Annotated in this window: 51 protein-coding genes (2 of these 51 running past the window's edge); 14 read left to right on the top strand and 37 right to left on the bottom strand. The window is 74.7% G+C overall.

All coding sequences use genetic code 11. The features are described from left to right. The 8 genes from ACF053_RS03115 to ACF053_RS03080 all read right to left on the bottom strand — a co-directional run. Positions 1–162: the 5' portion of a Rossmann-like domain-containing protein gene (locus ACF053_RS03115; RefSeq protein WP_391952193.1), read on the bottom strand. The gene continues 660 nt to the left of window position 1, outside the view; only the first 162 of its 822 coding nucleotides appear in the window; the start codon lies at positions 160–162; its stop codon lies beyond the left edge, outside the window. 138 nt (positions 163–300) lie between these two features. Next, entirely contained in the window at positions 301–1,092 is a 792-nt protein-coding gene (locus ACF053_RS03110) for a phytanoyl-CoA dioxygenase family protein (protein ID WP_391952192.1), read from the bottom strand. A gap of 65 nt (positions 1,093–1,157) precedes the next feature. Beyond that, on the bottom strand, positions 1,158–2,192 hold the full coding sequence (locus ACF053_RS03105) for a pyridoxal-phosphate dependent enzyme (RefSeq protein ID WP_391952191.1): 1,035 nt from the start codon (positions 2,190–2,192) through the stop codon (positions 1,158–1,160). 16 nt (positions 2,193–2,208) lie between these two features. Continuing rightward, a complete protein-coding gene (locus ACF053_RS03100) occupies positions 2,209–2,976 on the bottom strand; it encodes a methyltransferase (RefSeq protein ID WP_391952190.1) in 768 nt (255 codons plus the stop codon). A gap of 42 nt (positions 2,977–3,018) precedes the next feature. Continuing rightward, positions 3,019–4,797: an ABC transporter ATP-binding protein gene (locus tag ACF053_RS03095; protein ID WP_391952189.1), complete on the bottom strand. Its 1,779-nt coding sequence runs from the start codon at positions 4,795–4,797 to the stop codon at positions 3,019–3,021. Then, positions 4,794–5,636 carry an ABC transporter permease gene (locus ACF053_RS03090; RefSeq protein ID WP_391952188.1) on the bottom strand — a complete coding sequence of 281 codons (843 nt, stop codon included), beginning with the start codon at positions 5,634–5,636 and terminating at the stop codon, positions 4,794–4,796. The genes ACF053_RS03095 and ACF053_RS03090 overlap by 4 nt, the downstream gene beginning before the upstream one ends. Next, on the bottom strand, positions 5,633–6,580 hold the full coding sequence (locus ACF053_RS03085; RefSeq protein ID WP_391952187.1) for an ABC transporter permease: 948 nt from the start codon (positions 6,578–6,580) through the stop codon (positions 5,633–5,635). The genes ACF053_RS03090 and ACF053_RS03085 overlap by 4 nt, the downstream gene beginning before the upstream one ends. A gap of 2 nt (positions 6,581–6,582) precedes the next feature. Further along, positions 6,583–8,145, bottom strand: a complete 1,563-nt coding sequence (locus tag ACF053_RS03080; RefSeq protein WP_391952186.1) for an ABC transporter substrate-binding protein — start codon at positions 8,143–8,145, stop codon at positions 6,583–6,585. A gap of 259 nt (positions 8,146–8,404) precedes the next feature. On the opposite strand from ACF053_RS03080, the gene ACF053_RS03075 reads away from it, so the two are divergent. Further along, positions 8,405–8,875 (top strand): hypothetical protein, encoded by a 471-nt coding sequence (locus ACF053_RS03075; protein ID WP_391952185.1) that lies wholly within the window; start codon positions 8,405–8,407, stop codon positions 8,873–8,875. Here the strand turns inward: ACF053_RS03075 and ACF053_RS03070 are convergent, their stop codons facing one another. The 3 genes from ACF053_RS03070 to ACF053_RS03060 form a co-directional block, all read right to left on the bottom strand. Continuing rightward, positions 8,876–9,478, bottom strand: coding sequence for a TetR/AcrR family transcriptional regulator (locus ACF053_RS03070; RefSeq protein ID WP_391952184.1), 603 nt, complete (start codon positions 9,476–9,478; stop codon positions 8,876–8,878). 8 nt (positions 9,479–9,486) lie between these two features. Further along, a complete protein-coding gene (locus tag ACF053_RS03065; RefSeq protein ID WP_391952183.1) occupies positions 9,487–10,023 on the bottom strand; it encodes a hypothetical protein in 537 nt (178 codons plus the stop codon). 62 nt (positions 10,024–10,085) lie between these two features. Further along, positions 10,086–11,288 (bottom strand): globin domain-containing protein, encoded by a 1,203-nt coding sequence (locus tag ACF053_RS03060; RefSeq protein WP_391952182.1) that lies wholly within the window; start codon positions 11,286–11,288, stop codon positions 10,086–10,088. Between the two features lie 362 nt (positions 11,289–11,650). Here ACF053_RS03060 and ACF053_RS03055 point away from each other — a divergent pair, with 362 nt between their 5' ends. Then, complete coding sequence (locus ACF053_RS03055; protein WP_391952181.1) at positions 11,651–12,016, top strand: VOC family protein; 366 nt, start codon at positions 11,651–11,653, stop codon at positions 12,014–12,016. A gap of 349 nt (positions 12,017–12,365) precedes the next feature. Here ACF053_RS03055 and ACF053_RS03050 read toward each other — a convergent pair whose 3' ends face one another. The 8 genes from ACF053_RS03050 to ACF053_RS03015 all read right to left on the bottom strand — a co-directional run bounded on the left by ACF053_RS03050 (position 12,366) and on the right by ACF053_RS03015 (position 22,911). After that, a complete protein-coding gene (locus tag ACF053_RS03050; RefSeq protein WP_391952180.1) occupies positions 12,366–13,973 on the bottom strand; it encodes an MFS transporter in 1,608 nt (535 codons plus the stop codon). 143 nt (positions 13,974–14,116) lie between these two features. Further along, positions 14,117–16,456, bottom strand: a complete 2,340-nt coding sequence (locus ACF053_RS03045) for an FAD-dependent oxidoreductase (protein WP_391952179.1) — start codon at positions 16,454–16,456, stop codon at positions 14,117–14,119. A gap of 57 nt (positions 16,457–16,513) precedes the next feature. Beyond that, positions 16,514–17,332 (bottom strand): SAM-dependent methyltransferase, encoded by an 819-nt coding sequence (locus tag ACF053_RS03040; protein WP_391952178.1) that lies wholly within the window; start codon positions 17,330–17,332, stop codon positions 16,514–16,516. Positions 17,333–17,425: 93 nt separating this feature from the next. Then, positions 17,426–17,833 (bottom strand): lipocalin-like domain-containing protein, encoded by a 408-nt coding sequence (locus tag ACF053_RS03035; protein WP_391952177.1) that lies wholly within the window; start codon positions 17,831–17,833, stop codon positions 17,426–17,428. Then, positions 17,830–18,891: an aldo/keto reductase gene (locus tag ACF053_RS03030; protein WP_391952629.1), complete on the bottom strand. Its 1,062-nt coding sequence runs from the start codon at positions 18,889–18,891 to the stop codon at positions 17,830–17,832. Before ACF053_RS03030 ends, ACF053_RS03035 begins: the two co-directional genes overlap by 4 nt. After that, positions 18,891–19,673, bottom strand: a complete 783-nt coding sequence (locus ACF053_RS03025) for a thioesterase II family protein (protein ID WP_391952176.1) — start codon at positions 19,671–19,673, stop codon at positions 18,891–18,893. The genes ACF053_RS03030 and ACF053_RS03025 overlap by 1 nt, the downstream gene beginning before the upstream one ends. 38 nt (positions 19,674–19,711) lie before the next feature. Next, complete coding sequence (locus tag ACF053_RS03020; protein WP_391952175.1) at positions 19,712–22,513, bottom strand: type I polyketide synthase; 2,802 nt, start codon at positions 22,511–22,513, stop codon at positions 19,712–19,714. Continuing rightward, the gene (locus ACF053_RS03015) at positions 22,507–22,911 is read right to left on the bottom strand and encodes a phosphopantetheine-binding protein (RefSeq protein ID WP_391952174.1); all 405 of its coding nucleotides are present in this window, start codon (positions 22,909–22,911) and stop codon (positions 22,507–22,509) included. Before ACF053_RS03015 ends, ACF053_RS03020 begins: the two co-directional genes overlap by 7 nt. 119 nt (positions 22,912–23,030) lie before the next feature. On the opposite strand from ACF053_RS03015, the gene ACF053_RS03010 reads away from it, so the two are divergent. After that, positions 23,031–23,918, top strand: coding sequence for a LysR family transcriptional regulator (locus ACF053_RS03010; RefSeq protein WP_391952173.1), 888 nt, complete (start codon positions 23,031–23,033; stop codon positions 23,916–23,918). Positions 23,919–23,951: 33 nt separating this feature from the next. Here ACF053_RS03010 and ACF053_RS03005 read toward each other — a convergent pair whose 3' ends face one another. The 4 genes from ACF053_RS03005 to ACF053_RS02990 all read right to left on the bottom strand — a co-directional run bounded on the left by ACF053_RS03005 (position 23,952) and on the right by ACF053_RS02990 (position 28,617). Next, the gene (locus ACF053_RS03005) at positions 23,952–25,340 is read right to left on the bottom strand and encodes an aldehyde dehydrogenase family protein (RefSeq protein ID WP_391952172.1); all 1,389 of its coding nucleotides are present in this window, start codon (positions 25,338–25,340) and stop codon (positions 23,952–23,954) included. After that, positions 25,340–26,446 (bottom strand): phenazine antibiotic biosynthesis protein, encoded by a 1,107-nt coding sequence (locus tag ACF053_RS03000; RefSeq protein ID WP_391952171.1) that lies wholly within the window; start codon positions 26,444–26,446, stop codon positions 25,340–25,342. Before ACF053_RS03000 ends, ACF053_RS03005 begins: the two co-directional genes overlap by 1 nt. Before the next feature lie 332 nt (positions 26,447–26,778). Then, entirely contained in the window at positions 26,779–27,210 is a 432-nt protein-coding gene (locus ACF053_RS02995; protein ID WP_391952170.1) for a hypothetical protein, read from the bottom strand. A 12-nt stretch (positions 27,211–27,222) separates the two neighbouring features. Then, a complete protein-coding gene (locus tag ACF053_RS02990; protein WP_391952169.1) occupies positions 27,223–28,617 on the bottom strand; it encodes an FAD-binding oxidoreductase in 1,395 nt (464 codons plus the stop codon). 86 nt (positions 28,618–28,703) lie between these two features. Between ACF053_RS02990 and ACF053_RS02985 the strand changes: the two genes are divergently transcribed. Next, on the top strand, positions 28,704–29,879 hold the full coding sequence (locus tag ACF053_RS02985) for a helix-turn-helix transcriptional regulator (RefSeq protein ID WP_391952168.1): 1,176 nt from the start codon (positions 28,704–28,706) through the stop codon (positions 29,877–29,879). Here ACF053_RS02985 and ACF053_RS02980 read toward each other — a convergent pair. From ACF053_RS02980 to ACF053_RS02930, 11 genes are all read right to left on the bottom strand, one after another. Next, complete coding sequence (locus tag ACF053_RS02980) at positions 29,861–32,485, bottom strand: helix-turn-helix transcriptional regulator (RefSeq protein WP_391952628.1); 2,625 nt, start codon at positions 32,483–32,485, stop codon at positions 29,861–29,863. The two genes, ACF053_RS02985 and ACF053_RS02980, sit on opposite strands and share 19 nt — an antisense overlap. 5 nt (positions 32,486–32,490) lie before the next feature. Continuing rightward, a complete protein-coding gene (locus ACF053_RS02975) occupies positions 32,491–33,870 on the bottom strand; it encodes an FAD-binding oxidoreductase (RefSeq protein WP_391952167.1) in 1,380 nt (459 codons plus the stop codon). Beyond that, on the bottom strand, positions 33,867–34,157 hold the full coding sequence (locus ACF053_RS02970) for a phosphopantetheine-binding protein (RefSeq protein WP_391952166.1): 291 nt from the start codon (positions 34,155–34,157) through the stop codon (positions 33,867–33,869). The genes ACF053_RS02975 and ACF053_RS02970 overlap by 4 nt, the downstream gene beginning before the upstream one ends. Beyond that, the gene (locus ACF053_RS02965) at positions 34,157–35,233 is read right to left on the bottom strand and encodes a ketoacyl-ACP synthase III family protein (protein ID WP_391952165.1); all 1,077 of its coding nucleotides are present in this window, start codon (positions 35,231–35,233) and stop codon (positions 34,157–34,159) included. The genes ACF053_RS02970 and ACF053_RS02965 overlap by 1 nt, the downstream gene beginning before the upstream one ends. Before the next feature lie 97 nt (positions 35,234–35,330). Next, on the bottom strand, positions 35,331–36,938 hold the full coding sequence (locus ACF053_RS02960; RefSeq protein WP_391952164.1) for an amino acid adenylation domain-containing protein: 1,608 nt from the start codon (positions 36,936–36,938) through the stop codon (positions 35,331–35,333). Positions 36,939–37,000: 62 nt separating this feature from the next. After that, on the bottom strand, positions 37,001–37,648 hold the full coding sequence (gene phzG / locus ACF053_RS02955) for a phenazine biosynthesis FMN-dependent oxidase PhzG (RefSeq protein WP_391952163.1): 648 nt from the start codon (positions 37,646–37,648) through the stop codon (positions 37,001–37,003). 58 nt (positions 37,649–37,706) lie between these two features. Then, positions 37,707–38,543: a PhzF family phenazine biosynthesis protein gene (locus ACF053_RS02950; RefSeq protein ID WP_391952162.1), complete on the bottom strand. Its 837-nt coding sequence runs from the start codon at positions 38,541–38,543 to the stop codon at positions 37,707–37,709. A gap of 26 nt (positions 38,544–38,569) precedes the next feature. Then, positions 38,570–40,441 (bottom strand): chorismate-binding protein, encoded by a 1,872-nt coding sequence (locus tag ACF053_RS02945; protein ID WP_391952161.1) that lies wholly within the window; start codon positions 40,439–40,441, stop codon positions 38,570–38,572. Then, positions 40,438–41,061: an isochorismatase family protein gene (locus ACF053_RS02940; RefSeq protein ID WP_391952160.1), complete on the bottom strand. Its 624-nt coding sequence runs from the start codon at positions 41,059–41,061 to the stop codon at positions 40,438–40,440. Before ACF053_RS02940 ends, ACF053_RS02945 begins: the two co-directional genes overlap by 4 nt. Before the next feature lie 19 nt (positions 41,062–41,080). Continuing rightward, the gene (locus ACF053_RS02935) at positions 41,081–42,256 is read right to left on the bottom strand and encodes a 3-deoxy-7-phosphoheptulonate synthase (RefSeq protein ID WP_391952159.1); all 1,176 of its coding nucleotides are present in this window, start codon (positions 42,254–42,256) and stop codon (positions 41,081–41,083) included. A 34-nt stretch (positions 42,257–42,290) separates the two neighbouring features. Next, a complete protein-coding gene (locus ACF053_RS02930; RefSeq protein WP_391952158.1) occupies positions 42,291–42,779 on the bottom strand; it encodes a PhzA/PhzB family protein in 489 nt (162 codons plus the stop codon). Positions 42,780–43,195: 416 nt separating this feature from the next. Here ACF053_RS02930 and ACF053_RS02925 point away from each other — a divergent pair, with 416 nt between their 5' ends. From ACF053_RS02925 to ACF053_RS02890, 8 genes are all read left to right on the top strand, one after another. Next, positions 43,196–43,669 (top strand): helix-turn-helix domain-containing protein, encoded by a 474-nt coding sequence (locus tag ACF053_RS02925; RefSeq protein WP_391952157.1) that lies wholly within the window; start codon positions 43,196–43,198, stop codon positions 43,667–43,669. Then, positions 43,666–44,178: an ImmA/IrrE family metallo-endopeptidase gene (locus tag ACF053_RS02920; RefSeq protein ID WP_391952156.1), complete on the top strand. Its 513-nt coding sequence runs from the start codon at positions 43,666–43,668 to the stop codon at positions 44,176–44,178. Before ACF053_RS02925 ends, ACF053_RS02920 begins: the two co-directional genes overlap by 4 nt. Beyond that, complete coding sequence (locus ACF053_RS02915; protein WP_391952155.1) at positions 44,175–45,422, top strand: MAB_1171c family putative transporter; 1,248 nt, start codon at positions 44,175–44,177, stop codon at positions 45,420–45,422. Before ACF053_RS02920 ends, ACF053_RS02915 begins: the two co-directional genes overlap by 4 nt. Positions 45,423–45,914: 492 nt before the next feature. Next, positions 45,915–46,343, top strand: coding sequence for an aspartate 1-decarboxylase (panD, locus tag ACF053_RS02910; protein WP_391952154.1), 429 nt, complete (start codon positions 45,915–45,917; stop codon positions 46,341–46,343). 811 nt (positions 46,344–47,154) lie between these two features. Further along, positions 47,155–48,459: a transglycosylase family protein gene (locus tag ACF053_RS02905; protein ID WP_391952153.1), complete on the top strand. Its 1,305-nt coding sequence runs from the start codon at positions 47,155–47,157 to the stop codon at positions 48,457–48,459. 199 nt (positions 48,460–48,658) lie between these two features. Beyond that, positions 48,659–49,540, top strand: coding sequence for a (2Fe-2S)-binding protein (locus tag ACF053_RS02900; RefSeq protein WP_391952152.1), 882 nt, complete (start codon positions 48,659–48,661; stop codon positions 49,538–49,540). A gap of 51 nt (positions 49,541–49,591) precedes the next feature. Continuing rightward, a complete protein-coding gene (locus tag ACF053_RS02895; RefSeq protein ID WP_391952151.1) occupies positions 49,592–51,058 on the top strand; it encodes an SDR family NAD(P)-dependent oxidoreductase in 1,467 nt (488 codons plus the stop codon). Between the two features lie 282 nt (positions 51,059–51,340). Beyond that, positions 51,341–51,517: a hypothetical protein gene (locus tag ACF053_RS02890; protein ID WP_198549282.1), complete on the top strand. Its 177-nt coding sequence runs from the start codon at positions 51,341–51,343 to the stop codon at positions 51,515–51,517. A 327-nt stretch (positions 51,518–51,844) separates the two neighbouring features. Here ACF053_RS02890 and ACF053_RS02885 read toward each other — a convergent pair whose 3' ends face one another. The 3 genes from ACF053_RS02885 to ACF053_RS02875 are packed head-to-tail and all read right to left on the bottom strand — an operon-like array spanning position 51,845 to position 54,842. Continuing rightward, positions 51,845–53,293, bottom strand: coding sequence for a lipase maturation factor family protein (locus ACF053_RS02885; protein ID WP_391952150.1), 1,449 nt, complete (start codon positions 53,291–53,293; stop codon positions 51,845–51,847). Between the two features lie 59 nt (positions 53,294–53,352). Beyond that, positions 53,353–53,904 carry a DUF1990 family protein gene (locus ACF053_RS02880; protein WP_391952149.1) on the bottom strand — a complete coding sequence of 184 codons (552 nt, stop codon included), beginning with the start codon at positions 53,902–53,904 and terminating at the stop codon, positions 53,353–53,355. Beyond that, positions 53,901–54,842, bottom strand: a complete 942-nt coding sequence (locus tag ACF053_RS02875) for a YndJ family protein (RefSeq protein ID WP_391952148.1) — start codon at positions 54,840–54,842, stop codon at positions 53,901–53,903. The genes ACF053_RS02880 and ACF053_RS02875 overlap by 4 nt, the downstream gene beginning before the upstream one ends. Before the next feature lie 146 nt (positions 54,843–54,988). Between ACF053_RS02875 and ACF053_RS02870 the strand changes: the two genes are divergently transcribed. Continuing rightward, positions 54,989–56,299: a DUF6777 domain-containing protein gene (locus ACF053_RS02870; RefSeq protein ID WP_391952147.1), complete on the top strand. Its 1,311-nt coding sequence runs from the start codon at positions 54,989–54,991 to the stop codon at positions 56,297–56,299. Positions 56,300–56,407: 108 nt separating this feature from the next. Continuing rightward, positions 56,408–56,618, top strand: partial view of a SpoIIE family protein phosphatase gene (locus ACF053_RS02865; RefSeq protein ID WP_391952146.1) — the 5' portion only. Its footprint extends 1,934 nt past the window's final position; only the first 211 of its 2,145 coding nucleotides appear in the window; its start codon is at positions 56,408–56,410; its stop codon lies beyond the right edge, outside the window.

Here is a 56,618-nt window from a genome sequence, read left to right as displayed (position 1 = left end):
CAGGTAGTGGTTGCGGTAGGTGACCTGGCTGCCGGCGAGTCGGGTGGTGTGGTGCAGCCAGAAGGCGCTGGTGACGGCCAGCTCGCCGGGGAGCGGCCCGAAGGCGCCCTCCAGGGCGGCCTGCTGGAGCTCCGGTACGGACTGCGGCTGTGTGGGAGACATGGCGGTTCCTTCTCGAGTGTGTGCGGACACGGGTGTGGTGGGGCACCGGTGAGGCGCCCCCGTGGGGTGCGGCACCAGGGGCGCCGCGCGAGGGGTGGTGCGTGGAGGGGGACGGGGGGGACGAGGGGGGGGAGGGGGTCAGGGCAGGTCGGCCAGCCGTTCGGCGCGGTAGGGGAGGTCGGACAGCTCCGGCCGCCCGGCCGGCTGGAAGCACAGCAGGAGCGAGCGCCGGTCCGCGGCCGACCGGTTGGGCCCGGAGCGGTGCACGACGAGACCGGGGAACATCAGCACCGATCCGGCCGGTGCCTCGACGGTCACGGCGCCGCGCACGTCGGTCCGCGCCACGTCGACCAGCAGACCGGTGGGTTCGGACCGGTCCCGCGGCACGGGCCCGGCCAGGTGGCTGCCGGGCACGAGCACGAGCGCGCCGTTGTCGGCCGTGACGTCGTCGAGGAAGACCACCGCGGTGGCGATGTCCCGGGCGGCCGGGCCCGCGCAGCAGTACCAGTACGGATGGTCCTGGTGCCAGGGGAACTCCGACCCGACGCCCGCCCGCTTGAAGTTCAGCTTGGACGTGAACCTGCCCAGCCGGGCGCTGCCCACCATCCGCCGCATGGGCGCGGTGATCCGGTCGTCGGTCCACAGGGCGTCGAGCACCGGGTCCAGATGGGTGACGGGCGACAGGCTGCGCACGACGGGCGGACGGGCCCGCGGCTCCCAGTGGACGGTGGTGCCGTCCACCCTCTCCAGCCGGTGTCCGTCCGGCCACACGGTGACCTCGGTGGTGTCGTCCGGGGCCCTCCCGGTCACCCGGGCGAGCACGGACTCCGCCGCCTGGCCCAGGGCCGTCGTCTCGGCGGCCCCGAGGAGCCGCGGCAGGAGGACGACACCGCGGGTGAGCTGCTCGTCGAGGGACAGGTCGAGGGACATGGGGCACCTTCCGGTCGGTCGCGGTGGGGGGAAGCGGACTGATCCGCTCCGCCTCGCGACGGACGCTAGGCCGTCTCCGCCACCAGGGCGGGCGCGCCACGCAGCAGCGCGCTGTCGGCCGGCGGCCAGTCCATGGCCGACCACGGGTGCCTGAGCTGGTCCTGCGTCGTCACCTCGTGCGGACGCATGGCGCCGAGCCCGCGGGCGTCGGAGTGGTGGGCGTAGGCGCTGTCGACGTAGCGGTGTCCGGTGTCGGCGGCGAGGAAGACGTACGTCCTGTCGGTGTCGCGTTCGCGCTCCCAGAGGGTCGCGAGGTACGCGGCGCCGGCGGACAGGCCGGCGAAGATGCCGCTGGCGCGCAGGAGTTCGACGGCGCCGGACATGGCGTAGTCGAAGTTGACCCAGTGGATGCGGTCGTACAGGTCGTGCCGGACGTTGTGGAACGGGATGGAGCTGCCGATGCCGGCGATGATCATGTCGGGGTCGGAGACGTGCTCCGCGCCGAAGGTGACGCTGCCGAACGGCTGGACGCCGACGAGCGTCACGTCACGGCCCGCCTCGCGCAGATAGGTGGCGATGGCGCCGGTGGACGCGCCGGTGCCGACGCCTCCGACGAGCGACAGGGGGCCCTCGGGGACCTCCTTGCGGATCAGGTCGGCGACGTCGCGGTACCCGAGGTAGTGGATGGAGTCGTGGTACTGGCGCATCCAGTGGTAGTGCGGGTTCTCGCGCAGCAGCTCGCCGATCCGCTCGACGCGGAGGTTCTGGTCCAGGCGCAGGTTCTTGGACGGCCGGACCTGTTCCAGGGTGGCGCCGAGGATCTCCAACTGGACGCGCAGGGTGCGGTCCACCGTGGTGGAGCCGACGACGTGGCAGTTCAGGCCGTACCGGTGGCAGGCCAGGGCGAGCGCGTGGGCGTAGATGCCGCTGGAGCTGTCGACGAGCGTGTCGCCGGGCTTCACCTGCCCGGTCTCCAGCAGGTGGCGCACCGCGCCGAGTGCCGAGTACAGCTTCATCGTCTCGAACCGCAGACAGACCGCTCCCGGCGGGACCGCCACCACGTCCGGCTCCTTGACCGCCTCGGCTATGTGCTCGTGCATGTCCTCGTCCTCCCCGTCAGACGGCGTCGTGCCGGATGAGCTTGAACAGGTACGCCTGGCAGTTGTCGCCCTCCCACGTCTGGCGGTGCAGCACGACGGGGCGGAAGCCGGCGTCGACGGCGTGGGCGACGATCCGCTTCAGCTCGGCGGTGTTGGAGACGATCAGGTGGATCTCGCCGTCCGGCGCGAGCAGGTCGCGGGTCACGATCTGGTCGAAGAAGCGCAGGACGATCTCGGCGCCCACGCAGACGTTGCGCACCACCGTCGGGTCGTCGCTCGTCCGCCTGGAGACCGCCGGCGGGTTGAACGTGACGACGTCCAGCCGGGCGGAGTCCGGGAACTCCTCGAAGAGGTTCGACACCAGCGGCCGGAAGACGGTGTCCGACCGGTCCCCGACGATCCGCGCGTAGTGCCCGGCGGCCGCGGCCACGCTGTCCGGGTGGACGTCGACCGCGTAGACCTCCCGCGCCCCCAGGGTGCCGGCGATCACGGCCTCGACGCCCAGGCCGACGCCCATCGCCGCGTACGAGCGGCCCCTGACGGGGATCGTGCCGTCCAGCAGGCGGTCGTGGACGATGCGGCTGGTGTCGCCCGGCTTGAAGACCCCCGGCGGCAGGGTGAACGTCCAGCCGTTGTAGTCGTACGTCCGCTCGGTGTGGATGTCGGACTGGGCGCTGTTCAGGGCGAGGATCTCGTCTCCGGGCAGCGTGTCGGGGAGCGAGTCCAGCAGGGCGCGGACGTCGGTCCGGGACGCTGCGGTGCCGGCTGCGGGCCGGTCGGTCATGGGTCCTCCGTGGTCGTCGGATGGGAAGGGACGTGCGTGTGCTCAGGCACCGGACGCGGTCGGCGCGGTCAGACCCGTGTCGCTCGGGTCCGTGTCGCTCGGGTCCGTGTCGCTCGGGTCCGTGTCGCTCGGGTCCGTGTCGCTCGGGTCCGTGTGGGTCGGGTCCGTGTGGGTCGGGTCCGTGTGGGCCGGGTCCGTGTCCGTGGGGCCCGTGTCCGGGGGAGCCATGTGGGGCGGGCCCCCGTGGGGCGCAGGGGTGTGGGGCCGACCCTGGTCGGCCGTACCCGTGTCCGCCCGCCCCGTGCCCAGGTCCATGGCGCTGACGAGCCGCCGGGTGAGCGTGGCCCGGGGCGCGCGCAGCACGTCGTCGGGCGGGCCGGTCTCGACGACGTGCCCGTCGTCGACGACGACGACGTGGTGGGCGACCCCGGCGAGGAGCGCGAGGTCGTGGCTGACCCAGAGGAGCGCGGTGCCGTGCTCCTCGCGCAGCCGCGCGAGCTCGGCGAGGACGGCCGCGGTGGCGGCCGGGTCCAGAGCCGTGGTGATCTCGTCGCAGACCAGGACGTCGGGCGTCGCGATGACCGCCCGTGCCAGGGCCGCCCGCTGCAGCTCGCCACCGGACAGGCCGGCGGGCCGCCGTGCGGCACTCGCCCCGTCGAGCCCCAGACGGCTCAGCAGCCGCAGCGCCTCGGCGCGCGCGTCGCCGGGCGCGAGGCCGCGGAGCCGTACGGCGGTACGGGCCACCTGCTCGACGACGGGGCGCCGCTCGTCGAAGGAACCCCGCACCTCCTGCCACACGTACTGCACGCGCCGCTTCTGCTCGCGGGTGCGCCGCCGCAGCACGGGCAGGGCCACACCGTCCAGGAGCACGTGTCCGCGGTGCCGTTCGTGCAGGCCGGCCACACAGCGTGCCAGGGTCGTCTTGCCGCTGCCGGACAGTCCGGCGACCCCCACGCAGGCCCCGGCCGGCAGGCGCAGGTCCACGGAGCGCAGGACCGGATCGCGGCCACGGCCGCGCAGGTGCGCGGAGAGCCCGCGCACCTCCAGGACGGGAGGCCGGTCGGGGGCCGTGGGGACGTGGCGTACGGTCCCCGGCCGGGGCCGGGCGGGCAGGGCCTCCGCGGGGGTCCCCGAGGCCGTCACCCTGCCCCGCTCCAGGACGACCACCCGGTGGGCGAGGGCCCGCACCAGGTCGTGGTCGTGGCTGAGCAGCAGGATGCCGAGCCCCCGGCGGGTGAGCGAGGCCAGTTCGTCCGCCAGCCGCATCCGCGCCACCGTGTCGAGTCCGGTGCTCGGCTCGTCGAGGACCAGGACGCGGGGCCGGCACACCAGCGTCTGGGCGAGCGCCACGCGCTGGCGCTGCCCGCCGGAGAACTGGTGCGGGAAGCGCCGTACGACGTCCCGCCCCGGGGGGAGCTGGGCGGCCTGGAGGGCCTCGGCCACCGCGACCGGCGGCGCGGTCTCCGGGCGGTGCAGCCGCGCCAGTTCGGCGAGGACCGGGCCCGTGCGGCGCGCCGGGTTCAGCGCGCTCCCCGGGTGCTGGGGCATGTACGCGACGACGCGCCCGAGTACCGAGGCCGCCTCCGCGGTCGGCCCCCGCTCGTCCACGACGGTGACCCCGCCGACGCGGACCCGGCCGCTCAGCCGCACGCCCGGCCCCGCCTCGCCCAGGAGCGACAGGGCCGCGGTGGTCTTGCCGCTGCCCGACGGGCCGACGAGCGCGGTGACGCGCCCCTCGTCCAGGTCGAAGTCGGCCGCGTCGAGCAGCACCGAGCCCCCGGCGTGTGCGGTCAACCCGCGGACGGTGACGAGCGCGGTCATCGGACGGCCTCCTGCGTACGGTGCCGGGAACGGGCCAGCAGACGGTCGGCGAACAGATTGAGCCCCACGGTGAACAGGACGAGCATCGCGGCCGGCGCCAGCACGGCCCACGGCTGGAGCAGCAGGCCCTCACGCCCGCGCGCGATGCTCACCGCCCAGTCGGGCGCCGTCGGGTCCAGCCCGAGGCCGAGGAAGTTCGCCGAACCGACCAGGAACACCGCGAGGGTGACCCGCGTGCCGATGTCGGCGGCGACCGGCGCGAGCACCGACCGCGCGACGAGACCGAACTGGACGCGGGCCCAGGACTCGCCCTGCAGCCGCAGGGCCTCGGCGACGGGACCGCTCGCCGCGTCCAGCGCCGCCGCCCGGACCAGCCGGGCCACGGGCGGGACGTTCACGGCGGCGACCGCAAGCGCGATGGCGACCGGGGAACCCCGCCAGCCCACCGCTACCACGCTGATCACCAGGAGCGTGGGCAGCGGGAGCAGCACGTCGAGGGGCCGGATCAGCAACTCGTCCAGCCACCGCCGGCGGGCCGACGCCGCCACCAGTCCGGCCAGCCCGCCCACCAGGTAGGCGAGGGCGACCGCGCCCAGGGCCATGCCGAGCGCGCTGCGCCCCCCGTGCAGCAACAGGGCCAGCACGTCGCGGCCCAGGGCGTCCGTCCCGAGGAGGTGCTCGACGTCACGCGCCGCGTACGGGGCGGCCAGCCCGGGGGCGGGGGCGTCGGCGAACAGCGGCCCCAGCACGGCCACGCCCAGGGGCAGGGCGACGAGGACGGCGCCGACCGACGCCCCGAGGGCGCCCAGGGGGCCGGGCCGCCGCTTCGACGGCTTCACCGCAGGACCTCCGTCCGTGGCACGAGGCGATGGCAGACCAGGTCCGCCGCGAGGCTGAACAGCAGCGCCGCGGCCGCGACCACCAGGGCGAGGCCCTGCACGGTGGGTACGTCCCGCGCCTCGACCGCCCGCACGAGGGCGGTGGCCACGCCGGGCACGGCGAAGACCGCCTCGACGATCAGCACACCGCCGACGAGGTTGTCGCCCACGCGTGCCAGCTCCTGGATGCCGGGGATCGCCGCGTTGGGCAGGAGGTGGCGCAGCAGCAGCGTCCGGCGGGGCACGCCCAGGCGCCGGGCCTGGGCGACGTACCCCGCGCCGAGCACGGAGACCACGCCCGCGCGCACCTGGCGGGAGAGCAGGCACACCATGCGGGCGGCCACCACCGTGACCGGCAGGACCAGCAGCGTCGGTTCGGCGAACAGGTCCGCCGTCCCGACGCCCACCCACGTGGCGGGCAGCAGGCCGAGCTTGAGGGACAGGCCGGCGACGAGCAGCAGCGCCAGCACGAAGTCCGGTACGGCGTTGAGCGCCAGGGTGACGGAGGAGACGGCCCGGTCCAGGCGCCCGCCCTCCCGCAGCCCGGACGCGACCCCGAGCAGCAGGGCGAGCGGCAGCACGACGGCGAGTGTCACCGCTCCGAGCACCAGGGTCGTGCCCACGGTGTCGGCGAGGATGTCGCGTACCGGACCGCCGCTGACCAGGGAGGTGCCGAGGTCGCCGGTCGCCAGTCCCGCCGCCCAGTCGGTGAACCGTTCCACCGCGGGCCGGTCCAGGCCTAGTTGCTCGCGCAACGCCGCGACCTGCGCGTCGGTGGCGTCCTCGTCGTTGCGGACGTCGGCCGCGTCACCCGGCAGGAGGGCGGTCAGGACGAAGACCAGCACCGCCAGGAGCGCGAGTTGGCCGACGCCCAGGGCGAGCCGCTGCAGAGCGTACCCACGCATCGTCAGGCCAGCCACACCTTGTCGAAGCGGGCGGAGTGCAGGGTGTTGGGCGGGGCCGCCTCCATGCCGCGGACCCGCGACGAGACGGCGTTCAGCCAGTCCGGGTGGCCCCACACGAGCAGACCGCCCTCGTCGTGCACGGTGCGCTGCAAGGCTCCGTACAGGGCGGTGCGTTCGGCCGTGTCGGTGGTGGACTGGGCCTTGGCGAACGTCGCGTCGAAGTCCTTGCGGCGCCACGCCGAGGCGTTGAACGCGGACGTGCTGAGCAGCCGGTCGTTGATGTAGTTGGGGATGGTCATCGCACCGGAGCGGTGGCTGCCCATGACGCCCTTGGCGAGCTGGTCCTTGAAGTACGTCTCCGAAGGCCCGGTGGTCACCTTCACCCGCAGGCCGGCGTCGGCGGCCTGCTCGGCGAAGAGGGTCGCGGCCTCCACGAAGCCGTTGGCCACCGACGAGGTGTAGATGGACAGCGTCCTGTTGAGCGCACCGGCCTTCTTGAGCAGGGTGCGCGCCTCGTCGACGTCACGCGTGCGCTGGGGGACGTCCCCGGGGTAGTACTGGTAGCCCTTGCCGAACATGTCGTTGCCGACGACGCCCTGGCCGGCGAGGACGACCTGCACGAGCTTCTCGCGGTCGGCGAGCAGCTTGAGGGCCAGGGTGACCCGGGGGTCGTCGAAGGGCTCCTGGTCGCACTTCATCACGAGGGCGTGGGCGGTGCTGCCCTTGGCGGCCAGGATCCGTACGGCCCTGTCGGCCTGGACGGTCCGGGCGAAGGTCGGCGTCATCTCGTAGCCGAACTCCGCCTCCCCGGCCCGCAGGGCGTTGCCCCGGGCGTCGGCGTCGGCGGACAGGATCCGCAGCTCGTCGACGTACGCGCCGCCGTCCCAGTGGTCGTCGAAGCGGGTCGCGGCGAAGGAGCGGCCCGCCTGGAACGACGTCAGCCGGAACGCCCCCGTCCCCACGGGCTTGGCCGGGTCGGCGTACCGGGCGCTGACGACGGCCGTGCCCAGGGTGCCGAGGAGGGCCGGGAACTCGGCGGCGGGCCGCTTCAGCGCCACCTCGACGACGTTCTTGCCCACGCCGCGGCTCTTGCCGAGGTCGATGACGGAGAGCATGCCCTGCGCGAAGTGGTCGGTCGCCTTGGGGTCGAGGACGCGGGCGAAGGTGAAGAGGACGTCCTCGGGGGTGAGGGCCTTCCCGTCGTGGAACAGCGCCTTGCGCAGGGTGAAGCGCCATACGGTGGCGTCGGCGTTGGACTCCCACTTCTCGGCGAGGCGCGGCACGGGCTTCATCCCGGCGTCGAGCTCCACGAGCCGGTCGAACAGGGCCTTGGTGCGGGCCATGTCGATGGCCAGGGCCTCCGCGTGCGGATCGATGGTCTCCTGCTCGCCGCCGCCGGTGAACAGGGCCCGGAACCGGCCGCCGCGCCGGGGCTCCCCCTTGCCCCCACCCGCGGCCCCCTCCCCGGAGCCCGCGCCACCGCCACCGCACGCGGTCAGGGCCAGACCGCCGGCGGTCGCGCCGGTCAGGGCGAGGAACTCTCGACGGTTACGGAAGATCGACATGCTGCTCCCAGGGCTCACGTGACGGACCCCGCGCCACACGGCCGCAGGACGGTGCGGAGGGGCGCGGGGCGTGAGCAGCATTGCCCAGATGAAAACGATTGTCAATCCAATCTGACGATCAGTCGATCGGTGGGCCGGGTGGCGCGCGGGCGTCGCGCGGGCCCCTCGGGTGCGCGCACGCGCCGCCGCCACCGCCGCGGCAGGGGACGGGCAGGGCTGGTCGACTGCCCCTCCGCGGCGTGCGCCAGGTTGCGGCGGTGTGACCAGGGTGAGGACGAGGCGGTGGGTGTGGCTGGGCGTCGGTGCGGCCGTGCCGGCGCTGCTGCTGGTGGCGCTGCCGGCGGTGTACTTCGTGACCGTCCACGGATGCGGCGAGGCGGAGCACCGCCTCGCCCGGACGATGGCCCGCGAGGCGGTGCTGGCGGTCGCGCCCGCGCGCGGGGCGGAGCGGGTCGACACGTACGAGGGGTGCGACGACGACGACCTCTTCGTGTGGGCGGGGAGGACGTACCGCTACGGCGGTCCCGCGGAGGCCGCACTGCGCCGCTACCGCGAGGCGGCCGAGGCGGACGGCTGGCGGCAGCGGACCGTGGCCGCGGGTGATCCCGTGTCCGGCTGTCTCGGCAAGGAGCTGGGCGGCACGACCGCGTATCTGACGGTGGGCGAGACGGACGGAGGTCTCCTCGACGTGTCCATCACGGCTGACCGGCAGGGCTCGGAGTGGTGCTGACTACCTCGGGTCGACGCCCGCGCCCCCGGCGGGCGGCGGCGTCTGCCACAGCCTTGCCAGGTACGCGGTGAGGGCCTGGGTCACGCCACCGTCCGCACGGTCCGGGTGGGCGAGGGTCCACTCGTCCACGGCCGTGAAGACCGCCACCGTCACCATGGTGAGCAGCTCGGCGCTCGGCCCGGGGTCGATCACCCCGACGCGCAGGCCGTTGTCGACGAGACGGTGGATCCAGGAGTCGTCGGCGTGCTCCAGGCCCCGGCCCGCGGCCAGTACGGCCCGGTCGTCGGGGTGGGTGCGCAGGTGCTCCGCGAGCCGGGAGGCCCCTTCCGCCAGCTGCGCCCACAGCTCGCCCGCCGTGGCGACCTCCGTCCACGGGCCGAGGGCGGCGAGCGTCCGGCGGGCGGCGTCGCCGACCACCGCGTCGAACAGGTCCTCCTTGCCGTCGAAGTAGTGATAGGCGGACGTCTTGGAGATGCCCGCCTCGGCGATGATCCGGTTGAAGGAGGCCGCGTCCCTCCCGGCCCGGGCGAAGTGCGCGCGGGCCACGGCGAGGAGGGCCGCCTGGGTGTCGGAGGGCAGCCGGTGGAAGCGGGGCAGGGGCATGGGCGTGCCTAACCGGCGACGGTGGGTGAGGGGGCGGCCGGCGGCCGTACGGGCGTGAGCGTACGGCCGGCCCGGGCCGTCAGACCCCAGTGCGCCACCCACAGGGGGACCGCGACCGCTCCGCCGACGTACCCGGCCGCGCCGGGGAAGAGCGACAGGATCTGGAAGGCGCACCAGCCGTGGCCGAGCACCGCCCACCGCCGGACGAACCGGCGATCCACCCGGCCGTCGGCGGCCAGTGACCTGGCGCCGGCGTGCACGATGAAGAAGTCCTCGGTGAAGTTGTACGGGATCGCGAACATCCACCACACGGACGCGGGGCTCCGCTCGGCGGCGCCGGGCCGTACGCGCTCCAGCATCCGCTGGAGCGCCCGGCAGTAGAGCGCGACCAGCCCCAGGAAGACCAGGACGACGGCGAGCGCGACGGGCACGCCCAGCCCCCCGACCTCGCCGAGGAGTCCGCGCCCCCACTGCGGGGCCCAGAGCGGCTGACAGAGCAGGAAGGTGACCGCGGCGGTCCCCGCGGCCTTCACCCAGGCGATCACAAGGCGAATGTACTGGTGGTACACACCGCTGGTCCACGCCTGGGGCGGCCGCGGGTGGACCGTCAGGCAGCGGCGTCGGCCAGCCACAGGTCGGGGCCGAAGACCTCGTAGCGGATGGCGCGCGCGGGGACACCGCTCCGCAGCAGCTGTGCCCTGGCCTCGCGCATGAACGGGAGCGGACCGCACAGGTACACGCTCGCGCCGGCGGCCGGCTCCAGCCCGGCGAGGTCCATCCGCCCCGTCCGCGAGCCGGGCTCGTCCACCGCGTCCCGCTCGTACCAGAACGTGGCGCGCGCATCGGGCAGCGTGCCGATCAGCCGCCGGGTGTCGGCGCGCAGCGCGTGGTCGGCGGGTGAGCGGTCGGCGTGCAGGACCGTGACCGGGCGGGCGGACCCGGTGGCCGCGAGGTGCTCCAGCATGGCGACCATCGGGGTGCAGCCGATACCGGCGGAGACCAGCAGCAGCGGCGCGTCCCCGTCGTCCAGCACGACGTCGCCGAAGGGGGCGGAAAGGGTGAGCTCGGCACCGACCCCGACCGTACGGTGCAGCAGGTTCGACACCTCGCCCTCGGGTGCGCCGTCGCCCCGCACGCGCTTGACGGTGATCCGGCGCGTCTCGTCGCCGGGGGCCGAGGAGAGGCTGTACTGACGCAGCTGGTGCACGCCGTCGGGCATCCGCACGCGCACGCTGACGTACTGCCCGGCCCGGGCGCGCGGGGCGGGGGCGCCGTCGGAGGGCCGCAGCAGGAAGGAGGCGGTGTCGGGGGTCTCCTCGCGGCGTTCGACGACCGTCCACCGCCGCCAGGGGTGCCCGGGGCGCACCTGGGCTTCGAGGTAGAGGCGCGCCTCCTGGGCGACGAGGGCGCCGGCCATCAGCCAGTAGACCTCGTCCCAGGCCGCCGCGACGTCCGGGGTGACCGCCTCGCCGAGGACGTCCACGATGGCGGCGAACAGGTACTTGTGCACGATCGTGTACTGGTCTTCGGTGACGCCGACGGCCACGTGCTTGTGGGCGATGCGGGCGAGCAGGGCGTCCGGGCGGGTGTCGGGGTCGGCCAGCAGCGCACCGGCGAAGGCGGCGATGGATCCGGCCAGTGCCCGGCGCTGCGCCCCGCTGGCCTGGTTCCCGCGGTTGAACATGCCGTCCAGCAGCTCCGGGCGCTCGGCGAACATCGTGGCGTAGAAGCGGGTGGTTATCTCGTCCAGGGCCCCGCCGACGGCAGGCAGGGTGGCCCGGATCAGCGCGGCCGACTCGGCAGACAGCATGACGCTCCTGAGGAAAAGGGGGGAGAGGTGACGCTGCCGCAGGGCAGGCTCCCCCTGGTGTAGCAGTCCGAGGACCGCCCCGGGTCGCGCGCAGGCACGACGCGGGACCAAGGTCCCGGCGGTCAGGGCCCCCCGGCCCGGTACGGAGCGCGCGAGCCGGGACCACCGACCCCGGCGTCCGGCCCCGCACCCCCGCCGCCCCGATCCCTCCGCACGGGACGCACGGAACCGCACGGGCGCCACGGAGGGAGGCGGGCGCGTACGGCCGGGAGATCGAAAAGCTCGGGAAACATGACGGAACCTGTCAGGAATGAGCGGCACACTCCAGTCGTCCCGTGAGACCCACCCCCAAGGAGTGAGTGATGTCGCCCTCGATCGTCTTCATCGTCTACGTCAACGACGCGCCCGCGGCAGCCGACTTCTACGCGGACCTCCTGGAGATCAAGCCGACCTTCCAGCACCCCGCGTACATCGCCTTCAGCCTGGGCGAGGATGCGGAGCTCGCGCTCTGGAGCGGGCGGATCGACGACCTGACGCCGTCGGTGCGGCGCACCAGCGAGGTCTGTCTCACGCTGCCCGGCGGCCCCGAAGCGATCGACCGGCGGTTCGAGCAGTGGGAGGCGAAGGGCGTCCGCGTGGTCAGCCGGCCGAGCGACGAGGTGTTCGGACGCACGTTCGTCGTCGCGGATCCGGACGGCAACCTGATCCGCGTCGCGCCCGTCGACTGACGGCGGGCCGCCGCCCCTCGCCAGACGCCCCGTTCGCCCCCGCGGACCGCCGCCGGCCGCCCCGGCGCCGGTCGGGAACGGCGACGCGGCGCGCGCAGGCGCGCGGCCGACGGACACGCCTTGCGGCGCCGCACCCCGCGGGGTGCGGCGCCGCAAGGCGTGTCCGATGTGCGGCAGCCGCGTACCCCCGTCCGCCGCACGGAGGTGTCCCGGGCGACGCCCCCATGGCGCCGCCCGCGACCCGGCCCGCCCCCACCGGCCCGTCAGAAGTCCCTGACCGCGGCCGGCGATCCCGGCGGAGACGGGTGCGCTCCGGGAAGCGGGGTGCCGACCTTCCCCGGCGCTCCCGTCACACGCCGTCACCCGTGCTCGGGGCGTGGTCCCGGGCTTCCGCTCCAGGGGTGTGCGCCGGGGCGGGAGCGGCACCCTCCTCCTGTTCCTCGTGCGCTGCCGGCTTCACTCCCCGCAGCAGCAGGACGGCGCCCACCGCCAACGCGAGCATCAGGGGCGCGGCCACGAAGGCGTTGACCTGCAGGCCGCGGGCGAACGCCTCACGAGCGGCGTCCGCCAGGGCCGTGCCCGCCTCTCCCGGCAGGCGCGCCGCGCCCTCCAGCGCCGCGGCCAGCGTGTCGTCCGCACCGGCCGCTCCGGCGGGCGTGCCCCCGGGGTACGCGTCGGCCATGCCGGCGCGGTAGACGACGGTGGCGAGGCTCCCCACCACCGCGATGCCGAGGGCGCCGCCGAACTCGATGCAGGTCTCCGAGAGGGCCGCCGAGGGCCCGGCGCGTTCGGGCGGGGCGCTGCCGACGACCATGTCGGTGCCCAGGGCGGAGATCGGGGCCAGACCGGCGAACATGAGGACGGAGGCCGTCAGGACGAGGCCGGGACCGGTGTCCGCCGACACGCCCCAGAGGACGGCGAAGCCCACGGCCGCCAGCGCCATGCCCGCCCCGAACAGATGGGCCGGGGGCACCCTGCCCATGAGGGTGGAGGCCGCCAGCGCGGCGATCATGCCGGCGACCACGGCGGGGAAGATCCACATGCCGGTGCGGAGCGGGGAGAGCCCCAGCGCGCTCTGCAGGAACTGCGCGATGAGGAACTGCAGGCCCATCAGGAACATCACGGTCACGAGCAGCGTCATCAGCGACGCGCTGAAGGCCCGGTCGGCGAACAGCCGGATGTCGAGCAGGGGGTGCGCCAGGCCGCGCTGACGCCGGACGAAGACGAAGCCGACGACCGCGCCGACCACGACGGCCGCGGCGGAGACGGGCTCCGGACCGTGCTTGGCCATCTCCTTGAAGCCGTAGATCACGGACAGCACGGCGACCATCGACAGCACCGAGCTGGTGAAGTCGACGCGCCCGCCCTGCGGATTGCGGTACTCGGGCAGGAGGAGGGGCCCGAGGACGAGCAGCAGGACCATCACCGGGACGGCCAGCAGGAAGACCGAGCCCCACCAGAAGTACTGCAGGAGCACCCCGCCCACCACGGGCCCGAGGGCCCCGCCGAGCATGAAGCTGCTCGACCAGATGGTGACGGCGGTGGTGCGCTGCGCGGGCACCGGGAACATGTGGCGCACCAGCGACAGGGTGGAGGGTGCGAGGCTCGCTCCCGCCACACCCAGCAGGGCCCGTGCGACGATCAGCATCTCCGGCGTCCAGGCGTACGCCGTGAGCACCGACGCCACGGCGAAGGCGGCGGCTCCGAGCAGCAGCAGGCGCCGACGGCCCACCCGGTCGCCCAGGGTGCCCATCGTGATGAGGAAACCGGCGATCGCGAACCCGTAGATGTCGGTGATCCAGAGCAGTTGGGAACTGCTCGGGCCCAGGTCCGCGCCGATCTGGGGGATCGCCAGGTGCAGCAGGGTCAGGTCCATCGTGACCAGCATCGACGGAAGGGTCAGCACGGCCAGGCCGATCCACTCCCGTTTCGTCGCCCGTAAGGACGTGTCGTGCATCAGTGGGGTCTTTCCCTCCGTGCGGGGCCGGGCGGCGCGGGGCCGCGCCGGCGGGGGTGGCGTTCGTGACCGGGGCGGGCGACGGAGCTGGTCAACTCGGCGCGCCCGCCCGGGCATTACTCTGCCCGGGCGAGGTCGCGATGTCAGGCCGACGCGCGGCGGGCGATCAGGAACCGGGGGTGCCCGTCACCGTCGGTGTGGCTGGTGACCGACGTGAAACCGGCGTCGCGGACGAGGTCGGCGACGGCGTCCGCGAGGGCGTCGTGGTGCTCCACCGCCAGCACGCCGCCGGGGGTGAGCAGGCGTGCCGCCGCCGTGACCACCGAGCGCACCGTGTCGAGTCCGTCCCAGCCGCCGCGGACGGCGGCCCTGGGCTGGTGGTCCGACAGTTCCGGCACGAGCTGGATGCGGTCGGGTACGTTCGGCGGGACGGCCGTGACGAGGTCGACGCGGCCGCCGAGGTCCGTGAGGAGCCGCTCGTCGGTGACGTCGCCCTCGACGAAGTCGACGTCGGAGCCGACGCGCGGGGCCAGGCCGCTCCTGTTCCGTTCGGCCCACCGGAGGGCGGAGGCGGAGTTGTCCACGCCGGTGACGGTCGAGCCGGGGCGCAGGGCGCCGACGGCCAGGGCGACCGCCCCGGAGCCGGTGCACAGGTCGACCACCCGGGGGCGCTCGGCGGTGCAGCGGGCGAGAGCCTCGGTGACCATGGCCTCGGTACGCCTCCTGGGGATGTAGGCGCCTTCGCCGACCTCCAGCTCCAGGTCGAAGAAGCGGGCCCGGCCGACGAGGTACTCCAGCGGCTCCCGTTCGGCGCGGCGGGCCACCAGCGACCGGAACGCCTCGCTCTCCTTCTCGGGCAGCGGCTCGTCGGCGCCGCCGTCCTGGTCGTGACCGGGCATCGCGTGCGCGGCGAGGGCCAGGGCGTCGGCACGCGGCTCCGGGACCCGGGCCGCGGCGAGGAGCCCGGCCGCGTCGTCGATCAGATCGCCGGCCGACCGCGGGCGCCGCGCCGCCTGGGGGAACCTGGCACGGCAGTTGTCGTAGTAGGCGCGCAGCCACTTCGTCAACAGCGGTTCCGTCCGCGAGGCGGCCAGCAGGTCGGGCTGCGGGGTGAACTCCGGGTCGAGTTCCTCCGCCCAGGCGTCGTAGGTGGGCTTGAGGGCGACGTCGAAGAACTCCTGCCAGTCGGTGGGGACCTGCCAGTGCTGTTCGTACCCGGTGGCCAGGGTGTGCTCCACCGTCGTGTCGACGATGGCCCGCCGTGACACGCCCTGCAGCGGCGGCCGCTCGGGGGTGAAGGGGTCCAGGTCCAGCTGCGGGGTCTCGCCCGACATCCGCCGGCCGAACTCCTGGGCGAGCAGGGGGGACAGGAACAGCCCGTCCCGGTAGGTGCCGGTCATCATCCACAGACCGCTCAGGGGCGTCTCCCCGAGCAGCGGGAACCCGTCGAGGGAGATGGGCCGGTTGCCCACGTTCACGCCGACGACCGTGCTGGTCCACAGGTTGCGGCGGGTCTGGCGGTGGGAGCATTCGAGCAGGAACAGGATGTCCCGCATCACCGGGTCGGCCAGCGGGCGCGGACTGACGATGTTGGTCGCGCCGACGTAGACGCGTCCCGCGCCGCGCGGCACGATGTGCAGGCCGCACGCGAAGGCGCGGTTGGGGGTCCTGATCACGGAGTCGGGCTGCGTCCCGTCCTGGGTGGTGACGAGGGCGGAGACCCCGTAGCCGGCGACGAGCCGGGGGATGCAGTCGCCGAGCCCCGGTACGGAGTCCACCAGGTCCTGCGTGCCCACCCCGCCTGCCAGGAGCACCTGTCCCGCCAGGAGCCGTTCGCCGTTGTCCAGCACCACGCCGCACGCCCGGCCGCCCTCGCTGATCACGGAGGCGGCGTGGCCGTCCACGAGGGTGACGCCGAGGTCCCGCGCCGTCCGCTCGAGCCGCAGCAGCAGGCGGCCGGAGTCCACGGCGTGCTCGGAGGGGATGTGCAGGGCCTGCAGGGGGCGGGAGTTGGGGTCGGGGTCGAGCCAGGCGACGTCGGCCGGGTCGACCGTTTCGTAGGGCTCGTCGTGCTTCTCGAGCATCGAGCGGATCGCGTGGAAGTTCCCGCTGTCGATGCCCGCCGTGCCGACGCTGTTGAGCAGGACGGTGGTGCCGGTCGCGGTGAGGATGTCGCGGCCGTCGGACGACCCGCCGGAGATGCCCTCCAGCCACTCGGGCCAGATGTCCTTCGCCTTGAGGTCGAGGTCGAACTTGAGCCGGCCGTACTCGTTGTCCACCAGCGCGGTGGTCACCTCGCCGAAGCAGCCGAGCATGGCGCCGGCCGCCGTCGACGCGGCGTACGGGCGGTGCGTGCGGCCGATCAGGGCGACCGAGGCGCCGCGGCGGGCCAGTTCCACGGCGGCGGACGAGCCGAGGGCACCGTTGCCCACGACGATGACGTCGTGACCGGAGGTCTGGTCCGGGGCGGGTGTGTGAGGCATCGGGGGAGACTCCTTGAGGTGGGAGAGCCGTTGCGAGTGGGGGAGGAGGTCGGGTGGTCAGTCCTTGACGCCCATGCCGACCACACCGCTGTGGGTCATGGGGTGGTCCGTCTCGGTGCCCTCGTCGGGGCGCCAGTCGGCCATTCCGGTCAGGCCGGGCTCCAGCAGGGTGAAACCGTCGAAGAAGCGGCCGGTCTCGGCGGGGCCGCGGTTCTGCAGACTGCTGCCGAAGCCCTGGTACACCCCTTGGATCGCGTCGGAGGTCGTACCCGCGTCGTCCGGCCGGACGTAGGCGTGGGACACGATCAGGACGCTGCCGGGGGCCATGGCGTCGCGGAGTTCGGCGACCTTCGCCCGGGGGTCGTCCTTGTCGTCGATGAAGTGGAGGACGGCCGCGAGCGTCAGCGCCAGCGGCTCGTCGAAGTCGAGGAGGGCCCGGACGTCCGGGTCCGCGAGGACGTCGTGCGGCTTGAGGAAGTCCCCCCGCACGGCGACCGCGGCGGGGTCGTCCCCCAGGATGGCCCGGTTGTGCGCCACCCCCTCGGGATCCAACTCGACGTACGCCACGCGGGCGTCGGGCCTGACGCGCCGGGCCACGTCGTGGATGTTCCCGGGACCGTCGACCAGGTAGCCGGAACCGATGTCCAGGAACTGGGTGATGCCGCGCTCGGCGGCGTGCCGCACCGCGCGCCGCAGGAAGGCCCGGTTGGCGCGGATGGCGATGTCCAGGCCGGGCAGGGCCCGCAGCGCGGCGCTCGCGGCTTCGCGGTCGGGGTCATGGCTGTGGTCTCCCCCCACGTAGAAGTCGTACATCCGGGCGACGCTCGGGGCGCCCGCGGCCCCGTCCGCCGGGGGCTGGTCGGAACGTCGTTCCATGGTGTGCCTCCCTCTCCATCGGTGTGCGGTGCGTGGTGTGCGGTGCGTGGTGTGCGGATCCGGGGCGGGGTTGGGCCCGGGCTCGGGGGGCGGTCACGGCGCGTCGCGGCCGACGCGCTCCCAGACCAGGACGCGCCTCTCGACGGTGGACAGCGCGCCGCCCGTGAGGGTCAGCCGGTCCCCGTCCAGCTCCAGCAGCCGCACCTGGGCGCTGTCCAGCCAGTCCGGTCGGGCGGCGACGGTGAGGGTGTGGACCACCCGGTCGCCCTCGCGGTGCCACGTCCCCGCGTAGCTGAGGTACTCGGGGGGTCCCGCGGCGGGCATCATGTGGACGGCCACGTGCCCGGTGACGCTGTAGAAGAGCAGGCCGACGGGGGACTCCCCGAGCGGACCCGGGCGCCGCCCGCCGTCCGGGGCGAGGGTCTCGAAGGAGACCAGCCGCCACACCCCGGCCAGGTCGGCCGTCGGCCCCTGGGGGACCGGGGGCGTGGGCGCGGTCACGGGACGCGCACCGCGGGCGGGCGGACACGGGAGGCGTCGCCGCCCAGCAGGGCGTCGCGCGCGCTGTGCGCGATCTCGTGCGGGGAGCCGAGGGGGACGGCGCTGACGGCGTCCAGGCGCCGGACGTGCGTGTCGTCGAGTTCCAGGTCGAGCGCCGCGAGGTAGTCGTCGAGCTGGGCGGTGGTACGCGGCCCGATGACCGTGACCCGGGCCGCCCCGGCCCGCCGGGCGCGGATGTCGAGCCAGGCGACGGCGACCTGCCCGGGCGGGGCACCCACCTCCTTGGCGATCGAGAGCACCTCGTCGAGCACGGCGGTGCGGTGGCCGTCGGACTCGGTGCGGATGACGCGGCCGTGCCAGTCCGTGAGCCGGCCCTCGGAGCCGTTGCGGTACTTCCCCGTCAGCAGCCCCCCGCCGAGCGGCCCCCACAACGCCGCTCCGAGCCCCAGGGCCTCGGCCATGGGCAGCAGTTCGCGGTCGGCGGTGCGCTCGATCAGGCTGTACTCGGTCTGCACACCGACCACCGGCGTCCGGCCCGCGACCTCCCCGAGGGTCACGGCCCGCGCGGTGCGCCACGCCGGGAAGTTCGACAGTCCCGCGTAGCGGATCTTCCCCGCGCGCACGAGGTCGTCGAGCGCCACGACGATCTCCTCGACCGGGGTGAGGTCGTCGGGGAAGTGCGCCCAGTACAGGTCGACGTGGTCGGTCCGCAGCCGGCGCAGGCTGCCCTCCAGCGAGCGGATCACGGCGCTGCGGGAGTTCCCGGTGTTCAGGAGCGCGCGGTCGGCGGCGCTGACGCCGTACGAGAACTTGGTCGCCAGGGTGAAGTGGTCGCGCCGGCCGGCCAGGATCTCCCCGAGGAACGTCTCGGACTGGCCGTCCTGGTAGCAGTCGGCCGTGTCGACCAGGGTGCCGCCCGCCTCGGCGAACCGGTCGACGACGGCGCGCGCCTCGGCCAGGTCGGTGCCGCCTCCCCATGTGGAGCCGAAGTTGACGGTGCCGAGCGCGTAGGCGGACACCCGCAGCCCGCAGCGCCGGCCGAAGACCAGGTGGTCCATCACGTGGGTGCTCCCGTCCGCTGGGTGGTGACGAGGGACCGGGCTCTGTCCCGGACGACGTCGAGGAGTGGCGCGCGGTCCGCGCGGAAGTGGAAGTGGCCGCCGGGCAGGGACAGCCGCCCGGTGACGTGCTCCAGGTGGTCGGACCAGCCGTCGAGGGAGAGCCGATCGGCCTCCTCGGTCCCGCACAGGAGGGTCGCCGGGACGGGGAGGCGCGGACCGGGCCGGTGCTCGTACGCCTCCAGGACGCCCATGTCGCAGCGCAGGGGGTCCAGTACCAGCTTGCGCAGCCGGGGGTCGTCGTGCACCTGGTCGGACAGCGGACCCCAGCGCTCCTCGACCGCCGCGAGCAACTCGTCGTCGGGCAGGCCGGCCAGGGGGGCCTCCCGTCGGCCGGTGCCGATGACGTGCGGCGGCGGGCAGGACGACAGGATCAGATGGCCGGGTCCCTCGCGGCCCTTCCGGTGCAGGGCACGGGCGGTCTCGTAGGCGACGAGGGCCCCGAAGCTGTGGCCGAGGAAGACGGACGGGCCGGTGAAGGAGACCTGGGCCGTCAGGTCCTCGACCAGGGGTTCGAGCCGGTGGTAGGGGGGCTCGGCCAGTCTGGCCGACCTGCCGGGCAGTCGGACGCCCCGGACCCGTAGGTCGGTCAGGTCGTCGGCCCACATCAGGTACTCGCCGACCGAGCCGCCCGCGTGGGCGAAGACGTAGACGTTCGCCACCGCCTCGGTGCTCTCGCGGCGGCTGGCCAGCCAGCGTGGCGCTGTGGTGGGGCGGGGCATCGGACACCTCGATGTCGGGGCGGGGGGTTCGGGGGGCGTCATGACTCCAGCAGCCGTTCGACGGTGGCTGCCAGTTCGGCGGGCTCCGGCGCCTCGAACACCGACAGCACGTCGACGTCCACGGGGAACACCTCGCGGACGCGCTCCACGAGACGGGCCGCGACGAGCGAGTCGCCGCCCAGGTCGAAGAAGCTGTCCGAGGGCGCCACCTCGGAGAAGCCGAGGGTCTCCGCGTACAGGCGGAGGAGGGTGGGCAGGACCTCGGGCCGGCCGGGGTCCGGCCGTCCCGCGGGCGCCGGCTCCCCGGCGGTGTCGCCGGAGCCCGGGGCGGTGGGGTCCGGGGCGGTGGAGTTCCGGCCGCCGGACTCCGGGGCGGTGGGGCCCGCGGCGGCGGGCTCGCGGGCCGGCTCCACCAGGTAGCGCTCCCGCTCGTAGGGGTACGGGGGCAGCGGCAGCAGCCTGCGCGGCCGCTCACCGTGGACGTGCCGCCAGCGCACCGCGGCGCCGCTCAGCCACAGCCGGCCGAGGGTGTCGAGCGCGGTGGCGACGTCGTCGGACCCGTGTCCGCCGCCCGTCGGGGAGTCGGGGAGCACCAGGTGGTCCGGGCCGTACTCGGGGCGGGTGCGGGCCGCGGCGAGCAGCGGACCGTCCGCGGACGCGTCCAGCAGGACCCGCGCCCGGCCGGTCAGCAGCGCCGACAGCGCGCGGCCGGCGAGGTCCCCGCCCGTGTGCAGGGCCGCGCGGGCCCACCGGCCGGGGTCCGCGGCCTCCTCGTCGGTGAAGGGGCGGCCGAGCGGGGCGGCGAGCACCGGGACCCGCGGCGGCCCCAGGAGGCGGCCGGACAGGGCCGCGGTGAGGGCCGCTTCCAGGGCGGGCGCCGCCTCACCGGTCCAGCCGTGGGCGGGGTCCGTGAGGAGACGGACGGCGTCCGTGACCGTCAGGACCTTGGTGACCGCGGCGGCGACGAGCACGCCCGCCCCGACGCCGAGGACGGCGTGCGGCCGGACGCCGCAACGGATCCAGGCCATCGCCCGCGCGTACTCGTGGGCGAACGCGGCCACCCGCGCGGTCGTCCCCCCTCGGGGGACGTCGCGGTCGAGGAGGTCCCCGGCGCCGTCCCCGAGCCCGGCGGCGTCGTGGCACGCGTCCACGGCCTCGCGGTAGGCGGGTTCGGCCCGGTAGCGGTCGGGTGACGGCGCCAGGTCCCCGCCGCCGGAGAAGAGGAAGGCGACCTCCCGGGGCGCGGGGTGCCCGGTGGAGGCCACGGGGCGCGCTCCGTCCCGGCCTTCGAGGACCGCGACGGCCTCCTCCGCCCCGCGCACCACGGCGTAGGCCCGGCAGGCGCGTTCGCGGCGCCCGGACTGCAGGGTCCAGGCGAAGTCGGCGAGTCCTGCCGCGTCCGGCGCCAGGGAGCGCAGCCGCTCGGCGAGGCGCCGGGAGGCCGCCTCCAGGGCCCTGGGGGTGTCGGCGGACAGCACCAGCAGCTGCTCCGCGGCGGCGGGGGGCGCGGAGGGCCGCTCCGGCGGAGCCTCCTCCAGCACGACGTGGGCGTTGGTGCCGCCGATGCCGAACGCGCTGACCCCCGCCCGCCGCGGCCCGCCGTCCGCCGGCCACGGCACGGGGTGGGTGGCGACCCGGAAGGGACTGGCATCGAAGTCGAACTGCGGGTTCGGCTTGTCGAAGTGGAGGCTCGGCGGCACCTGTCCGTGCTGCAGCGCGAGGACGGTCTTGATGAGGCCGGCGGCCCCGGCGGCGGCGTCGGTGTGGCCGATGTTGGTCTTCACGGAGCCGATCCAGCAGTAGCCGGTCCGATCGGTGTCCTGGCGGAAGGCCTCGGTCAGCGCGGTCAGTTCGATCGGGTCGCCGAGCGGCGTGGCGGTGCCGTGGGCCTCGACGTACCCGATGTCCGCGGCGTCGACACCCGCGGCGAGCTGGGCCGCGCGGATCACCGCCGCCTGCCCCGCCACGCTCGGCGCCGTGTAGCCGATGCGGTCGGCGCCGTCGTTGTTGACCGCGGTGCCGCGCACCACGGCGAGCACCGGGTCGCCGTCCGCCCGCGCGTCCGCCAGCCGCTTGAGGACGACCACGCCCACCCCGTCCCCGCCGACCGTCCCGTCCGCCCCGGCGTCGAAGGCGCGGCACTCGCCCCGGGCGGAGATGATGCCGCCCGGGGTGAACTGGCTCTCCTTGGCCGGGACGTGGACGGCCGCGCCGCCGGACAGCGCGACGTCGCACTCGCCCGCCAGCAGGGAGCGGACCGCCGTGTGCAGGGCGACCAGCGAGGTGGAACAGGCGGTCTGGACGGTGACGGCCGGCCCGGTGAACCCGAGCTTGTACGCGACCCGGGAGACGAGGTAGTCGGGGGCGGAGCCGAGGAGGATCTCCCAGTCGGTGACCGAGGGCAGGTCCTGACGGCGCTCGCGCAGCGTCTGCGCGTAGCCGATGTCCGTCCCGCCGCCGAAGACGCCGAAGACGTGCCGGCTGCGCGACGGATCCTGACCGGCCCTCTCCAGGGCCTCCTCGGCGCACTCCAGGAACAGCCGGTGCTGCGGGCTGATGAGGCGCGCCTCCCGCGGGGCGTAGCCGAAGTGGCGGGCGTCGAACCACTCGGGGTCGTCGAGCAGGCCGCGCGCGGGCGTGTACCACGCGCTCGTGCCGTCGGCCCGGTCGCCGCGCACCGGCTCCGGGGCGCGGCGGGTGAGGGACTCCACCCCGCCGACCAGGTTCCGCCAGAAGTCCTCCGGGTCCCGCGCGCCCGGGAAGCGGCAGGCCATGCCGATGATCGCGACGGGCTGACCGGAGCCGTCCCGGTGACTCCCGGGGCTCGCGTACGTCACCATTCCTCATCCTCCTCGTCCCTGCGGGCCCCCCTGGCGAACGACGCGGGGACCCGTCCTCCGTGCGCGGGCCCGATCCCGGCGAGGCGCCCTCCGGGCGTCTCACGGCCGGTGCCCGGGCCGCCGGCGCCACCCGTCCCCGCGGGGGCGGCGAGGTGGGCGGCGAGCCCGCGGACCGTGGGGTACCGGAACAGGTCGACGAGCGGCACGTCCCGGCCGAGACGGGCCAGGAGCCGGTCGCGTACGGCGTGCAGCAGCAGGGAGTGCCCGCCCAGGTCGAAGAAGTTGTCCGACGGACCGACGTCGTCCAGCCCGAGGGCCTCGCACCACAGCTCGGACACGAGACGTTCAAGGTCGGCCGCGCCCGCCGGGTCACGGGCGTCGTCCTCGTGCGCGCTCATACTGCCCTCCTGCTCCTCGACGTGACGGTGTGTCCGCTGACGGCCGGCATGGTCATCGTGGTCGGGGGGCTCGGGGCGGGGCCAATACGGCGATCGCATGGCGCCTAGAATGATTCGGTATGGAGCTGCGCCAGCTGGAGTACTTCCTCGCGGTGGTGGAGGAGCGGAGTTTCACCCGAGCCGCCGCGCGGCTGCACGTCGCCCAGCCCGGTGTGAGCACGCACATCCGGCGGCTGGAGCAGGAACTGGGCCAGCCGTTGCTGGACCGGTCGGGCCCCGCCGTGCGGCCGACGCAGGCCGGGACCACGCTGCTGCCGTACGCCCGCTCGGCGCTCTCCGCCGTCTCGGGGGGCAGGCTGGCACTGGACGAACTGGCCGGGCTCGTCCGCGGCCGGCTGTCGGTGGGCGTCGTCACGTCCTGTTCCACGGTGCCCGTGGCCGACCTGATGGCGGACTTCCACCGCAGCTACCCGGAGGTGGAGATCCACCTGTCGGAGGCGTCCTCGGACCGGCTCGTGGCCGGCCTGCGCGCGGGGGAACTGGACGCCGCGCTGATCGGCGTGGCCTCGGAGCCACCGCCGGGGCTGCACCACCTGATCGTGGTCGACGAACCGGTCGTGGCCGGCGTGGTGCCGGAGGACCCGCTCGCCGCACGGGACGTCGTCCCCCTGGCGGAGCTGTGCGAACGGCCGTTGATCTGCCTGCCCCGGGGGACCGGGGTGCGGGCCGTGCTGGAAGAGGCGTGCGAGAGCCGCGGCATCCCGATGCGGATCACGATGGAGGCCGCCGACCCGCACCGGCTGGTGCAGCTGGCCGAGCGCGGGCTGGGAGTGGCGGTGCTGCCCGCGCCGTTCGCACGACGGCACGGGGACCGGACGCAGGGCGTGGAGATCGTCTCCCCCCGCATCCGGGCGCGCATCGCTCTGGCCTGGTCGGCCGAGCGGGGCATGAGCCCGGCCGGCCAGGCGTTCCTCGACCTCGCGAGGGCCGCCCTCGCCCCCGTGTGACCGGCTGCTCGGGCGCCCTCGCGGACCGGGCGGTCAGACGCGGACCAGGGTCTTGCTCCGCATCAGGAACTCCCCCAGGTACCCGTCGTGGGGGAGCCCGGGACGGTGCCAGTGCGTGGCCCGGCCGCCCACGTGCACATTGCTGATGGTGGGCTCGGCGACGAGCGCGTCGACGAGGGCCTCGTCCCCGGTGACGGCCGTGAGGACGAGGGTGTCGCGCAGGGCCGCCACGCCGTGCTCGCGGCGGCTCCAGGGCGCCAGCCACACGCAGGGGAAGGGCACCTCCGCCCCCACCTGCGGCATGTCCGGCGAGGCGAGCTGGTGCACCACGGGACGCAGCACCGCGCTGCCGTCGCCGAGTTCGTCGACGAACCCCGTGCCCCCGAGCCAGGGCCTGGTGCCCTCGGCCTGCTTCAGCACGTGGCGTTCCAGGGCGCGGGCCGCGGAGTCGCGCTGGACCGGCAGACACGCCTTGTCGTCCTCCGGCGGCAGACTGGGCAGCGCCGCCAGGCGTTCGGCGACGGCGGCGGCGACCGGCGCCGGATCCCCCTCGACGAGTACCGCGGTGGCGTTGACGCAGCCCGTGCCGCCGCCGCGGGCGACCGAGTCGACGATCATCTCCAGGTGGTCACGCCAGTCGGTGTCGGCGGTCAGCAGGATCTTCGAGCGGCCCGGCCTCAGGGACAGGACGTCGGGATGGTCCGCGTACCGCCGGATGACCTCGTCGCCGCCGTAGGCCAGGTCGGCGCCGCGCACCACGGCGTCCGCCGCCTCGTGCCCACAGGGCAGGAGGACGACCTGGTCCCCGCCGAACCCGGCCTCGTGCAGGGCCAGCACCAGCCGGTGCGCGGTGAAGGGCTCCCGGCGCGAGGGGCGCACGGCGACCCGGTAGCCCAGGGCGAGCGCCTCGGGCCAGAAGCCGTGCGTACCGGGGTGGTTGCCGGGCACGTGCACGGCCAGCACGTCGCCGCGGCGGGCCCACACCGCCTGTCCCGTCCGGGCCAGCGGGTCGCGCCAGTCGGGTACGGCGCCGTCGGGCCGGGCGAGTTGGACGCTGCGGTAGGAATGGCCGATCCGCTCGCGGAGCGTGCGGGTGGCGGTGCGGATCGCGCTGATCGGGACGCCCGACACGCGGGTGACCGCCAGCTCGTACTCCTGCACCGTCATGCCGCCGAGCACCGCGGAGCCGAACAGCTCCGAGGCCCGGGCCAGGGCCGCGGCCCGCTCGGCGGCGGGCAGCGGCACGGACTCCCGCAACGTCTTCATGGTGCGGTGCACGTACACCTCGGGGGCCAGCCCCGTCTCCGCCAGGAGGGCGCCGGTGACGCCGCGGATCTCCTGGCGCCGCTGCGTGCGGTACGGCCCGGTCGGCCCCAGCACGTCGATCACGGGGACCGCCGCCTCCTGCGTCGCGGACCCCATCAGTAGACCCCCTCCACGACGACCTCGTCGTCGAACCGCTCCACCGGGGCGATGTCGGCCGCCGAGTCACCGGGCCGCCCCTCGGGCGCGCGAACGCGCACCGCGGTGTCCCGCTCCAGGTTGCCGGGGAGCAGCAGGGCCTTGCTGACGTGGTGCATCACGACCCGGCCGCGTTCGCCGTAGGCGACGGGCGCACCGGTGGCGGGGTCCACCACCTGGAAGGTGACGTAGGGGGAGAAGGTGTCGAAGACGCACGGCCCCCCGGTCCCGGCCCCGGTGCCGTGGCGCTGACCGGCGATGCCGAGGATCATCGTGCTGCCGTAGTGGCCGTAGAGCGTCGTGCCGGGGAAGATCTCGGTGCGGTACAACTCGGCCGTGTCACCGTCCATCTGGGTGCCTCCCCAGCGGATGGCCCGCACCTTCTCGTTGATCAGTTCGACGAGCTCCTCGCGCTGCGCGATGCGGGCCAGGAGCGGCGGCGTCACCGTCATCACCCCGATCGGCTGGGTGCGCAGGATGTGCGTCGCCTGGTCGACGACGTGCTCGGCGTAGGCGTCCGCGTGGGCGCCCCTGCCGTCCTTGATGAGACGCTTCACCCAGCGCGGGTCGAGGTCGACCTGGAAGCCGTACCGGCCGTGGGTGAGGGCCGACCGGCGGAAGATCTCGCCGACCAGGTGGGGACCCGACGGCGTGATGCCGAGCCAGTCGGCGCCCCGGGGGAAGCCGTGCACGTCGAGGTTGGCGTTGCTCCAGTCGACCAGCTTCGCCAGCCAGTCGGCGGGGCAGACCACGCGCTTGGGGGCGCCGGTCGTGCCGCCGCTCTCGAACACGCCGACGATGTCGGGCCGTTCGCCGTAGCCGCGGGGCACGAGGTCGGCGGCCGGCACGTCGCGCAGCTCGTTCGCCACGTTGGGGAAAAGGGCCAGGTCGTCGTAGCCCTTGACGTCGGACAGCGGGTCGAAGTCCAGGGTCCCGGCCCGCCGCAGCCAGAACGGCGAGCCGGTCTCGGGGCTGAAGTGCCACCGCATCGCGGCCCGTACCAACTCGTCCGGGTCCGGCCCGGCGTCGTGCGGCAGGTCGAGGATCGACAGTTCTTCACGCGCCACGCGTCCTCCTCTGGTGGGTTTCCGTCCGGCGGGCGGCCGCGGCCGGCCGCACCGGTCCTCGAAGGGAGGGTGGGACGGCGCACCGCGGCCCCCGATCATCGGCGGCCGGGGACGCGGACGGACAGGGGGTACTCACCCGGCCGGCAGGAGCGCGGCGTCGGAGCGGATGAGTGGTGGCGGACGCCGTGGCGCGGCGCCCCTCCACCGGCGGAGGAAGGCGTGGGTCGCCCGGTGGGACCTCACCTGGTGGGGCTGGGCGCCGGGACGCGGCGGGTGGGGCGCCGTCCCGGGACGGCGCCCCACCGTTGTCCTGCCGACCGACGGGACGTGTCCTAGCCGGACCGGGACGACCGCAGCTCCATGGTCTGCCAGGACGCGAACACCGCGACCGGGGCGATCTGCAGCCAGGTCCACACGACGCCGGCGGTGGTGAGGTCGAGCCAGGCGAAGGCCAGGGCCGCCAGGCTCAGCAGGATCCACAGCACACCGCAGCCGATCACCGCGCGCACCGCCCCGGCGGGGATCCGGGCGGGCCGCGCCACGGCCGCGGTGCCCACGCCCAGCGCCAGCATCACCGCGCCGACCGCGGCCACGAGCGTCGTACCCGGGCCGAGCAGCCGTCCGAGCGGACCGGCCGCCGCCAGGTAGCCGATTCCGACGCAGGCCATGCCGGCCGCGTCCAGGAGGAGGACCCGGCGCAGCCCGCGCACGGCACCGCGCCGGCCGGCGGGCGGAAAGCGGGTCGGGGCGGGGGGACGGGTCATGTCCGCTCCCCCTCAGTGCGCCGGCGGCGCGTCGGAGGCGGCCGGCGGGACGTTGTAGTTGAGGCGGAAGAGGTTCCGCGGGTCGTGGACGGCCTTCAACCGCGCCAGACGCTCCAGGTCGGCCGGCGCGTAGGCGGCGCGGACCCGCTCCTCGCCGGCGTTCGCGCCGAAGCCGAGGAAGTTCAAGGCGGCGCCGGACGAGAAGGGCCCGAGTGCGTGGAAGAGCTTCTCGTACAGCGGGCGGGTGTCCTCGGCGGTGACCCCGAACAGCAGGGTGACGACGGACAGCAGGTACGGGGCGTCCCGGTGCGCCACCGAGTTCGGGCGCTCGGGCGGCTCGGACACGGCGCCGCCGAGGTGCCGCAGCTCCACCACGCACGGCACCGGTGCCTGCGGGCCCGCGTGCTCCAGCAGTGTCCGCACCACGTCGTCGCCCACCTCGCGCAGCAGCGTGGTCTCCCGCTGGAACGGGACCGGGACCGGCGGCTCGTCGTGGATGGAGCCGCTCTCCGCGTACGGCATGTCCCGCAGCGCCTCCATCAGGACCGGCCCGGCCTCCCGCAGCGGGGCCACCAGCCGCTCGCCCTCCTCCGCACCGCCCGTGTAGGCGATCCGCACGTGGTAGACGTGCCGGCCCCGCATCGGCTCGGGGACCTCCGGGTCGTCCGGCATGGGGATCAGGGCGACCGAGGAGTTCATCTCCCGGGGCATGCCCTCGGCCCACCGCGCGTAGGCCGACAGGACGCCGGGCGCGGCCCCGGCGTCGTAGAAGAAGCCGCCGCCGTACACCCGGTCCACCGGGACCAGGTCCATTTCCAGCCGGGTCACGATCCCGAAGTTGTCCCGGCCGCCCACCACCGCCCAGTACAGATCCGGGTCGCCGTCGGCGGTGACCGTGCGCAGCTCCCCGTCCGCGGTCACCAGCTCCAGACGGCGCACCCGGTCCGCGGCGTAGCCGAACGTGCGCACCAGCAGGCCCACGCCGCCGCCGAGGACGTAGGAGACGACACCGACGTGCGGCGCGGAACCGTTCAGCGGGGCCAGCCCGTACGGCGCCGCCGCGGGGATCACCTGCTCGAAGCGGACACCCGCCTCGACCGTCACCGTGCGCTCGTCCGGGTCCACCTCGACGCCCGCCATGCGGCCCGTGGTGACGAGCAACCCGCCCTGCGCGGCGGCGGCGTAGCCGTGCCCGGTGCACTGCACGGCGACGGCCAGGCCGTGCTCCGCGGCGAAGCGGACCGCCTCCTGGACGTCCTCGGCCCGCGCCGCTCCGACGATCACCTCGGGCTCGTGCCGGACGGCGAGGTTCGCCCCGGTGCGCTCCTCGTCGTACCCCTCGTCCCCGGGCAGCAGGACCGGGCCCTCCACCCGGGAGGCGAGCGTCTGGATGTCGGCGTGCTTCACGGATCTCTCCCTCGGTTCGTACGGGTGCGGACCATCGTGAGGCCGAAACCTGACAACCACCGTCAGGTATGGGAAAGACTCGGAGGGTGAAGTTCGACCGACTCCTCTCCATCCTGCTGCTGCTCCAGCAGCGCCGGCTCGTCCCCGCGACGGAGCTGGCCCGGCGCCTGGAGGTCTCGGTGCGCACCGTCTACCGGGACGTCGAGGCCCTCTCGGCGGCGGGGATCCCCGTCTACGCCGAGCGCGGGCGGCACGGCGGCGTCCGGTTGGTGCCCGGGTTCCGTACGGACATGACGGGCCTGACCCGGGACGAGGCGCGCGCCCTGTTCGTCCTCGTGGGGCAGAGCGCGCACTCCGCGCTGGGGCTGGACCGGGCGCTGGGCTCGGCGCTGCGCAAGATGATGAGCGCGCTGCCCGCGCCGCACCGGTCGGCCGCCGAGCTGACGAGCCGGCGACTGCTGATCGACCCCGACGGCTGGCTCGGTGGGCAGCGCGACCAGACCGGGCTGGACGAGCTGCACGAGGCCGTCCTCACCGACGGCCGCCTGCGGATCGCCTACCGGCACAGCGGTCGCGCCACGGTCGACGTCTACTGCGTCGACCCGTACGGCCTCGTCTCCAAGGCCGGCACGTGGTACCTCGTCGCCGACCACGAGGGGCGTCCCCGGCTCTTCCGCGCGGACCGGCTCCGCGGCGTCACCGTCACGGCGGAGCCGGTACGCCGCCGTGACGGGGTGGAACTCGTCGACGTCTGGGAGGAACTGCGCCGGAGGGTCGAGTCCCGCGGCAAGGGGACCGTCGTCCGGGCCCGGGTACGCCGACGGCGCCTGGACATGCTCCGCCGCATCACCCGTCCGCACTTCCTCGGGGTGGCGGGGGAGGGAGCGCCGGACGCGGAGGATCTGATGACCGGTGGGGATCCGCCGCCCGGAAGCGCCCTGCCGACCGGCGCGCGGCCGGCGGACCGGGCCGGGCCGGCAGGAGAGCCGGCGCGCACGGCGGAAGGCCGGGACGGGAGGGGCGACGATCGGCGCGACGGGAGGGGCGAGGAGGGTCGCGACGGGAGGGGCGACGAGGGCCGGGACGGCGCGGCGGACGGCGACGCGTGGCTGACGGTCGAGCTGGAGTACCCGGTGCCGGCCGCGGTCCGCCAGCTGCTGCAGTTCGGCACGGACGTCGAGGTGCTCGGACCGCCCGAGGCCGTCCGGGAGATCTCCCGGGCCGCCACCGATCTCGCCGCGCTCTACTCCCGCACCGGCTGAAGACCCCCCGCCGGTGCGTCGATGCGCTCGTGCAGGCCCGAGCGGGACGTGACGCCGAGCTTGCCGTACACCCGGTGCAGATGGTTCTCGACGGTACGGACCGAGACGGTCAGACGCCGTGCGATGTCGGCGTTCGTCATTCCCGACGCGGCCAGCGAAGCCACCTCGTGTTCCCGCGGGGTCAGTCGGGCGCGGCCCGCGCGCGGCGCGCTGCCGGGGCAGGCCGCCCACCCGGGCAGCGGCACGCCGCCCGCCAGGGAGAGGTACTCCCCGCACGCGACGGACGAGGCCCGGGCGGCGCGGTTGCGGCCGGTCTCCCGCCACAGCCCGTGGGCCCGGCTCGCGCTCTCCGCCGCGAGCGGGAACCGGCCGCGCGCCGCCCAGCGCCGCGCGAGCTCGTCGAGGAGCCCGGCGTCCCGGTGGGCCAGGGCGCGGACGTGCGCGGCACGCAGCCCGCCCAAGGGGCACGCGAGGGCGTCACCGAGGCCGGCCAGCCGCTCCACCGCCACCTCCGCCCTGCCCAACCGGGCCAGCAGGTGCAGTGCCGCCAGCGCCGTGGCCCTCCGGCCCGCGGCGGCCGAGCGCCGTGCCACCTCCTCGGCACGGTGAACCGCCCCCGGCAGGTCACCGGCCCTCCCCAGCACCTCCGCCTCCTCCAGGGCGACCCCGTCGTCCGCCAGCGGATAGCGCGGCGCCTGCCGTGCCGAGAGACGCACCTCGACCAGCGTGACCAGCGCCTCGGACACCTCCCCGGCCTCCGCCAGGGCCCCCGCGAGCTGGGCCAGCACCCAGGGCCGCGTGGTGAACCAGTCCTGGCCGCCCGGCACCGCGGCGGCCCGGCGCAGCAGCGCGACCGCTTCGGGCAGCCGGCCCCGGGCGCGGTGCGCGCGGGCCCGCGTCACGTCGGCGCGGACCCGGCGGCACAGGTCGTAGGAGGCGTCCGTACGGCGCATCCGGTCCAGGAAGAGACGGGCGCCGTGGTCGTCGCCGGCCTCCACCGCCGCGTACGCCCCCACCGCGAGGTAGGCGTGCCGGTCCTCGTCGCGCCACCCCTCCACCTGACGGCAGCGCTCCAGCAGCGCCAGGGCGGCGGTGCCGCCGCCCGTCTCGACGCGGGCGAACGCCGCCACGGGCACGCACGACTGCGCCGTCCCCCCACCGCCGGTCCCGCGCAGCGCGGCCTCGCCGGCCGCGGCCACCTCGTCCACCCGGTCCCTCAGCAGCCCGGTCACCGCGCGCAGCACGCCTGCCGTCCCGCCCGGCACGCGCTCCGCCAACGCCGCGGCCGCCTCCGGACGCCGCAGCCCCCAGGCGAGGTTGCGGACCCGCGCGGCGAGGACGTCGGCCGTACGACCGTCCGCGGCGGCGAGTACCGCCTCGGCGTCCGCGCCGCGCCCCTGCCCCGACAGCGCCCGGCCCAGCAGCAGCGCCGAGGCGGCGTCGACGTCCCGGGCCCGCGGGGCGCGCGCGGTGGGCACCGTCTCTCCGAGCGCGAGCCGGGCGTACCGCTCGGCCGTGGCGAAGTCGTGTCGCAGCAGGGCGACTTCGGCGGCGGCCCGCAACCGGCCGGCCGAAGGGGGCCGGCCGGCGTCGACGCGCAGGGTGACGGACAGCAGCGCGGCGGTGCCCGCGGGCTGGGTGCCGGGGTCGCAGGCCTCCTCCAACGCGTCAGCGAGCCGCCGCCGCAGTTCGCGCGCCGTCCCCGCGGGCAGGTCGGCCAGGACCGTCTCCCCGCACAGGGGCTGGCACAGGCGCAGCCGCGTCCCCCGGCCGACGGGTTCGGCGGCGATGACGGCGCGGCGGTCCAGGCGTTCCGCCGGGGCCGCCAAGCGGGCGACCAGCGGCAGGTCGTCCGAGAGGGGGCCGCCCAGGGCGAGCAGGGCGACCAGCTCCCGCTCCTCGGCGTCCAGCGGTCCCAGCAGCCTCCGTACGGCCCGCACCACCCGGGCGGCCGGGCGCGGGGCGGGGCCCCGCCAGTGCCACAGGCCCTGTGCCGGACGCAGCGTGCCGTCGGCGGCCGACGCCTCGACCAGCTCCGTGAGCAGCAGCGGATTGCCGCCGGTGAGTTCGCCCAGGCGTGCCGCCGTGTCCGTGGCGACCTGGCTGCCCAGCCGGGCGCGCAGGGCCCGCGTGGTACCGGCCTGGTCGAAGGGCCGGGCCGTGACCGGGCCGAGCGCCCCCTCCCGGAACAGCGCGGCGAGGGCGGCGGGCAGCGGAGCGCCGGAGGGCGCGCCGGCCAGCAGCCGGATCCTGCCCTCGCGGACCAGGGCGGCCAGCGCGCCGGAGGCCGCCGCGTCCAGCGCGTGCACGTCGTCGACGGCGAGGACGCGGCGCGTCGTGCCCCCTGCCGACCGTCCGGGCGCCCGCCGCTCCTCCGGGCCCCGCGGGCACTGCCGCAGCAGCCGGACCAGGTCACCGTGGCCGGTCGGGCGCTCACCCGGCGCCAGTCGCGCGAGCGCCTCGTGCAGCAGCCGGGACGTGCCGGTGCCGGGCTGACCGGTGACCAGGACGCTCCGCCCGCGCCCGACGCGGGCCGCGATCTCCGCCAGCTCCGCGTCCCGGTCCACCAGGGGCCACCGGGCGGCTTCCCCCGGACCCTCGACCACGGTGATCAACCCCTCTCCGCGGGGGCGGGCGGGACGTTGAGGTTGTGGCGCAGCAGGTTGGCCGGGTCGACGCGGGCCTTCAACCGCGCCAGCCGGCGGTGGTCGGCCGGTTCCCACAGGTCGTCCACCGGCTCGTCGGCGGCCCCGCCCGGGTGGCCCCCGTAGACGAAGTTCGGGAAGTGCCCGACGCGCCACGGGGCGAGCGCGTCGAGCAGGGCGCGGTGCGCCGCGTGCGCCCGGCCGGGGTCGGCGCCCGCGAGGGGCGAGAGGATCCGGACGAGGCAGTCCGCGTCGCGGTGCCCCACCGCGTTCGGCGGATCGGGGGCCCGCCGAAGCGCCCCGCCCAGATGGCGGATGTCGATCACCCGGCGCCCGGGGGCCTCGGCGCGGGCGGCCTCCAGCACGACGTCCGCCACCTTCGCGTCGAACCCCCGCAGCACGACGTTGTCCCCGGCGTAGGCGTGCGGCCTCGGCGGGTCGCTGTGGATGGACCCGCACTCGGTGTAGGGCATGACGGCGACCGTGTCCGACAGGGCGGGGCCGGCGGCACGCAGCGGAGCGACCAGCTCCGCCCCCTGGCGGGGGTCCCCGTGATGGGCGACGCGCACGTGCGCGACGCGGCGGCCCCGCAACCCGGCGGGCACCAGGGGCAGGTCGGGGTAGGCCGCCAGGGAGAGCGAGGAGGTCAGCGCGTCGGGAAGCCCGCTGGTCCACTGCCGGTAGACCTCCGGCAGGTGCGGCACCCGCTCGGTGTCGAAGGCGATGTCGCCGCCGTACAGACCGCTCACGGGGACCAGGCCGATCTCCATCCCGGTCACCACGCCCAGGTTGCCCCCGCCCCCGCGCAGGCCCCAGAACAGTTCCGGGTCGCTGTCCGCCGTCACCCGCCGGAACCGGCCGTCGGGCGTGACGACGTCGAGGGAGCGCACGTGGTCCGCCGCGTAACCGAACGCACGGCCCAGCAGGCCGAGCCCGCCGCCCAGGACGTAACCGACGGCGCCCACGTCCGTGGACGAGCCGTTCAACGGCGCGAGACCGTAGCGCGCGGCGGCGTGGATGATCTCGGCGACCCGGGTGCCGGCCGCGATCCGCGCGGTGCGGGCGGGGGCGTCCACCACGACCCCGGACAGGGCCGAGGTGTCGATCAGCAGGCCGCTCCCGGCGGGAACCGTCAACCCGTGCCCGGTGGCCTGCACCGCGACGGGCAGCTCGTGGGCGGCGGCGTGCCGCACGGCTTCGGTCACGTCCTGCGGGACGGCGGCCCGCACCAGCAGCGACGGCCGGTGCCGGTAGGCCGTCTGGAACCCCGCGCAGCCGCCGTCGAAGCCCTCGTCGCCCGGGGTGAGCACCGCACCGCGCACCCGCGCCCGCAGACCGGCGCTCACCGCTGCGGACCGCCGTCCCCGGCGGGCCCCGCCTCGGCGGCCGCGCGGCTCAGGCACCGTGCCCAGGCACCTACGGTGGGCTCGGCGGCCAGGCTGCCGAAGTCGGCCTTCAGCCCGCTGCGCCGCCACCGGCCGCTCAGCCGCATCATCCGGAGGGAGTCGAGGCCGAGCCCGACGAGGTCGGTGTCGTCACCGATCTCCGCGGACGGCACACCGAGGACCGCGGCGACGGCGTCCCGCACCTCGTCGGTCGTCACGGCGGGCGGTTGCGGACGCGTACCGCTCATCAGGGGTTCCTCCGTTCCGTGTCGGGGTGCGGGGCGCGGGGTCCCGCTTCGGTGATCTCGACGACCGCGCAACCCGCCTCCATGCCCTCGGTGGCGCCGACGAGCAGCACGTGGTCCCCCACGCCGACCTGGCCCGTCCGCCACAGGTGGGCCAGTCCCAGGACGTGGTCGCCCACGCTGGCGTGGCCGACGGTCCTGAGGTGGTCCCAGGTGCCGAGCTTGGCGGACACGCCGAGCGGGTCGAGCAGCAGAGCGTGCAGGGCGTCCTCGTTGAAGCCGGTGTGGGCGACGCGGGTGACGGAGTCCCAGCCGAGGCCGGCCTCGGCGAGCGTCCGCTCGGCGAGCTCGGCGACCAGTTCACCGAACCGGTTCACCGCTTCCACCATGGCCAGCGGGCCGCCGCCCGAACGCTCGGCCCACGCCCGCAGCCGCGGCCCCACCCGCATGGGGTGCTCGGAGTGCCGGGCGGGGGGCAGCAGGGGCTCGTCGCCGCGGTGGACGCCTTCGAGTTCCGGCAGCGAGCGCGAGCCGACGGCCTTGAGACGGGCGAAGCCGCCCCGGGTGGAGACCACGAGCGCGACGCCGCTGTCCGCGTACACCGCGTGCTCGGAGTCGTTCCACCGGTCGACCAGAGGGGTGGAGAAGTTGTCCGCCGCCGTGACGAGGAGCGCCCGGCGACCGGGGGCGTCGGGCCGGAGCAGGCCGGCGGCCAGGTGCAGCGAGGTCAGCGCCGACAGGCAGCCGTGCTCGATCCCGAACGCCGGGATGGGCCGGTCCAGCGTGCGGTGGAGCACGTAGTGGGGCGCGGACCAGTTGTCGGGGCCCTGGTAGTGGACGCCGCTGTGCAGCAGGGCCGCGAAGTCGCCGGGTTCGTGCCCGGCCTGTTCGAGGGCCTCCCGGGCGGCCGCCACGGCCATGTCCGGAGCGGACAGGGAGGTCTCGACGGCGACGGAGACCAGACCGGACCCCTCCGCCGCGTCCGGGGCGAACCAGCCCTGGCGCACCGCCTCTTCGACGGGCACGAGCGGCGGCACGTACGTGCCGATGCCTGCCAGGTGGATGTCGTCGACTATCACGAACGCCCTTTCTCGGAGGGAGGTTGACGGATGGGGTGGGACGCCGGGGGAGCGGTGCGGTGACCCGGGGGAGCGCCTCCGGTCACGCCGGGTGCGGTCACAGCGGGCAGGGTTCGAGCTCTCCCGACACCACCCGCTCGCGGAGCGCTCTGCGGTCGACCTTCCCGTTGGCGTTGAGCGGGAGGCGGTCGACGAGGTGGAACGTCAGCGGGATCATGTAGGGGGGCACGGAGTCGCGCAGGCCCTTCTCCACCGCGTCCACGTCCACGTCCGTGCCGCACAGGACCGCCGCCAGGACCGTCGTCCCCTCCTCGTCGCCGGGGACGGCCACGACCACGGCCTGGTCCACGCCCTCCCGGTCGCGCAGGTGGGCCTCCACCTCGCCCAGTTCGACGCGGTGGCCGAGGACCTTCACCTGCGAGTCGAGCCGCCCGGCGTAGAGGAGGGTGCCGTCCGCCGTCCTGCGGCCGATGTCGCCCGTGCGGTACCAGCGGCCGTCGGGGCGCTCGTGGAAGCTGCGCCGCGTCTGCTCCGGGGACCGCCAGTAGCCCTCGAAGACCTGCGGCCCCCGCAGGCAGATCTCGCCCGCGGCGCCGTCGGCCACCGGGGTCCCGTCGGGGTCCAGCAGGGCGGCCTCCATGCCCGGGTAGGGCCGGCCGATCGGCACGATGCCGTTCGCGGACAGGGCGGGGGAACGCTGCGGGACCCAGCGGTGCACCGTACAGGCGATGGTGGCCTCCGTCGGCCCGTAGAGGTTCTCCACCACCGACCGCGGCGCCGCCGCCTGCCAGGCCGCGGCCGCCGACGCCGGGAGCGCCTCCCCGCAGAACAGGCTCCACCGCAGCGACGGCAGGCTGTCGGGCCGCAACGTCCCGCTGCCGTGCTGCAGCACCGCGAGCGAGGGCACCGAGAACCAGACGGTGATCTCCTGGTCACGGATGAAGTCCAGCGGCGCGCGGAGGTCCGGACCGTCCAGCGGCACCAGGCAGCCTCCGCTGCTCCAGGCCATGAACAGGTCGAAGACGGAGAGGTCGAAGGTCTGGTCGAAGGTGTTGCTGAAGCGGTCCGTGGGCGAGAAGCCGTACCGCTCGGCGTTCACCCGCAGGAACGCGCTCACATTGGCGTGCGAGACGGGCACCCCCTTGGGGCGGCCGGTCGACCCCGAGGTGAACAGCAGGTACGCCGTGTCGTCGGGGCCGGTGGCCGACGGCTCCGGCAAGGGCGTCCGGCCCTCGACGGCACCGCGGGTGAGGACGCCCGGACCGGGGCGCAGCCCGGCGGGGACCTCGTCCGACTCCGGCAGCAGGACCGGCGGGGCGTCCCGCAGACCGCCCAGCAACCGCGCGGCGTGGGGGAGGGAGCCGTCGTCGACGAGCAGGGCGTCGAGGTCGGAGCGCTCCACGACGTCCTGGTTGCGGGCCACCGGGTACTTCCTGTTGAGCGGTACGGCCGCCGCCCCCGCGTACAGGGCCGCGAGGAAACCGGCGTAGGTGACGAGGCTGCGGTGGCCGAGGACGCCCACGCGTCGCGGACGGGCGCTCACCTCCAGCAGGGCCGCGGCCCACCGGCGGGCGACCTGGTCGAGTTCGGCGTAGGTCCGGACGCGGCCGCCGAGGGACAGGGCCGCGCGGTGCGGATGGTGTCGCACCGAGGTGAGGAAGCCGGAGTGGAGCGATCGGAGGGACGGGGGGCCGGTGTCCTGCATGAGTTCCTCGGGTTCCGTGTCGGGGGCGTACCGGGCCGGCGCCCGGTGCGGCCGGGGACGGGTCAGGGCTGGAGCCGGCTGACGGCCCAGCCCGGTCCGGAGCGGTCGTAGCGCAGGCGCTCGTGCAGCCGGTCGTGGCCGTTGGCCCAGAACTCGACCTCGACGGGCCGCAGTTCGTACGCCACGAAGGCCGGGGGCCGGGGCAGCGGCCGGCCGGCGCCCGCCAGCAGCCCGGCCCGTTCGCGCAGCTCGGAGACGTCCTGGAGGCCGTTCAGGGGCTCGCTCTGGCGTGACGCCGTCGACATGGCGTGCGTGAAGGGGGGACGGGCGGTCCACAACGCCTCGGTCTCCGCCTCCGGCAGCCGTTCCACCGGGCCGGCGACGACGACCTGCCGGCTGGTCTCGCGCCAGTAGAGCACGCCGGAGGCCCACGGGTTGCTCTCCAGCTCCCTGCCCTTCCGGCTGCCCAGGTGGGTGGCGAAGACCAGCCCCGTGCGGGTCAGCCGGTTCAGCACGACGATGCGCGAGGACGTGCGGCCGCGGACGTCGGCCGTGGCCAGGGCGAGCGCGCGCGGCTCGCGGACCCGGTGTCCCTCGGCCTCCTCCAGCCAGCCGCCCAGCAGCGCGAGGGGGTCGGGCGGGGGTGCGACGTACTCCGGGAAGGGGAGTTCCACGGTCCCGGTGAGGGATTCCGACCTCGTGCTGTTCAACGGACCTCCATCTGTCGGGGTGGGCGGACGGGCGGGCGTCCCGGCGACGTGCCGCGGATCACAGGTGGAGCGTTCCGTCGATGACGACGACACCGTCGCCGCCCACCGTGACGGACGTGACGACGTCGCCCGCCCCCTCGGCCCGGGCGTGCATCGTCGACGGCCGCCCCATCTCGGCCCCCTGCACGATCCGGACGTCCCGGCCGTACCCGGCCACGCCGTGCCGCGCCAGGTGGATCGCGATGGGGCCGGCGGCGGACCCGGTGGCGGCGTCCTCGACGACGCCGTAGGCCGGCGAGAACATCCGGCTGCGCCACCGCGTGCCCTGCCCGGCGATGCAGTTGGCGGCCATGTCGGGAAACCGGGCGAGCGCGCGGTGGTCGGGTTCGAGCGCGGACAGTTCCTCGACACTGCCCAGGGCGACCAGTACGTGCCGGGGGCCGTTGCGGTAGATCTCCACCGGCAGGGCGGTCTCGCACACGCCCAGGGCGGCGAGGAGCGCGTCCTCCTCCTCGAACCCCTCCCAGACGGGGACCGGCTGCCGCATCCACGCCGACGACACCACCCCCTGGCTGACGGTCAGTTCGAAGGGGATGACGCCCATGGCGGTCTCCAGCATCAGCCGGTCCACGCCGCGGCGGTTGCCCAGGGCGATGGCCGTGCCGAGCAGCGGATGCCCCGCGAACGGCAGTTCGTTGACCGGGGTGAAGACCCGGACGTGCGCGTCACCCCCCTGCCGGGGCGGCAGGACGAAGGTGGTCTCGGACAGGTTCATCTCCCGCGCGATGCGCTGCATCCGCTCGGCGTCGAGGCCGTCGGCGTCGAGGTAGACGGCCACCGGATTGCCCTTGAGCGCTTCGTCGGTGAAGGCGTCGACGACGACGTAGGGGTACATGGATCCTCCTGACGGGTGCCGTGTGGTCAGCGGCCGAGGGCGTCGCGCAGGGCGCGGGCCAGGATGCGCGGCCCGCCGTGGGTGAGGACGGACTCGGCGTGGAACTGCAGGGACACGAAGTGCGCGCCGCGCAGCGCGTGCACCTCCCCGGTCCGGCGGTCGCGGCTCACCTCCACCACGCCGACGCCGTCGACCTCCCGCTTGTCCTCCTGACTGCGCGCGGCGAAGGAGTTGTAGAACCCGACGCGTTCGGGTGAGCCGAACAGGTCGATCTCCTTCTGCAGCCCTTGGCTCGGGGAAGGGAGCCGGGAGACCTCGAAACCCAGCGCCATGCCGAGCACCTGGTGGCTGAGGCACACGGCGACGAAGGGCAGACCGCGCTCCAGCAGCGCACGCACCGTCCGGTGCAGGTGCGCCATCTTGGGGTGCGCGACGTCGGTCGGGTCGCCGGGGCCCGGGCCCATCACCACCACGTCGTACCCGTCGAGGGTGTGGTCCCGGTCGTACCGGTGGACCGTCACCTCGGTCCCCACCGTGCGCAGCTGGTGCGCGATCATCGCGGTGAAGGTGTCCTCCGCGTCGACGACCAGGACGCGGCAACCGGTGAGCTCCGGGCTCCGCACGGCCTGGTCGGCGGTGTCGCGCAGCCAGAAGCGAGCGAGGGTCTCGTTGCGCCGCTCCAGCTCGGCGCGGACCCGCGGATGGCCGGCGAAGCGTCCGCCGCCGCCGGCCTCCAGGGCCGACACGAGCCCGGCCGCCTTGGCGCGGGTCTCGACCACTTCGGAGGCCGGGTCGGAGTGGCGCACCAGGGTGCTGCCGACCCCGATCCGGACCCGGCCGGAGCGGTCGATGTCCGCCGTCCGGATCAGAATGGCGGAGTCCAGGGCGCGGCGCCCCCGGGCGTCGCGCCCGATCAGCGCGGCGACCCCGCTGTAGTAGCCCCGCCCCTGCGGCTCGAAGCGGTCGATGACGCGGCAGGCGCTCTCCAGCGGTGATCCGGTCACGGTCGGCGCGAACAGCGTCTCGCGCAGGATGTCGCGCACGTCCAGCTCGGTGCGGCCCTCGATGAAGTACTCCGTGTGGGCCAGGTGGGCCATCTCCTTGAGGTGCGGGCCGCTCACCCGGCCGCCCTCCTCGCAGATCCGGGCCATCATCTTCAGCTCCTCGTCGACGACCATGAACAGCTCGTCGGCCTCCTTGCGGTCGGCGAGGAAGTCCAGGACGCCCGGCAGGGCCGGGCCGCCGGCCGGGTAGCGGTAGGTGCCGCTGATCGGGTTCATCACGGCCGTGCCGCCGTCGACGCTGATGTGCCGCTCGGGCGAGGCGCCCACGAAGGTCCGCTCACCGGTGTGGATGAGGAAGGTCCAGTAGGCGCTCGTCTCCCGCTGCAGCAGACGGTTGAAGAAGGACAGCGCGCTGCGCGGCCCGTAGTCGGTGATGTCCGCGACGAACGACCGCTTGATGACGAAGTTCGCCCCTTCGCCGGTGGAGATCGCGTCATCGATCACGGAGCGGACGACCTCTTCGTAGGCGGCGTCGTCCACGTCGAAGCGGCTCCCGCTCAGCGGCGTGGGCACGTCGGGCAGGCGGGCCCGGACGGTCGCGAGGGGCAGCCGCTGCTGCCCGCCGACGTGCAGCGCGAGCAGGGGCGACCCGTCGTCGGGGGCCGGGTAGCCGCGCTCGGTGACCTGCCGGTACGGGACCACCACCAGCAGTTCGTGGGTGGAGGGCGCGGGGACCGCGGGTTCCGCCAGGGGCAGGTCGGCGAGGGAGGCGGGCGTCGACATCCACCCGACGAGCACGTCGAGAGCGTCGCGTCCCGCTGCTTCCGGGCGGTGCAGCAGCGCGTACGCCTGCGCCCGGTCCCGCAGGACGTCGTCGAGGAGGTCCTGGTTCATCCGAAGACCTCCTTCGCCGTCACGACCTTCCCGCAGCGCCCGGCGGTGTAGTCGAGCGCGAGCCGGTGGTGGTGTTCCGAGAAGTCGGCGACGGCGTCGGCGACCAGGAAGGGCTGGATGTCGTGGGTGAACGCCTCGACGGCCGTCATCAGGACGCCCACGTGGGCGTAGACCCCGCACAGGATCAGCTGGTCCCGGCCGCTGGAGCGGAGCAGGTCGAGCAGGGGGGAGTCGAAGAACGCGCTGTAGCGCCACTTGGTGAGCAGCCAGTCGCCCTCGGCGGGTGCGAGCTCGTCGACGATCTGCCGGTCGGCGGGCGCCGGGCGCATGCCGGGTCCCCAGAAGTCCTTGAGCAGGCCGCGCTGCTGCTCGGTCATGCCTCCGGGCTGTGCCGTGTAGGCGACGGGCACGCCGTGTGCGACGCACTGCCGGCGCAGGTCGGCGGCCCGCCGGACCAGCTGTCCGCGCATCCCGGACGGCAGGGGGGCCAGGAAGTAGCGCTGCATGTCGTGGACGAGCAGGACGGCGCGGTCCGCGTCGGGGGTCCAGTCCACGGAGTTGGCGGGCAGGTCGCCCGTGGTCGGCAGAGGATAGGGGTCGATCCGCGGTATACCAGGCATGACCTTCCTCGGGGGCGTGTCAGGAACTCCAGGCGGACAGCACGGAAACGGCCTGACGCGGGTTCAGGCGGGGGTCGCACAGACTCGTGTACTTGTCGCCCACGCGCCCGAGGTCGGCGTCGCGGGAGACACATTCGGTGACGTCGTCGGGCGTGGTCTCGAGGTGCAGCCCGCCGCAGACGCCCCGCTCGGCGGTCACGGCGCCCTGGAAGCGGGCCACCTCCTCGGCGATGGCCTTCACCCGGCGGGTCTTCGCCCCGCCCGGCGCCGTCACGGTGTTGCCGTGCATGGGATCGGTGAGCCAGACGACCGGGTGGCCGGCCGAGCGCACGGCCGCCACGAGCGGCGGCAGGCACTCGGCGACGCGGTCGGCTCCCATCCGCGCGATGAGGGTGAGGCGGCCCGGCTCGCGCCGGGGGTCCAACCGTTCGCACAGGGTGAGCAGTTCCGACGGCGTCACCGTGGGGCCGATCTTGCACGCCACCGGATTGCTCACCCGTGACAGGAGGGCGACGTGGGCGCCGTCGACCCGCCGGGTGCGCTCACCGATCCAGGGCCAGTGGGTGGAGCCCAGGAAGAGGCGCCCCTCGTCGTCCTCCCGGAGCATGGGCAGCTCGTAGTCGAGGAGCAGGGCCTCGTGGCTCGTCCACACCAGTGGGGCGATGAGGTCGTGGTCCGGGGCTCCGGTCCTCCAGCCGAGGTGCCCCATGATCTCCCTGGCGACCCCGTAGCCGGTCAGGACGCGTCGGGGGTCGCCACGTCTGGCCTCGGGGTCGGGTTCGGGCCCGTTCACCATGTGGCCCCGGTACGAGGGGAGTTCCAGGCCGTTCAGGGTTTCGGTGGGGCGGGAGCGGGGTTTGGTGAACTGGCCCGCGATGCGCCCGACCCGGACGACCGGCTTGGCCGTGTTCATCCGCAGCGTTCCGGCGAGCAGGTCCAGCAGGGCCGCCTTGCGCGCGACGTCGCCGTGCGCGCGTTCGCCGAAGTCCTCGGCGCAGTCGCCGGCCTGGACCACCAGGGCCTCGCCCGCGGCGACACGGGCGAGGAAGCCCCGCAGCGTGCTCAGGTCGGCCGGCCGTACGAGTGCCGGGCGGCGGGCCAGTTCCGCCCGTACCCCTTCCGCTTCCGCCGCGTCGGGCCACTCGGGTTGTTGCAGCGCTTCGCGGGCACGGATGTCACGCAGCACTTCCTGCACTGTGGTCTCCCGGAGGTGCGAAGGGACGTGCCGGTCAGGTGGGTATGCCGGCGCGCCTGACCTGCGGGACGGGGATGCCGAGCGCGCGCAGCTGCTCGAACGGGTTCATGAACTCGCGCTGGAGCTTGATCTTCCCGTTCTCCAGTTCGAACGCGTGCAGGAAGTGGTTGGCGTAGTGGCCCTCGGGATACCCCTCGAAGAGGATCTTGCCGCGTCCGTCGCACTCGACCCAGAAGCGGTTCGGGTCCTGGGTCTCGAAGATCTCGATGTTGTACCACTCCCAGTCCGGGAAGCACTTGAGGGACCACACGGCGTGCGCCGCCAGCCGGTCGCGGCCGTTGATGACGATCGGCGACCCGGTGTCGTTCGTCCACAGGCCGCCCTTGCCGTCCTTTGTGAACAGCTCGTGGCGCTTGAGCCGGTCCTGCCCCTTGGTGTTCATGTACTGCTCGACCGTCGCCCGGTTGAGCTGACGCAGCTCGGCTTCGTCGGTGTGTGCGGGCGACTGCGCGACGTCCGGCATGGTTGCCCTCCGTGTGGATGCGGTGGAAGAGGTGCGGGGGTGGCGCCGTGCTCTCGACGTGGCTGGGGGCGGCAACGCGATGACCCGCCGTCCGCGGGAGTGGGTCCGCGGGACCTCGGGTCGAGTGCCGGGGCGGGGGTCGACGTCCGTAAGGAGAGCCGGCCGGCCTGGTACACCCGTGTGGCGGACCGACCTGCGGTGCACGGCCCCCACCCGCGCGACGGGGCTTCCCCCTTCTCGTTCCTCGGGTGCCTGGAAACCCGGTGGACTCCCGGCTGCCTGCGGCCCACGCTAAGAGAGATCAAGTCGGGGTGTCAACTGGTGTAAGAGACTGTTCATGATCATCTCCACACTGGTGGAGAGCTATGCTGGGGTCCGACGTGTGGGCAGGGTCGAGGTACGAGAGAGGGGGCACCGTGACGGAACCGGCGCCCGACGCCACTCCCACTTTCGCTGATCGGCTCAACCGCCTCTTCGAGGTCGTGGCGCCGCCGGGCCGGGGGCCGTACAGCACCGACGAGGTGGCCCGCGCGATCACCGCGAACGGGGTCTCCATCTCCAGCAGTTACATCTGGCTCTTGCGCAACGGGCAGCGGAACAATCCGACGCTGCGTCATATCAGCGCGCTCGCGAAGTTCTTCGGCGTGCCGCCTGCCTACTTCTTCGACGACCAGGTGACCGAAGCGGTCGACGCCGAACTCGAACTGCTGGTCTCCCTCCGCGATGCGGGGGTCCAGCGGATCGCGCTTCGAGCGGCCGGTCTCTCCTCCGAAAGCCTGCACTCGATCAGTGACATCATCGAGCGCATCAGGGACCTCGAAGGTCTCTCCAAGGAAGACGGTAACGCCCCGAAGAATCCGCGTCCACTCTCGACGGAAGAGCTTGAATGAACCTGCGTCGACGTTGCGAAGAGATAGTTCGCCGTATCGATGGCTCCGATTCATTACCCATTGAAAAGCTCTGTGAAAAGGTGGGGTTACATACCGGCCGGCCGATCGTCCTGGAAGGGATCCCTTTCACCGGGGGATCGCCCAGCGGTGTCTGGATATCCACCGGGAAGATCGATTACATATTCCATGACAGCCGTGCCACGCCCCTGCACAGGGAACATGTCGTCGCGCATGAACTCGGGCACATCCTGTGCGACCACCGGTGCGGCGGGGAACTCACGGAGCTGTCCGCCCTCCTGATGCCCAACCTGTCGCCGGAGATGGTCACCCGGGTCCTCCACCGGGCCCGGTACGACGTCGTGGAGGAGCAGGAGGCCGAGACCATCGCCTCCCTCCTCATGTACAGGTCGAGGCGCTGCCCGAGTACGGCCTCCAGGGGCGGCGGACCCGTCCGTGACGTGATCAGACGAGTCGAGAGGACCCTGCTCCGCCGGCGGGCATCGTCGTGATCACGGTCCTGAACGCGTTCTGCGCCGTCGCGGCCACGGTCGGCCTCGGGTACATGCTGCGCGCGCTGTACCAGGACAGGGGTGACGTGGCGCTCCGCTACCTCTGCGTCGTCTTCGGGCTCTCCGTCGTCGGCTTCACCCTCCTGATCCCCGCGGTGTGGGTGGGGGTGGACGCCCTGTTCGACGCGCCCAACATCGCCGCCCTGCTGGCGGGGAACTGCGTGACGGGGCTCGTCTTCGGCCAGCAGATCGTTCTCCAGTACTGGATCCACCCGCCCGCCGAGGCCCGCCGGAGGGCCCGGAGGCGGGTCGTCCTGTGCGCCCTCGTCCTCCTCGCGATGGCCCTGTTGTTCGCCCAGCTCGACCCCTCGGTGCAGCGCCCGCGGGACTTCAGCGTCTATTACGGCCCCTCTTCCTATTACTTCACCTACCTCCTGCTCTATGTGTTCGTCTACACGAGTGGTGAGGTGCTCATCGCCCGTACCGCCTGGCGGAACGCGAAGGAGACGGACGACGTCTACCTCAGGCGCGGCCTGCGGTTCCTTTCGGTAGGTTCCTGGCTCACCCTCGGGTACAGCGCGGTCAGGATCATCAACCTCTTCGGGCCGCGCCTCGGGTTCGACCTGTCGCACCGGGACGACGTCTCCGTCGTCTTCGGGAACGCCGGAGCCCTGCTCGCCATGCTCGGTTTCACCTTCCCCGGCTGGGGGCCGCGTCTCTCACTCGTGACCCGCTGGTGCGTCAATCTGCTCAATTACCACCGTCTCTACCACCTGTGGGCGATGATGCACCGGACCGTGCCCGAGATCGCCCTCTTCCCGCCCCGCAATCGAATCCGCGACCTGGTGAAACTCACCGAACTGGAATACCGCCTCTACCGCCGGGTGATCGAGATCAGGGACGGTCAGCTCTTCCTCCTGCCCTACGCCGACTCCACGGCGGTCGACGACGCCGCGCGGTCCGCCCGGCGAGCGGGCCTGGGCAGGGACCGGATCAAGGCGGTCACCGCGGCGGTGGCGATCAGGACGGCCGTGGAGCGCAGATCACTGGGGCGACCGGGCGACGAGGGGCTGGTGCTGCATCCGTCCGTGCACGCCGCCGGCCCCGACCTGGACTGCGAGGTCGCCGAGCTCCTGCACATCGCCGGCGAGTTGCGGAGGGCGGACCTCGCGACCACCCATGGCGGGGGAACACCGGAGCAGGACCCGGCCGAGGTCCCGGGGAGAAGGGCGGACGCCGCCTGACCCCACGCCGGCCCCCACCGACCGGCGCGCCGCGAGCCGGACGCCGCGCGCCGGCTGCCGCACGACGGGCGCACAACCACCCCGTACGCGGCGGGCTTGCCCGCCGGGGCCCCGGTAGCTCCGGGAGCTCCGGGAGCTCCGGGGGCGCGGGGCGCGGGAGTGGAGCGTGCGGGGTGCGGGAGTTCCGCGGTGTGAAGCCGACCCGGAGCGGGACGGTCCGCGCTCGCCGTGCTCCTGCTCGGCATGACGTGACGGAGATCTCGGTGCGCACGCGAGGGCCGGTCCATAAGCTGATGTCCGCTCGTCCGCCGCGGCTGAGCGGAACCGGCCCGTGAGCGAGCCCCGGACCTGGCCAGGTGTCGGTGAACTCGGCGGGCGGCCGGCGACCAACGCCTGGAAGAGCGCCCACCGAGCCGGCAGTACGCCGTTGTACGCTGAGGGACAGCCCTTGACCTGCGGAAAGCGGGCAGGGAGCCGAATCAGGGAGTTCTCATGCTGCGCACCATGTTCAAGTCCAAGATCCACCGGGCGACCGTGACCCAGGCCGACCTGCACTACGTCGGCTCCGTCACGATCGACGCGGACCTCATGGACGCCGCCGACCTCCTCCCCGGCGAGCTCGTCCACATCGTCGACATCGACAACGGCGCCCGCCTGGAGACGTACGTCATCGAGGGCGAGCGCGGCTCCGGTGTCATCGGGATCAACGGCGCCGCCGCGCACCTGGTGCACCCCGGCGACCTGGTCATCCTCATCAGCTACACCCAGGTCGACGACGCCGAGGCCCGGACCCTGGTGCCGCGCGTCGTCCACGTCGACGCCGCGAACCGCATCGTCGAGCTCGGCTCCGACGCCTCCGCCCCGGTCCCGGGGACGGACACCGCGCGCAGTCCCCACGCCGTACCGGCCGCCCGGGTCTGACCCACCGCGACAGGTGGGCCCCGGTCCGGCCGACCGGGCCCGCGCGGCCAGCCGACCGGGCCCGACGGCCAGGCGACCGGCCGGACGGACAGCCGACCGATCGGTCAGTCGGTCAGTCGGCCGCGGACAGTCGACCGACCGGCAGGGCTGGTGCGCCGCATAGGCGCCCCGCCCACGGGCCGGGTGCGCGGCCGGGACGTGGCGGGCGCGTGGCCGGGACGTGGCGGACGTGCATGGTCCGGCCGTGCGGGGGAACGCGCAGCACGAGAACCCCGACCGGGAGCGACGACGACCTTTGGGGGAGGCCATGACCGAGCCCCGACCCGACCCCGTGCCGCCCATGCCGGACCCGGCACCGGCACCGCAGCCCGGGCCCGCACCGGAGCCACCCGGCCCCGGGCCCGTACCGGCCCCGCCGCCGCATCCGGCGCCCGGGCCCGTACCGACGCCCGACCCGGTGCCCCAGCCCCCCGGCCCCGACCCGGTGCCGTCACCCGACCCGGGCCCCGGACCCCTCTCCCGTCCGTGACCGGGACGACGACGCGCTGCCGGGACCCGTCCCGCGCGTGACGGTCCGCCCGGCGCCGCCGCCCCCCTCACGACCCCACCACGGGAGCGGCGCACGTACGCGACGTGCGGGTGTTCGCGTACGGCCGGATGCGCCTTCCTGCTGACGGTCCGTCTCGCCGCAGTGCCACGAGGTCACTTGAGAGACAGCCCGCGCCCCATGCGCCCTGTGCGCCCCCTTGCCACGGCTTGCCGCGCGCCCCTAGCTTGGGCTGCCGCTGACCTGTGCAAGGGGGAACCACCCATGGCCGTTCGGGGACGACACCGCCGGCACCAGCCGAGCCGTCTCAACCGCGCATCACTGACCGCGGTCGGCAGCGCCGGCATCGCGCTGCCGCTGATCGGCGCGGGCACGGCACACGCCGCGTCGGTCGACGTCTGGGAGAAGGTCGCCGCCTGCGAGTCCACCAACCGCTGGCAGGTCAACACCGGCAACGGCTACTACGGCGGGCTCCAGTTCAGCCAGTCCACCTGGCAGGCGTACGGCGGGACCCGCTACGCCCCCCGTGCCGACCTGGCCACCAAGGACCAGCAGATCGCCATCGCCGAGAAGGTGCTCAAGGGCCAGGGCCCCCGCGCCTGGCCGACCTGCTCCCAGCGGGCCGGGCTCGCGCGCGGCGGCGAGAAGCCCGACGTCACCCCCGACGGCCGCGCCGACCGCCGTGACCGGCCCGCCGCCACGCCGACCACCATCCCGAACCAGCGGCGCGAGAGCTACACGGTCGCGCGGGGCGACACCCTGTCGCGGATCGCCGCGGAGAAGCGCGTCCAGGGCGGGTGGCAGCGGCTGTACGCGCAGAACCGCGCGGTCATAGGGGGCGACCCCGACCTGATCATGCCCGGACAACGGCTGGCGCTGCGCGGCGCGCCGGGCGGTACGCAGACCGAACCGTCGGCGCGGTCGGGCAGCAAGCCCAGGACGCCGGACGCCAAGGCCGCGGCGCCGAGCACCAAGCCCAAGGCGCCGACTGCCGGACCCACCGTGAAGGCCCCGGACAAGGCGGCCCCCTCGGCGCGGCCGAAGTCCCGGCCGCGACCCCAGTCGACGGCGCAGAAGCCCGCGCCCCGGCCGGTGGCGCAGAAGCCCAAGGCGAAGCCCAGACCGCAGGCCGTGGCGAAGCCGGTCGTCGCCAAGAGCCGCACCGGCACGCTCAGTTCCCCCGTCGACGCCAGTCCGGGCACCGCCTACGGCAAGCCCGGCTCCGCCTGGTCCTCCGGCTACCACACCGGCGTCGACTTCCCGGTGCCCACCGGCACCTCCGTCCGGGCCGTCGCGACCGGCCGGGTCGTCTCCGCCGGCTGGGCGGGCGCGTACGGCTACCAGGTCGTCATCCGGCACGACGACGGCAAGTACAGCCAGTACGCCCACCTGTCCGCGCTCAGCGTCCGGGAGGGCCAGACCGTCGGCAGCGGCCAGCGCATCGCCCGCTCGGGCTCCACGGGCAACAGCAGCGGCCCGCACCTCCACTTCGAGGTGCGCACCGGCCCCGGATACGGCTCCGACGTCGACCCCCTCGCCTATCTGCGCCGCGGTGGCGTGTCCCTGTGAGGTTTCCGGCGGCCCCGTAGGGGCGAGCGGCCCCGACGCGGCCGCCGGGTCCACCTGAGCGCAACGGCGGTGCCGCGTACGGGAGTACGCGGCACGGCCGTCGCGCGGCCCGTGCCCCGTACGGGCGTACGGTGCCGTGGCGCGCACCGCTACCGTGGTCCCCGCCGGGCGGTCCGGCACGCCAGGGGAGGAGCACGGGATGGCAGCGCAGACGCGGCGGCTCACGGCCGCCGAACTACGGACCCTGAGCGACGTGGGCGGCTTCTTCGTCCTGCCCACCGCGCCCCCAGCCCCCGGTGCGTACGTCCCCCTCACCGACGCCTATGCCGCCCCGGCCGCACCCGTGGCCACCGCGGCCACGCCGCCGGACCCGACGGCCCCCGCCGTCCCCCCGTCCGTCCCGGCCACCGCGCCGGGACCCGCCGCCCCCGCCACCGGCCCCGAGGGCGGTGGCGGGGTGCCGCCGCTCGTCGCCCGGGTCGCGCGCGTCGCCGAGCGGCTGGGGGCGCCCGAGTACCGGGTCGCCGCGTCCATCGCCCAGCTGGGGCTGGCGGCGCGGCTCTGGTCGGTGACCCTGGGCTCGGCCGCCCTGTACGGCGTCGTGCCCGACGTGACGCCCGCCTCCCTGCACTGGGACCCCGCGCGCTCCACGCCCGAGGACCTCTGGTGGGCCGGGACCGTCACCCGCCCCGCTACCCCCGCCGACCTGCGGGAGGTCGTCCAGGACGGCCACCTCGTCCCGCTCGGCGAGGCCCTGCGCGCCGCCGGGCCCGTCTCCGCCCGGCTGCTGTGGGGGAACGCCGGCTCGGCGCTCGGCGGCGCCGTGCGCGAGCTGACGGGCTGGGCCCGCCGCCACGGCCGCCCGGAGGTGGCCGGGCGCGCCGCGGAGCTGGCCGCGGGGCTGCTGGACCACCCCGACCTCGGCGGCGCCCTCGACGGGCCCGGGCTGCGGCGGCGCACCTGCTGCCTGTACTACCGCTGCCCCGGTGGGGGACTGTGCGGCGACTGCGTCTTCGACCGGCCCCCGCGACGGACCGCGGCGGGGGGCCCGGGTTTGGCGGCGGGGCGGTCGGCTCCGTAGAGTGCCCCTTTTGAGACGTGGCAAACGAGTGATCGAGGAACGGCAGCGGCCATGACGGTGACAGAAGAGAACCAGGCGTACGGGCCGGGCATCGACCCCGAGCGCCTGGCCGTCTGCCTGAGCGTGCTGGAGGAGCTGGACGAGCTCGACGTCGACCACCCCGACGCGATCACCGTGCGGCGGGCCACGGCCGGCATCTACCGCTCGGTCAAGCAGCGCCGCCGCCAGGAGCGCCGGGCCGCCAAGACCGCCCACGACCGCGCGGTGACCGAGGCGACCGCGACCGGCTCCGCCGAACGCATCGACGACGAGACGCAGGGCCTGCTGCCCAGCTCGTCCGTGGCGGGCGAGGTCGCCGGCATACTCCAGCGCCCCCGGTCCTGCTACATCTGCAAGACCCGGTACGTGCAGGTCGACGCGTTCTACCACCAGCTGTGCCCGTCGTGCGCGACCGAGAACCGGGCCCGCCGCGACGCCCGCACCGACCTGACGGGCCGCCGCGCGCTCCTCACCGGCGGCCGCGCCAAGATCGGCATGTACATCGCGCTGCGCCTGCTGCGGGACGGCGCGCACACCACGGTCACGACGCGGTTCCCGAACGACGCGATCCGCCGCTTCAAGGCCCAGCCCGACAGCGACCAGTGGATCCACCGGCTGAAGATCGTCGGGATCGACCTGCGCGACCCGGCGCAGGTCGTCGCGCTCGCCGACTCCGTCGCGGCGGCCGGCCCCCTGGACATCCTGATCAACAACGCCGCCCAGACCGTCCGCCGCTCCCGCAGGGCGTACAGCGAGCTGCTCGGCGCCGAGTCGGCGCCGCTGCCCGCGGGCGAGCTGCCCGCCTCCGAGGTCATCGGCACGTTCGGCAGCGGCGCGGTCGACAGCGTGGCCGCCCTGCCCTCCGCGCGCGGAGGCGACGGCCTCAGCGCCCGGGACGTCACGGAGCTGGCCCTCGTCAGCGGCTCGGCGACGCCGGCGCGGATCGCCGCGGGCACCGCCATCGACGCGGGTGGCCTCGTGCCGGACCTGGCGCCGGTCAACAGCTGGATCCAGACCGTCGAGGCCGTCGACCCGGTCGAGCTGCTCGAGGTCCAGCTGTGCAACTCCACGGCGCCGTTCATCCTGATCAGCCGCCTCCGCGCGGCGATGGCGGCCTCCCCGGCCCGCCGCAAGTACGTGGTGAACGTCTCGGCGATGGAGGGCGTCTTCAGCCGCGGCTACAAGGGCGCCGGCCACCCGCACACCAACATGGCGAAGGCCGCGCTCAACATGCTGACGCGCACCAGCGCCCAGGAGATGTTCGAGACGGACGGCATCCTGATGACGGCCGTCGACACCGGCTGGATCACCGACGAGCGCCCGCACCCCGACAAGATGCGGCTCGCCGAGGCCGGCTTCCACGCCCCGCTCGACCTGGTCGACGGCGCCGCCCGGGTCTACGACCCGGTCGTGCGCGGCGAGGCCGGCGAGGACCTGTACGGCTGCTTCCTGAAGGACTACGCGCCCGGCAAGTGGTGACCGGCCGAACGGCCCAGAGCGACATCGACACGGAGTGCCCCGAACGGGGCACTCCGTGTCGCTCTGTCCGGAAGTCGACGGTGTGACGCGTTCCATCGAGCGGAGGCGCGCTCATGTGGTTACTCTGAGGCGAACGGTCGGCTGACGGGGATCCACGAAAACCCCTCGGGCCGACCTGGGGACCGGCCTGCCACCTGGGTCGCGGCCCACCCCGGAGACCGGCGCCACCGCGACCGAACGGCAGAACACGATCCATAGGTTCGCGACACTAAGGAGTGCGCGGTGACACCAGAAACCACCAAGCGGGAGCCCTCGGCGGGGTTCCCCGAACGGTCCCCCCGGTCCACCCGGTCGGATGAGCTCGGCAGCCTGGAGGTGTGGGCCCGCTCCGCACCGATCCGCCTGGCGGGGTACGAGGACGACCTCGCGGAGCCGCACATCCTGCCCGGCATCGACTGAGCCGGCATCCACCGAGCCGGCGACCGAGCCGGCCGTCGACGGCAACCCCCGTCCCGGCCGAGTCCGGTACCGGCCGCACCCGGCGTCGACCGGGCCCGGTACCGACGCGGCCGTGGCACCGGAAGCGCGGCAGCCCCGTGCCCCCGCCCGTGACGGCGGGGGCACGGGGCTGTCCCGTCCGGCGCCGACACGGGAGAGCGGACCGGACGGGCCTGCCACCGAAGGGGCAGACGGGCGGGCCGAACGGCATCGGCATCCGCTCGACCCGCCGCACTGCCGCTGAAAGGTAGCGGACACCGCCCTCACCGACCAGCTTTGACCAGCGCTTCACGGAGCGCGCCCGCGCCGGCTGCCCGTCCGGGACCCCAGCCGCGTCGGCGGCAGGTACTCGCGCACGAGCGTGCGGTGCCACCAGGCGCCCGTCGTCCGCAGCTCGCGCCAGGTGGTGAAGCGGTAGCGGTACAGGCGCGCCCGCACCAGCGCCGGCGGACCGTCGGGGAAGGGGTTGTGGCGCAGCAGCCGCAGGGTGTCGCGGTCCCCGTCGAGGAGCCGCTCGACGAACGGGCCGAACCACCCGGCCGCGTACGCCGGGGAGAGCGCGGCGAACCACATCATCCAGTCCAGCCGCAGGTGGTACGGGGCGAACTGGCGCGGCGGCCGCCGCACGTCGCCCGGCTTCCCGCGGAACCCGTACTCCCGCCACACCGTCCCCTCGCGGGCCGTGGGCTCGTCGGTGCCCTCGACCACGATCTCGTACCGGACGCGGCCGACGGTGCCGAAGGCGCCGTAGGTGTTGACGAGGTGGAGGGGGTCGAAGGAGCGGTTCATCGCCTGGCGCCGCGAGAGGAGGTTGCGCACCGGGCGGACGCTGAGCGCGAGGACCAGCACGGTCACGGCGACCACCAGCACGCCGTACCAGAGCGGCGGCTCGGGCAACCGCGGCGGAGCGGCGACGAGGGAGCCGTCCACGGCGGAGAGGGCCAGGACGATGGTGATCCAGTTCAGCCAGGCGAAGTTGCCGGAGGCGACGAGCCACAGCTGGGTCAGGACGACGAGCCCGGCCGCGACGGTCGCCACCGGTTGGGGGGTGAACAGCAGCACGGGGACGGCCAGCTGCGTGACGTGGTTCGCCGCCGCCTCCACCTTGTGCAGCGGTCGCGGCAGGTGGTGGAAGAACCAGCTGAGCGGGCCGGGCATGGGCTGCGTCTCGTGGTGGTGGTACAGGCAGGTCAGGTCGCGCCAGCAGCGGTCGCCGCGCAGTTTGATCAGACCCGCGCCGAACTCGACGCGGAACAGCAGCCAGCGCAGCAGCCACATGAGGAGGACCGGGGGCGCGGTGCGGTCGTTGCCGAGGAAGATCGCCAGGAAGCCCGCCTCCAGCAGCAGGGACTCCCAGCCGAACCCGTACCAGGTCTGGCCCACGTTGACGATCGACAGGTACAGCCCCCACAGCACCGCCCACAGGAGCATGGCGACGGCCAGTGGCACCGCGTCGCCCGCGCCGGCCGCCAGCGCCAGCGCGAGGGCCGCGCCGGTCCAGGCGCAGAGCGCGAAGAAGCGGTCCGAGTAGTGCAGACGGAAGAGGCTCGGCGCCCGGCGCGCCGGCACCCGGCGCAGGAAGTCCGGTACCGGCAGCATGCCCCGCTCGCCGATGAGCGCCCGGAACTGCAGGGCGGCGCACGCGAACGCCACCAGGTAGACCAGGGCGAGGCCCCGCTGGAAGGCCAGGCGGCCCAGCCAGTGGTCGGACGAGGCGAACCAGGGGAACCACTCCATCCCCTCCAGTATCAGCCGCGCGCGGCCTCCCCACGTCGGCACGCGCGCGACCTCACGCGTCAGCCGCGCGCGACCTTCCGCAGCGTCCGGCCGAGGCGGCGCGCGTACCACCGCTGGGCCACCGGTACGAGCGGTCCCGCCAGACGGGTGTACCAACGGGCCGGGCGGCTGAACGCGGTGACCACGAACCACACCGTCCCGTCGGAGCGCAGCTCGACGACGAACGCCTCCTCGCCGCACTCGGGGTGCCCGGCGAGCGTGCCGTACGCGAAGCCGACGCGCCGCTCCTCGGACACGGTCCGGACGACCTCGCACGGGACGGCGTACACGAACCGTCCCACGCCCACCGCCACCCGCAGGCGCACGCCGGGGGCCGCGCGGACCGCGTCCGTGTGGACCCGGGCGCCGGACGCGCGGTGCATCCGCCAGGTGGTGACCGCCGTGCCCGCCGCCTCGAAGGCGGCCCGGCCGTGGCCGATCGGCTCGCGGTGGCGCAGGTGGTGGTAGCCCTCGGGGAGGACGGCGGACGAGGTCGCGCCGACCTCGGGGTAGGTGAGGCCGGGCGGCGGGCCGTCGGGGGTGGTGCCGGTGCTGCGGACGAGCCGGGTCATTCGGGGACCTCCTGGGGGTCCGGGGCCGCGGTGGCGGGGGTGTGGACGGGCGGGTGGGCCGGGGCGCGCGGGCGGCGGGGCGCGGGTCCCGAGGCGTCGTGACCTGTCCGCGGCTGATGTCCCGGGGCGCCGGTGAGGCGCCGCCAGGCCAGCAGCGAGCAGAGGGCGAAGCCCAGGGCGTTGGCCACGCCGTGGGTCGCCGCCATCCACGCCAGGCTCGGGTGCGGCCACCCGGTCGCCTCGCCGAGCGCCCAGCTCAGCGCCAGCAGCATGGTCGCCACGAGGACGGCCGCGGAGACGGCGAGCAGCGCGCCGGTGAGCCGGTCCCGGACACGGGTCCGCACGTCCCGCCAGGTGAGCAGCCCCACCGCCCACATCCCGGCGGTCAGTACGACGGCGCCCGCGAGCTCGGCCCAGTCGTCGACGAAGTACCCCAGGAGGACCAGGAGCGTGCCGAGGGGGACGCTCAGCGCCGCGAAGGCGCTCAGCGGACGGTCCCCGGTGGCGGCCCGGACCAGCCCGGCGACGAGCGCGGCGGCGAAGCCGGCGAAGTGGAAGTGGGGCACGGTCAGGTCGAGGATCGCCAGGTCGAACCCGAAGAGCGGGTGGCCCAGGCGCTCGGCGACCAGGGCGGTCGCGGCGACCGCCGGGCTCACCAGGGCCGTCAGCAGCGCCACCTCGCCGGGCGCCAGGGACCGGGTCCGCGCCAGCCGGCGGGGCGCGGCCGCCGCCAGGAGGAGGGTGCCCGCCGCGTAGCAGCCCGCGAGGGCCGTGGCGAGCGCGCCGCGCGGCAACCACAGGGAAGCGGCGCCCGGGACCGCGAACAGCGGCCACAGCCGGCAGGCGAGCGCCGTCTCCGGCGCCGCCACCAGGCGCAGACCCAGGGGGACCACCACGAGCATGCCGAGGACCACGACCAGGTCCACCAGTACGGTCACCGCGCCACCCCTCTCCGGGACTTGAACGTGTTCAACCAGCAGTCAGCCTAGTGGTCGGAGTTGAACATGTTCAAGTCCACGGGTGGCGGGTGGACCGGCCACGGCAGGCCCACCCCGGTTGCGGCGCGCCCGCAGGTCCGGCAGACATGGAGGAACGTGTCCGGTCGACTCCTGGGAAGGGCGGGATGCACGTGCCGTCACCCACACGCCGCTTCCCCGCGGCACGCCCGCGGCGACCCGTCGCCCTCGCCGCGGCGGCCGTCGCGGGACTCCTCGCCGCCGGCTGCGGCGCCGACGACGGCGGCGCGTCCGCGCCCGGCGTCCCCCTCGCCACCGATCGCGTCCCCCTCCTCCAGCAGGCCGCCGCGCCCGGCCCGGACCCCTTCACCGCCTCGACCTCCCTCACCGCGGACGTCGTCCCCGGCGGCTCGCCGTCCCCCACCGCGCCCGCCACGCCCGGCGGCCCCGGCGGCCCCTCGGCCGCGGTCCCGGGCCCGGAGGAGCCGCTGCGCACCGTCGACGGCGCGACGCCCGGTCTGTACGGGGGCACCCACTCGCTGCCCAGTTGCGACGTCGAGCAGCAGACGCGCTTCCTCACCGCCGACAAGGCGAAGGCCCGCGCCTTCGCCCAGGCGGCCGGGGTCACACCGGCCGGCCTCGGCGCCTGGCTGCGCGACCTGACGCCGGTCATGCTGCGCGCCGACACCCGCGTGACCGGCCACGGGTACCGGAACGGCGCGGCCGTACCGTACGAGGCCGTGCTCCAGACGGGCAGCGCCGTGCTGGTGGACCGGTACGGGGCGCCCCGCGTGCGCTGTGCCTGCGGCAACCCGCTGCGCACACCGGCCGACCCGCGGCGTCCGTCGGCCCACCGGGGACAGGCGTGGCCCGGGTACCGCGCCGACCGCGTCGTGCTCATCGGCCCCACTCGGCAGGCCCTGGACCGGCTCGTCCTGGTGAACGTCCTCAACGACACCTGGCTCGAACGCCCGACCGGCAGCCGCGGCGAGCGCGACCGCAAGCCCGAGGTGCCCCCCGCGTACGAGCCGCGCGAGCGCCACGTCGCCGACGGCCCGCCGCCGGACGGCACCGTGCCGGAGGGCGCGTCGCCGGACGGGACGCCGCCGGGGGCCGGCGTACGGCCCTCCGTCCCGCCGGCGCCGGTCGCGCCCGAGGCGCCCGGCACCCCGGAGGCGCCCCCGCCGCCACCCGGTGAGGGTGACGTGCCGCCGGACGGTACGGTGCCCGACGCCCCTCAGCCGGACGGCGTCGCGCCCGACGGCGTCGCGCCCGAGGGGGAGGCCCCGCCCGACGAGGCGGCCCCACCGGACGGGACGGGCGACGGGGCGGGCGAGGTGCCGGAGGTGTCACCGGACGTGCCGCCCGACGCGGCGCCGCCCGAGGCCGGACCGCCCGACGCGCCCTTCGACCCCGACGTCCCCGACGGGCCGTACTGAGGTGGGGTCCCGGCTCCGCCGACCGGCCGGGGAACAGGAGGAACGATCCCTCCGTCCCGAGGTTCCGTTGAGGTCGATAAAACCGACAAATGATGGCAGAGTGGCTCCATGGTTGATCCGGCAGCGGATGCCCTGTCGCTTCCCGAGGACTGGCCCGCCCACCCGGATCTGAGCCTGTCCCTCAACCGCATGGGCAGCTTCGACTGGGACCTCGACACCGGGCTGATGCACATGGACGAGGTCGCCCTCGACGTGTTCCAGACGGACCCCGCCGAGTACGACGGCAGACCGGAGAGCCTCGGCCGGCGGGTCCCGCCCA

Origin of the sequence: Streptomyces kanasensis (assembly GCF_043077165.1) — a bacterium.
GTDB lineage: Bacteria > Actinomycetota > Actinomycetes > Streptomycetales > Streptomycetaceae > Streptomyces > Streptomyces changanensis.
This window is presented reverse-complemented; position numbering and strand designations above follow the sequence as displayed.

Excerpts from the sequence above, each read along its gene's own strand:
- ACF053_RS03110 (WP_391952192.1), bottom strand. The coding sequence starts at position 1,092 with ATGTCCCTCGACCTGTCCCTCGACGAGCAGCTCACCCGCGGTGTCGTC.
- ACF053_RS03105 (WP_391952191.1), bottom strand. The coding sequence starts at position 2,192 with ATGCACGAGCACATAGCCGAGGCGGTCAAGGAGCCGGACGTGGTGGCG.
- ACF053_RS03100 (WP_391952190.1), bottom strand. The coding sequence starts at position 2,976 with ATGACCGACCGGCCCGCAGCCGGCACCGCAGCGTCCCGGACCGACGTC.
- ACF053_RS03095 (WP_391952189.1), bottom strand. The coding sequence starts at position 4,797 with ATGACCGCGCTCGTCACCGTCCGCGGGTTGACCGCACACGCCGGGGGC.
- ACF053_RS03085 (WP_391952187.1), bottom strand. The coding sequence starts at position 6,580 with ATGCGTGGGTACGCTCTGCAGCGGCTCGCCCTGGGCGTCGGCCAACTC.
- ACF053_RS03080 (WP_391952186.1), bottom strand. The coding sequence starts at position 8,145 with ATGTCGATCTTCCGTAACCGTCGAGAGTTCCTCGCCCTGACCGGCGCG.
- ACF053_RS03070 (WP_391952184.1), bottom strand. The coding sequence starts at position 9,478 with ATGCCCCTGCCCCGCTTCCACCGGCTGCCCTCCGACACCCAGGCGGCC.
- ACF053_RS03060 (WP_391952182.1), bottom strand. The coding sequence starts at position 11,288 with ATGCTGTCTGCCGAGTCGGCCGCGCTGATCCGGGCCACCCTGCCTGCC.
- ACF053_RS03055 (WP_391952181.1), top strand. The coding sequence starts at position 11,651 with ATGTCGCCCTCGATCGTCTTCATCGTCTACGTCAACGACGCGCCCGCG.
- ACF053_RS03050 (WP_391952180.1), bottom strand. The coding sequence starts at position 13,973 with ATGCACGACACGTCCTTACGGGCGACGAAACGGGAGTGGATCGGCCTG.
- ACF053_RS03045 (WP_391952179.1), bottom strand. The coding sequence starts at position 16,456 with ATGCCTCACACACCCGCCCCGGACCAGACCTCCGGTCACGACGTCATC.
- ACF053_RS03040 (WP_391952178.1), bottom strand. The coding sequence starts at position 17,332 with ATGGAACGACGTTCCGACCAGCCCCCGGCGGACGGGGCCGCGGGCGCC.
- ACF053_RS03030 (WP_391952629.1), bottom strand. The coding sequence starts at position 18,891 with ATGGACCACCTGGTCTTCGGCCGGCGCTGCGGGCTGCGGGTGTCCGCC.
- ACF053_RS03025 (WP_391952176.1), bottom strand. The coding sequence starts at position 19,673 with ATGCCCCGCCCCACCACAGCGCCACGCTGGCTGGCCAGCCGCCGCGAG.
- ACF053_RS03020 (WP_391952175.1), bottom strand. The coding sequence starts at position 22,513 with ATGGTGACGTACGCGAGCCCCGGGAGTCACCGGGACGGCTCCGGTCAG.
- ACF053_RS03015 (WP_391952174.1), bottom strand. The coding sequence starts at position 22,911 with ATGAGCGCGCACGAGGACGACGCCCGTGACCCGGCGGGCGCGGCCGAC.
- ACF053_RS03010 (WP_391952173.1), top strand. The coding sequence starts at position 23,031 with ATGGAGCTGCGCCAGCTGGAGTACTTCCTCGCGGTGGTGGAGGAGCGG.
- ACF053_RS03005 (WP_391952172.1), bottom strand. The coding sequence starts at position 25,340 with ATGGGGTCCGCGACGCAGGAGGCGGCGGTCCCCGTGATCGACGTGCTG.
- ACF053_RS02995 (WP_391952170.1), bottom strand. The coding sequence starts at position 27,210 with ATGACCCGTCCCCCCGCCCCGACCCGCTTTCCGCCCGCCGGCCGGCGC.
- ACF053_RS02970 (WP_391952166.1), bottom strand. The coding sequence starts at position 34,157 with ATGAGCGGTACGCGTCCGCAACCGCCCGCCGTGACGACCGACGAGGTG.
- ACF053_RS02960 (WP_391952164.1), bottom strand. The coding sequence starts at position 36,938 with ATGCAGGACACCGGCCCCCCGTCCCTCCGATCGCTCCACTCCGGCTTC.
- ACF053_RS02950 (WP_391952162.1), bottom strand. The coding sequence starts at position 38,543 with ATGTACCCCTACGTCGTCGTCGACGCCTTCACCGACGAAGCGCTCAAG.
- ACF053_RS02945 (WP_391952161.1), bottom strand. The coding sequence starts at position 40,441 with ATGAACCAGGACCTCCTCGACGACGTCCTGCGGGACCGGGCGCAGGCG.
- ACF053_RS02940 (WP_391952160.1), bottom strand. The coding sequence starts at position 41,061 with ATGCCTGGTATACCGCGGATCGACCCCTATCCTCTGCCGACCACGGGC.
- ACF053_RS02930 (WP_391952158.1), bottom strand. The coding sequence starts at position 42,779 with ATGCCGGACGTCGCGCAGTCGCCCGCACACACCGACGAAGCCGAGCTG.
- ACF053_RS02920 (WP_391952156.1), top strand. The coding sequence starts at position 43,666 with ATGAACCTGCGTCGACGTTGCGAAGAGATAGTTCGCCGTATCGATGGC.
- panD (WP_391952154.1), top strand. The coding sequence starts at position 45,915 with ATGCTGCGCACCATGTTCAAGTCCAAGATCCACCGGGCGACCGTGACC.
- ACF053_RS02905 (WP_391952153.1), top strand. The coding sequence starts at position 47,155 with ATGGCCGTTCGGGGACGACACCGCCGGCACCAGCCGAGCCGTCTCAAC.
- ACF053_RS02900 (WP_391952152.1), top strand. The coding sequence starts at position 48,659 with ATGGCAGCGCAGACGCGGCGGCTCACGGCCGCCGAACTACGGACCCTG.
- ACF053_RS02895 (WP_391952151.1), top strand. The coding sequence starts at position 49,592 with ATGACGGTGACAGAAGAGAACCAGGCGTACGGGCCGGGCATCGACCCC.
- ACF053_RS02885 (WP_391952150.1), bottom strand. The coding sequence starts at position 53,293 with ATGGAGTGGTTCCCCTGGTTCGCCTCGTCCGACCACTGGCTGGGCCGC.
- ACF053_RS02880 (WP_391952149.1), bottom strand. The coding sequence starts at position 53,904 with ATGACCCGGCTCGTCCGCAGCACCGGCACCACCCCCGACGGCCCGCCG.
- ACF053_RS02870 (WP_391952147.1), top strand. The coding sequence starts at position 54,989 with ATGGAGGAACGTGTCCGGTCGACTCCTGGGAAGGGCGGGATGCACGTG.